The organism is Acidaminobacter sp. JC074 (assembly GCF_022496765.1).
GTDB lineage: Bacteria > Bacillota > Clostridia > Peptostreptococcales > Acidaminobacteraceae > JABXKX01.
Window position 1 is genome coordinate 57,672 of sequence record NZ_VANV01000003.1, and the last position, 57,671, is coordinate 115,342.

At 35.2% G+C, this 57,671-nt stretch carries 58 protein-coding genes and 1 pseudogene (1 of these 59 only partly in view); 53 read left to right on the plus strand and 6 right to left on the minus strand.

Annotated features, from left to right (window positions below; genetic code table 11):
- The 26 genes from EZV73_RS03730 to EZV73_RS03855 form a co-directional block, all read left to right on the plus strand.
- Positions 1-1,299, plus strand: partial view of a penicillin-binding transpeptidase domain-containing protein gene (locus EZV73_RS03730; RefSeq protein ID WP_240838407.1) — the 3' end only. It extends 1,611 nt beyond the left edge of the window; 1,299 of the gene's 2,910 nt are visible here — the last part of the coding sequence; its start codon lies off the left edge, out of view; the stop codon is at positions 1,297-1,299.
- A gap of 81 nt (positions 1,300-1,380) precedes the next feature.
- Complete coding sequence (gene minC, locus EZV73_RS03735) at positions 1,381-2,034, plus strand: septum site-determining protein MinC (RefSeq protein WP_240838408.1); 654 nt, start codon at positions 1,381-1,383, stop codon at positions 2,032-2,034.
- Positions 2,035-2,049: 15 nt separating this feature from the next.
- Positions 2,050-2,844, plus strand: a complete 795-nt coding sequence (gene minD / locus EZV73_RS03740) for a septum site-determining protein MinD (RefSeq protein WP_240838409.1) — start codon at positions 2,050-2,052, stop codon at positions 2,842-2,844.
- Positions 2,845-2,854: 10 nt separating this feature from the next.
- Entirely contained in the window at positions 2,855-3,133 is a 279-nt protein-coding gene (gene minE, locus EZV73_RS03745; RefSeq protein ID WP_240838410.1) for a cell division topological specificity factor MinE, read from the plus strand.
- 3 nt (positions 3,134-3,136) lie between these two features.
- Complete coding sequence (gene rodA, locus EZV73_RS03750) at positions 3,137-4,255, plus strand: rod shape-determining protein RodA (protein ID WP_240838411.1); 1,119 nt, start codon at positions 3,137-3,139, stop codon at positions 4,253-4,255.
- A 188-nt stretch (positions 4,256-4,443) separates the two neighbouring features.
- Positions 4,444-6,279, plus strand: coding sequence for a TIGR03960 family B12-binding radical SAM protein (locus EZV73_RS03755; protein ID WP_240838412.1), 1,836 nt, complete (start codon positions 4,444-4,446; stop codon positions 6,277-6,279).
- Positions 6,279-6,980: a TIGR03936 family radical SAM-associated protein gene (locus EZV73_RS03760; RefSeq protein WP_240838413.1), complete on the plus strand. Its 702-nt coding sequence runs from the start codon at positions 6,279-6,281 to the stop codon at positions 6,978-6,980. The genes EZV73_RS03755 and EZV73_RS03760 overlap by 1 nt, the downstream gene beginning before the upstream one ends.
- Before the next feature lies 1 nt (position 6,981).
- Positions 6,982-8,352 (plus strand): Rne/Rng family ribonuclease, encoded by a 1,371-nt coding sequence (locus tag EZV73_RS03765; RefSeq protein WP_240838416.1) that lies wholly within the window; start codon positions 6,982-6,984, stop codon positions 8,350-8,352.
- A gap of 221 nt (positions 8,353-8,573) precedes the next feature.
- Positions 8,574-8,885: a 50S ribosomal protein L21 gene (gene rplU, locus EZV73_RS03770; RefSeq protein ID WP_240838417.1), complete on the plus strand. Its 312-nt coding sequence runs from the start codon at positions 8,574-8,576 to the stop codon at positions 8,883-8,885.
- A 3-nt stretch (positions 8,886-8,888) separates the two neighbouring features.
- Positions 8,889-9,242 carry a ribosomal-processing cysteine protease Prp gene (locus EZV73_RS03775; RefSeq protein ID WP_240838419.1) on the plus strand — a complete coding sequence of 118 codons (354 nt, stop codon included), beginning with the start codon at positions 8,889-8,891 and terminating at the stop codon, positions 9,240-9,242.
- Positions 9,235-9,516, plus strand: coding sequence for a 50S ribosomal protein L27 (gene rpmA / locus EZV73_RS03780; RefSeq protein WP_240838420.1), 282 nt, complete (start codon positions 9,235-9,237; stop codon positions 9,514-9,516). Before EZV73_RS03775 ends, rpmA begins: the two co-directional genes overlap by 8 nt.
- Before the next feature lie 101 nt (positions 9,517-9,617).
- Positions 9,618-10,895: a GTPase ObgE gene (gene obgE / locus EZV73_RS03785; RefSeq protein WP_240838422.1), complete on the plus strand. Its 1,278-nt coding sequence runs from the start codon at positions 9,618-9,620 to the stop codon at positions 10,893-10,895.
- A gap of 8 nt (positions 10,896-10,903) precedes the next feature.
- Positions 10,904-11,197 carry a YhbY family RNA-binding protein gene (locus EZV73_RS03790; protein ID WP_240838424.1) on the plus strand — a complete coding sequence of 98 codons (294 nt, stop codon included), beginning with the start codon at positions 10,904-10,906 and terminating at the stop codon, positions 11,195-11,197.
- 91 nt (positions 11,198-11,288) lie between these two features.
- Positions 11,289-11,903 (plus strand): nicotinate-nucleotide adenylyltransferase, encoded by a 615-nt coding sequence (gene nadD / locus EZV73_RS03795; protein WP_240838425.1) that lies wholly within the window; start codon positions 11,289-11,291, stop codon positions 11,901-11,903.
- Positions 11,900-12,457, plus strand: coding sequence for a bis(5'-nucleosyl)-tetraphosphatase (symmetrical) YqeK (yqeK, locus tag EZV73_RS03800; RefSeq protein WP_240838427.1), 558 nt, complete (start codon positions 11,900-11,902; stop codon positions 12,455-12,457). Before nadD ends, yqeK begins: the two co-directional genes overlap by 4 nt.
- Positions 12,457-13,455, plus strand: coding sequence for a calcium/sodium antiporter (locus EZV73_RS03805; protein WP_240838430.1), 999 nt, complete (start codon positions 12,457-12,459; stop codon positions 13,453-13,455). The genes yqeK and EZV73_RS03805 overlap by 1 nt, the downstream gene beginning before the upstream one ends.
- Before the next feature lie 9 nt (positions 13,456-13,464).
- Positions 13,465-13,818: a ribosome silencing factor gene (gene rsfS, locus EZV73_RS03810; RefSeq protein WP_240838433.1), complete on the plus strand. Its 354-nt coding sequence runs from the start codon at positions 13,465-13,467 to the stop codon at positions 13,816-13,818.
- A gap of 242 nt (positions 13,819-14,060) precedes the next feature.
- The gene (gene leuS, locus EZV73_RS03815) at positions 14,061-16,469 is read left to right on the plus strand and encodes a leucine--tRNA ligase (RefSeq protein ID WP_240838436.1); all 2,409 of its coding nucleotides are present in this window, start codon (positions 14,061-14,063) and stop codon (positions 16,467-16,469) included.
- 10 nt (positions 16,470-16,479) lie between these two features.
- Positions 16,480-17,121, plus strand: coding sequence for a transcriptional regulator (locus EZV73_RS03820; RefSeq protein WP_240838438.1), 642 nt, complete (start codon positions 16,480-16,482; stop codon positions 17,119-17,121).
- A 6-nt stretch (positions 17,122-17,127) separates the two neighbouring features.
- Positions 17,128-17,514 carry a RidA family protein gene (locus tag EZV73_RS03825; protein WP_334303294.1) on the plus strand — a complete coding sequence of 129 codons (387 nt, stop codon included), beginning with the start codon at positions 17,128-17,130 and terminating at the stop codon, positions 17,512-17,514.
- A 173-nt stretch (positions 17,515-17,687) separates the two neighbouring features.
- Entirely contained in the window at positions 17,688-18,392 is a 705-nt protein-coding gene (locus EZV73_RS03830) for an ABC transporter ATP-binding protein (RefSeq protein ID WP_240838440.1), read from the plus strand.
- A 9-nt stretch (positions 18,393-18,401) separates the two neighbouring features.
- Positions 18,402-19,967 carry a hypothetical protein gene (locus EZV73_RS03835; RefSeq protein WP_240838441.1) on the plus strand — a complete coding sequence of 522 codons (1,566 nt, stop codon included), beginning with the start codon at positions 18,402-18,404 and terminating at the stop codon, positions 19,965-19,967.
- Between the two features lie 92 nt (positions 19,968-20,059).
- Positions 20,060-20,443 carry a GntR family transcriptional regulator gene (locus EZV73_RS03840; protein ID WP_240838442.1) on the plus strand — a complete coding sequence of 128 codons (384 nt, stop codon included), beginning with the start codon at positions 20,060-20,062 and terminating at the stop codon, positions 20,441-20,443.
- A gap of 1 nt (position 20,444) precedes the next feature.
- On the plus strand, positions 20,445-21,494 hold the full coding sequence (locus tag EZV73_RS03845) for a DUF1648 domain-containing protein (protein WP_240838444.1): 1,050 nt from the start codon (positions 20,445-20,447) through the stop codon (positions 21,492-21,494).
- 1 nt (position 21,495) lies between these two features.
- Positions 21,496-23,139 carry a DUF3887 domain-containing protein gene (locus EZV73_RS03850; RefSeq protein WP_240838446.1) on the plus strand — a complete coding sequence of 548 codons (1,644 nt, stop codon included), beginning with the start codon at positions 21,496-21,498 and terminating at the stop codon, positions 23,137-23,139.
- A 99-nt stretch (positions 23,140-23,238) separates the two neighbouring features.
- Positions 23,239-24,369: a GGDEF domain-containing protein gene (locus EZV73_RS03855; RefSeq protein ID WP_240838447.1), complete on the plus strand. Its 1,131-nt coding sequence runs from the start codon at positions 23,239-23,241 to the stop codon at positions 24,367-24,369.
- On the opposite strand, the gene EZV73_RS03860 is transcribed toward EZV73_RS03855, so the two are convergent.
- Both EZV73_RS03860 and EZV73_RS03865 read right to left on the minus strand, forming a co-directional pair.
- Complete coding sequence (locus EZV73_RS03860; RefSeq protein WP_240838449.1) at positions 24,360-25,667, minus strand: D-alanyl-D-alanine carboxypeptidase family protein; 1,308 nt, start codon at positions 25,665-25,667, stop codon at positions 24,360-24,362. The two genes, EZV73_RS03855 and EZV73_RS03860, sit on opposite strands and share 10 nt — an antisense overlap.
- A 56-nt stretch (positions 25,668-25,723) precedes the next feature.
- Positions 25,724-26,566 carry a YitT family protein gene (locus tag EZV73_RS03865; RefSeq protein WP_240838451.1) on the minus strand — a complete coding sequence of 281 codons (843 nt, stop codon included), beginning with the start codon at positions 26,564-26,566 and terminating at the stop codon, positions 25,724-25,726.
- A 141-nt stretch (positions 26,567-26,707) separates the two neighbouring features.
- Here EZV73_RS03865 and EZV73_RS03870 point away from each other — a divergent pair, with 141 nt between their 5' ends.
- The 7 genes from EZV73_RS03870 (at position 26,708) to EZV73_RS03900 (ending at position 35,769) form a co-directional block, all read left to right on the plus strand.
- Positions 26,708-27,235, plus strand: coding sequence for an SLBB domain-containing protein (locus EZV73_RS03870; RefSeq protein ID WP_240838453.1), 528 nt, complete (start codon positions 26,708-26,710; stop codon positions 27,233-27,235).
- A 66-nt stretch (positions 27,236-27,301) separates the two neighbouring features.
- Positions 27,302-28,339, plus strand: coding sequence for a selenide, water dikinase SelD (gene selD, locus EZV73_RS03875; protein ID WP_240838455.1), 1,038 nt, complete (start codon positions 27,302-27,304; stop codon positions 28,337-28,339).
- Positions 28,340-28,372: 33 nt separating this feature from the next.
- Complete coding sequence (locus tag EZV73_RS03880; RefSeq protein WP_240838456.1) at positions 28,373-31,252, plus strand: insulinase family protein; 2,880 nt, start codon at positions 28,373-28,375, stop codon at positions 31,250-31,252.
- Between the two features lie 600 nt (positions 31,253-31,852).
- Entirely contained in the window at positions 31,853-33,295 is a 1,443-nt protein-coding gene (locus EZV73_RS03885) for an FMN-binding protein (protein ID WP_240838458.1), read from the plus strand.
- Position 33,296: 1 nt separating this feature from the next.
- Positions 33,297-33,950: a response regulator transcription factor gene (locus EZV73_RS03890; RefSeq protein WP_255812798.1), complete on the plus strand. Its 654-nt coding sequence runs from the start codon at positions 33,297-33,299 to the stop codon at positions 33,948-33,950.
- Entirely contained in the window at positions 33,950-35,218 is a 1,269-nt protein-coding gene (locus tag EZV73_RS03895; protein WP_240838460.1) for a sensor histidine kinase KdpD, read from the plus strand. The genes EZV73_RS03890 and EZV73_RS03895 overlap by 1 nt, the downstream gene beginning before the upstream one ends.
- A gap of 191 nt (positions 35,219-35,409) precedes the next feature.
- Positions 35,410-35,769, plus strand: a complete 360-nt coding sequence (locus tag EZV73_RS03900; protein ID WP_240838463.1) for a hypothetical protein — start codon at positions 35,410-35,412, stop codon at positions 35,767-35,769.
- A gap of 37 nt (positions 35,770-35,806) precedes the next feature.
- Here the strand turns inward: EZV73_RS03900 and EZV73_RS03905 are convergent, their stop codons facing one another.
- A complete protein-coding gene (locus tag EZV73_RS03905) occupies positions 35,807-35,974 on the minus strand; it encodes a hypothetical protein (protein WP_240838465.1) in 168 nt (55 codons plus the stop codon).
- Positions 35,975-36,145: 171 nt separating this feature from the next.
- On the opposite strand from EZV73_RS03905, the gene EZV73_RS03910 reads away from it, so the two are divergent.
- From EZV73_RS03910 to EZV73_RS03970, 13 genes are all read left to right on the plus strand, one after another.
- On the plus strand, positions 36,146-36,403 hold the full coding sequence (locus EZV73_RS03910) for a hypothetical protein (RefSeq protein ID WP_240838468.1): 258 nt from the start codon (positions 36,146-36,148) through the stop codon (positions 36,401-36,403).
- Positions 36,404-36,554: 151 nt separating this feature from the next.
- Positions 36,555-36,809, plus strand: a complete 255-nt coding sequence (locus EZV73_RS03915; protein WP_240838470.1) for a type II toxin-antitoxin system Phd/YefM family antitoxin — start codon at positions 36,555-36,557, stop codon at positions 36,807-36,809.
- Positions 36,802-37,059: a Txe/YoeB family addiction module toxin gene (locus EZV73_RS03920; protein ID WP_240838472.1), complete on the plus strand. Its 258-nt coding sequence runs from the start codon at positions 36,802-36,804 to the stop codon at positions 37,057-37,059. The genes EZV73_RS03915 and EZV73_RS03920 overlap by 8 nt, the downstream gene beginning before the upstream one ends.
- 172 nt (positions 37,060-37,231) lie before the next feature.
- Positions 37,232-37,732 (plus strand): hypothetical protein, encoded by a 501-nt coding sequence (locus tag EZV73_RS03925; protein WP_240838473.1) that lies wholly within the window; start codon positions 37,232-37,234, stop codon positions 37,730-37,732.
- A 100-nt stretch (positions 37,733-37,832) separates the two neighbouring features.
- Positions 37,833-38,618 carry a hypothetical protein gene (locus EZV73_RS03930; protein ID WP_240838474.1) on the plus strand — a complete coding sequence of 262 codons (786 nt, stop codon included), beginning with the start codon at positions 37,833-37,835 and terminating at the stop codon, positions 38,616-38,618.
- A 359-nt stretch (positions 38,619-38,977) separates the two neighbouring features.
- Positions 38,978-39,115, plus strand: a complete 138-nt coding sequence (locus tag EZV73_RS03935; RefSeq protein WP_240838475.1) for a hypothetical protein — start codon at positions 38,978-38,980, stop codon at positions 39,113-39,115.
- Between the two features lie 46 nt (positions 39,116-39,161).
- Complete coding sequence (locus EZV73_RS03940; protein ID WP_240838477.1) at positions 39,162-40,718, plus strand: hypothetical protein; 1,557 nt, start codon at positions 39,162-39,164, stop codon at positions 40,716-40,718.
- Positions 40,719-41,012: 294 nt separating this feature from the next.
- The gene (locus tag EZV73_RS03945) at positions 41,013-41,240 is read left to right on the plus strand and encodes a hypothetical protein (RefSeq protein WP_240838479.1); all 228 of its coding nucleotides are present in this window, start codon (positions 41,013-41,015) and stop codon (positions 41,238-41,240) included.
- Between the two features lie 817 nt (positions 41,241-42,057).
- Positions 42,058-43,449: an L-seryl-tRNA(Sec) selenium transferase gene (selA, locus tag EZV73_RS03950; protein ID WP_240838480.1), complete on the plus strand. Its 1,392-nt coding sequence runs from the start codon at positions 42,058-42,060 to the stop codon at positions 43,447-43,449.
- Positions 43,450-43,457: 8 nt separating this feature from the next.
- A complete protein-coding gene (selB, locus tag EZV73_RS03955) occupies positions 43,458-45,344 on the plus strand; it encodes a selenocysteine-specific translation elongation factor (protein ID WP_240838482.1) in 1,887 nt (628 codons plus the stop codon).
- Positions 45,345-45,440: 96 nt separating this feature from the next.
- Positions 45,441-46,127 carry a response regulator transcription factor gene (locus EZV73_RS03960; RefSeq protein WP_240838484.1) on the plus strand — a complete coding sequence of 229 codons (687 nt, stop codon included), beginning with the start codon at positions 45,441-45,443 and terminating at the stop codon, positions 46,125-46,127.
- Between the two features lie 10 nt (positions 46,128-46,137).
- Positions 46,138-47,544, plus strand: coding sequence for a cell wall metabolism sensor histidine kinase WalK (locus EZV73_RS28845; protein ID WP_240838487.1), 1,407 nt, complete (start codon positions 46,138-46,140; stop codon positions 47,542-47,544).
- On the plus strand, positions 47,544-48,419 hold the full coding sequence (locus tag EZV73_RS03970) for a GerMN domain-containing protein (RefSeq protein ID WP_240838490.1): 876 nt from the start codon (positions 47,544-47,546) through the stop codon (positions 48,417-48,419). The genes EZV73_RS28845 and EZV73_RS03970 overlap by 1 nt, the downstream gene beginning before the upstream one ends.
- An 18-nt stretch (positions 48,420-48,437) precedes the next feature.
- On the opposite strand, the gene EZV73_RS03975 is transcribed toward EZV73_RS03970, so the two are convergent.
- The gene (locus EZV73_RS03975) at positions 48,438-49,232 is read right to left on the minus strand and encodes an alpha/beta hydrolase (protein ID WP_240838491.1); all 795 of its coding nucleotides are present in this window, start codon (positions 49,230-49,232) and stop codon (positions 48,438-48,440) included.
- A gap of 228 nt (positions 49,233-49,460) precedes the next feature.
- On the opposite strand from EZV73_RS03975, the pseudogene EZV73_RS28595 reads away from it, so the two are divergent.
- The 4 genes and pseudogenes from EZV73_RS28595 to EZV73_RS03990 form a co-directional block, all read left to right on the plus strand.
- Positions 49,461-49,643 (plus strand): annotated as a pseudogene (locus tag EZV73_RS28595) (glutaredoxin family protein); the annotation flags it as partial.
- 127 nt (positions 49,644-49,770) lie between these two features.
- A complete protein-coding gene (locus EZV73_RS03980) occupies positions 49,771-50,760 on the plus strand; it encodes an HD-GYP domain-containing protein (protein WP_240838493.1) in 990 nt (329 codons plus the stop codon).
- 97 nt (positions 50,761-50,857) lie between these two features.
- The gene (gene rarD, locus EZV73_RS03985) at positions 50,858-51,739 is read left to right on the plus strand and encodes an EamA family transporter RarD (protein WP_240838495.1); all 882 of its coding nucleotides are present in this window, start codon (positions 50,858-50,860) and stop codon (positions 51,737-51,739) included.
- Positions 51,740-51,937: 198 nt separating this feature from the next.
- Positions 51,938-52,075: a hypothetical protein gene (locus EZV73_RS03990; protein ID WP_240838497.1), complete on the plus strand. Its 138-nt coding sequence runs from the start codon at positions 51,938-51,940 to the stop codon at positions 52,073-52,075.
- A 13-nt stretch (positions 52,076-52,088) separates the two neighbouring features.
- Here the strand turns inward: EZV73_RS03990 and EZV73_RS03995 are convergent, their stop codons facing one another.
- The gene (locus tag EZV73_RS03995; RefSeq protein WP_240838498.1) at positions 52,089-54,059 is read right to left on the minus strand and encodes an RND family transporter; all 1,971 of its coding nucleotides are present in this window, start codon (positions 54,057-54,059) and stop codon (positions 52,089-52,091) included.
- Positions 54,060-54,154: 95 nt separating this feature from the next.
- On the opposite strand from EZV73_RS03995, the gene EZV73_RS28850 reads away from it, so the two are divergent.
- Together EZV73_RS28850 and EZV73_RS04005 are read left to right on the plus strand one after the other, a co-directional pair.
- Complete coding sequence (locus EZV73_RS28850; RefSeq protein WP_240838499.1) at positions 54,155-54,952, plus strand: GNAT family N-acetyltransferase; 798 nt, start codon at positions 54,155-54,157, stop codon at positions 54,950-54,952.
- Positions 54,953-54,998: 46 nt separating this feature from the next.
- Positions 54,999-55,379: a hypothetical protein gene (locus EZV73_RS04005; protein WP_240838500.1), complete on the plus strand. Its 381-nt coding sequence runs from the start codon at positions 54,999-55,001 to the stop codon at positions 55,377-55,379.
- A 20-nt stretch (positions 55,380-55,399) separates the two neighbouring features.
- Here the strand turns inward: EZV73_RS04005 and EZV73_RS04010 are convergent, their stop codons facing one another.
- Positions 55,400-55,570: a hypothetical protein gene (locus EZV73_RS04010; RefSeq protein WP_240838502.1), complete on the minus strand. Its 171-nt coding sequence runs from the start codon at positions 55,568-55,570 to the stop codon at positions 55,400-55,402.
- A gap of 230 nt (positions 55,571-55,800) precedes the next feature.
- Between EZV73_RS04010 and EZV73_RS04015 the strand changes: the two genes are divergently transcribed.
- On the plus strand, positions 55,801-57,198 hold the full coding sequence (locus tag EZV73_RS04015) for a M28 family metallopeptidase (protein ID WP_240838504.1): 1,398 nt from the start codon (positions 55,801-55,803) through the stop codon (positions 57,196-57,198).
- Positions 57,199-57,671: the final 473 nt, after the last annotated feature.

A 57,671-nucleotide genomic window follows, 5' to 3' on the forward strand; every position in this document is an offset into this window, starting at 1 on the left:
ATGCAAGCTTTAGAAGTATCGTGTAACTACTTTATGTTTGACATTGTTAGAGGTTATGACTATTACAGGTCGCGTGATCTATCCTTTGAAATGAATACTGAAATTCTTCTAGACTATGCTAGTAAGTTTGGACTTGGAGAAGGTTCGGGTTTAGAAATCTATGAAAATGTGGCTGGACTTCCAAGTCAGGATGTAAAAAAACGTACTCAGATGAATGCCCTAAGATGGTTTTTAAGTGGTGTATTAGACGATTACTTTGATCCAGCTAGAATAGCCAATGAAGACGAAAAAGCCCTTATCATTGATGAGATTACAAGATGGGTTGATGAGTATTTAGATGGGACACTTACAAGAAATGAAACCATTAGACGTTTGATGGCTTTAAATCCTGTAACGGATTATGATGAAACATCACTTTTGGCAGATTATATTTATTACTCGTATTTCAGACAAATTCCTTGGCGTGAGGGTGATGATTTAAACCTTTCTATTGGTCAGGGGGACCATAGATACACCGTGGCCCAAATGGTTAGATATGTAGCAGCTATTGCAAACGGTGGTTATCTACATGAGTTGACCCTTGTAAAAGAAGTAGACGGTGAATCAACCCTGTCACCAACTGATGAACAGATTGAGATGGTAGATGTCAACAATCTAGAATACATCAGAGAAGGTATGAGACTGGTTGCTCATGGTTCTAGTGGGTCTGCAAAGGTAGTCTTTAGAAACTTTGATCTAGAGGTAGGCGCTAAGACTGGTACCGCTCAAGCAGCTGGTAGAATACCACCTGCAGATGAACTTGGTTACATTCGTCAAGTGTTCCCTGATGTTCTAAAAGAGGCCAATGCTGGTATTAGGGAGTCAAGTGACAGATACTTAAATATAACGATTCAGGAATTAGAAGATGAAACGACTCGTATCTTAGAAGAAAGAAATACGGAGTTAGCAGACCTGATGAATGCCTTTTATGAACTAGAAGTGGGTGAGGAAAAAGAAGCCCTATCAGAAAAAATTAAAGACAAGGCACAAGGCACCTATTTAGACCAAGGTTTTATCATGAGAGAAGTGCTTCTTAATATGTCTGATGACCGCATCACCAATGAGATGATCGACTCATATAGACAAGAGTATGACCCCTTTACGTGGTTCATCTCATTTGCACCTTATGAAGACCCAGAAATTGCTGTTGTTGTACTGATTCCACAAGGTGGATCTGGTGGTTATGCAGCTCCAATTGTTCGTGATATCTATGGAACCTACTTTGATTTATTTGAACATGAAAAAATGTTGATGGAGTAACCACAAGATGTGCGATAACCATTTGAAAATATTGCTATATGTAGTATAGTAGTAAGTAGATAAGTATAAATGGGGGTTAGTTTGAATAAAATAGTAGAATTTAAGGGTACATCAGATGGTATTGTACTTCAGATAAGACCATTTCACTGTTTTGAAGAGGTTGCAGAGTGTATTCACAAGAAGTTTGAAAAATCTGCTCAGTTCTTTACAGGGGCTACAATTGTAGGCGTTGAAGGTGAGATTGGTGTAGAAAAAAATAGATTTGAACTTTATAAGCTTTTAACTGAAGACTATAAGTTAAATGTCATCAGTTTGGATAGAGTTGTTAAAATAGAAAAAGAACCAGAAGCGGTTAAAGAACCGGAGATTAAGAAGGAAGAAATTGCAATTGAGGCACTCAATTATAATGAGTATGACACAAAGATTGTAAGAAAGAACCTTCGATCAGGTATGGGTGTTTCCTATGATGGCAATATTGTTGTGATAGGTGATGTAAACCCAGGTGCTGAAATCCAAGCCGGTGGAAATGTCATCGTTATGGGTAAACTTAGAGGCATGGTACATGCCGGTAAGTTTGGTAATAAAGAGACTTATATCATTGCATCAAAATTGATTCCGACCCAAATCAGGATTGCAAACATCATTGCAAGAGCACCTGAGGACGATCATATAGATGAGTTAAAGCCAGAAATAGCACATATTAAGTCTGGTCATATGAGTATTGAGGAACTATAGAGAGGGGCTATAAAAATGGGTGAAGTTATTGTAGTAACATCTGGTAAAGGTGGCGTTGGTAAAACAACGACAACAGCAAATATTGGTGCTGGACTGGTTAATTTAGGCAAGAAAGTAGCAGTAATCGATGCAGATATCGGCCTTAGAAACCTAGATGTTGTACTAGGATTAGAAAATAGAATTGTATACGATATAGTAGACGTTGTAACAGAAAACTGTAAGTTAAAGCAAGCGCTTATTAGAGATAAGAGATTTGATGGTCTTTATCTACTACCAGCTGCTCAAACTAAAGACAAGGATGCTGTATCAACAGATCAAATGGTGAAGTTATGTAATGACTTAAAAGAAATTCATGATTATGTTTTAATTGACTGTCCTGCAGGTATTGAGCAAGGTTTTAAAAATGCCATTGCTGGTGCAGACAGAGCAGTAGTTGTTACAACTCCTGAAGTTTCAGCTGTAAGAGATGCTGATAGAATCATCGGTTTATTAGAAGCTGCTGAAATCGAAAGTCCAAAACTAATTGTTAATAGAATTCGTCCTGACATGGTAAAACGTGGTGAAATGATGGATTTAGACGATATGAGAGAAATTCTTGCTATTGATATTCTAGGTGTCGTGCCAGATGACGAAAATGTTGTTATTTCAACAAACAGAGGTATTCCTACTGTTTCGGATGATGCATCATTCTCAGGCCAAGCTTTTAGAAATATTTCAATGAGAATTACTGGAGAGGAAGTACCTCTTATGGAACTAGATATAGACAATTCATTGATGTCTAAGATCAAGAAATGGTTTGGAATAAAGTAAGGAGAGTTTGATGTTTGATTTAAAGAAGTTTTTTAGCAAGCAACCAAAGAGTAGCAATGTAGCCAAAGATCGTTTAAAGCTGGTACTTGTACATGATCGTGCAAATTGTTCACCTGAACTTTTAGAGATGATGAGAGGTGAAATTTTAGAAGTACTAGCCAAATACGTTAACATTGATGAGCAGAAGCTAGATATTAGAATTTCTAATCATGAAAAAGATTTTGAAGGAAAGCCTGCGTTAATTGCAAATATTCCAATTACAAGCATGAAACGTGGTCAAGAGAAATAGTAAATGGAAAACAGAAGTTTATTTAGAAATATAGATTTCGGATTAATTTTATTGATTCTTTTACTGGTAGGTGTCGGCATGTTAGCCATAGCCAGTGCAACAAGAGTCATGGAAGATGGTATTTCAAGAGAGGTAAAAGTTCAAGCTTTTGCCTTCTTTATTGGCGCTGTTATCGTTATAGTCTCTCTGATGTTGGATTATAATGCCGTGGGTAGCATCCACTGGGTGGTTTATGGCCTGTCCATAGTCATGCTCCTCTTGGTTTATGTGCCAGGACTTGGAGCCCCTAGAGGTGGTGCGCTATCATGGATTGATTTAGGTGTTATGGATCTACAGACCTCAGAGGTCGCCAAGATAGGATTCATCATATCCTTTGCCAAGTTTTTAGAGAATCATGAAGAAGATTTAAACCATCCTAAAACACTCTTAAAGATAGGTGCTTTTGTCGCACCGTTTTTATTCCTCATATACAAGCAACCAGATTTCGGTACCATGCTTGTGTTTGTATCCATCATAGGTGGAATGCTATTGGTGGCTAAATGGGACTGGCGTTATATCGGTACAGCTCTTGGTCTTGGTATCATTGGTGGTATGAATGCCGGACGGTTTTTAGATGAATACCAGATGAACAGATTGTTTGCATTTTTAGAGCCTGAGAATTTACTTTTACCAGGTAATTACCATGTAAATGCATCTAAGACGACCATTGGTGCTGGTATGATGACAGGCCGTGGCTTGTTTGAAGGTATCTACCATAAGGGTGACTGGTTACCGGTACAGGAAACAGACTTTATCTTTGCTGTATGGTGTGAGGAAACCGGCTTTGTCGGTGGTGCCATCATCATCGGTTTGTTACTGCTTTTATTGATGAATCTGATGAAGATTGCCTATCAGGCTAAAGATAAGTTTGGGACATATATTGTAACGGGGATTGTTTTTATGTTCTTGTTCCAGATATTCGAAAATATCGGCATGACCATGGGACTTATGCCAGTAACAGGTATCACTTTACCATTTATTTCATATGGTGGTTCTTCTATGATCACCAATACCATTATGATTGGTATTGCTCTTAATGTGCATATGAGAAGAAAGAAACAAGGGATGTTTTCAAATCGATAAAATTATTTGATTCTGAAGTCAAAATAAAGTATGATAGGGTATGGCGCATAGCCATACCTTTATTGGTATGAAAAGCTCGATACTTTGAGTACTTATTGGTTGTATAATATCAGACCTAGTGGTTTGTTTAAGTTAAAGAGTGAAGGCTTTAACTATAGAAAATACGTTTCTTATTAGAAGGAGAAAACATGTTAAAAAATAAAATTGACGATATTTTATATTTAGTCGAGAAACCAAGCCGTTATATTGGTGATGAAGTCAACAGTGTTAAAAAAGACATCACTGACGATATGATGAGATTTGGCTTTTGCTTTGCAGATGTTTATGAAGTAGGTATGTCACATTTAGGTTCACATATTTTATATGGTGTCCTTAATGAAATTGAAGATGTTTATTGTGAGAGAGTTTATTCACCGTGGACAGATATGGAAGAAAAAATGCGTGAACATGGTATACCAATGTTCACAACTGAAACACGTACAGATATCGCTGATATGGATATCTTAGGTTTCACATTACAGTATGAACTCATTTATACAAACATCTTAAATATGTTAGATTTATCTAACATTCCATTTAAGTCTAAGGATAGAACAGAAGACCATCCTATTATTATGGCTGGTGGTTCTTGTGCTTATAATCCTGAGCCGCTTGCTGATATTGTAGATTTCTTTTCGCTTGGAGAAGGTGAAGAAGTCCTTGTAGAAGTGATGGACCTTTACAGAGAAAAGAAGAAAAAAAATTGGACAAAAGATGAGTTCTTGAGTCGTCTAGCGCTTGTAGACGGTATTTATGTACCTAAGTATTATGATGTGACTTATAAAGAGGATGGCACAATCGCGACTTTTGGACCTGTAGATGAAAAGTATCCAAAGACCATTCAAAAGAGAATCATTGAGGATATGAATACTGCTTACTACCCATCTAAATTTATTGTACCTTATACAGATGTTGTCCATGACCGTGCCAGTGTGGAAATCTTTAGAGGCTGTACAAGAGGTTGTAGATTCTGTCAAGCGGGTATGATCTATAGACCGATCAGAGAGAAGTCTAAAGAAGTGATTGTTGAAACAGCTCAAAAGATCATTGCTGAAACAGGTTATGAAGAACTGTCATTAACATCATTATCTACGCTAGACCATACAGACATCAAGAAGACAATTTTTGAGTTAATAGATAAAAATAAAGAAGATTTTGTAGGTGTATCTCTACCATCTTTAAGAGTAGATGATTTAGCAATAGAAGTTATTCAGGAAATTCAAAAGATCAGAAAAACTGGTTTAACTTTTGCCCCAGAGGCTGGCTCGCAGCGTATGCGTGATGTGATCAACAAGGGGGTTACTGAAGAAGATTTAGAAAAGACATTAAGTCAAATCTTTAACTTGGGATGGAACCGTGTAAAATTATACTTTATGATCGGTTTGCCAACTGAAACAACTGAAGACTTAGATGGCATAGATGCTTTAGGAAATAAGTCAACGTGGTTGTTCAAGCAAGTACCAGCTGAAAATAGAAAAGGCAGCGTAAGTGTGACACTTTCTACGGCTGGTTTTGTACCAAAGCCTTTTACACCATTCCAGTGGTTTAAGCAGAATACTTTAGAAGAGTTTAGAGAAAAACAGTACTATTTAAAAGATAAAATTAAGAATAAAAAAGTTAAGTTCAATTACCATGATGCAGAGACGAGTGTTTTAGAAGGTGTCTTTGCAAGAGGTGACAGAAGACTGACAGATGTACTGATCAAGGCCTTTGAACTGGGTTGTAAGTTTGATGGCTGGCAAGAATTCTTTGATTATGAGAAGTGGATGAAGGCCTTTGAACTTTGTGGAGTAGACCCATGGTTCTATACAAGAGGTAGAGAGTTTGATGAAATTCTACCTTGGGATTTTATTGATGTTGGCGTTAGAAAAGATTTCTTAATCAGAGAATACAACAATGCCGTAAATGAAGTTGTAACAGGTGATTGTAGAGGCAATTGTCTAGGTTGTGGTGTAAACATAGATTTGATTGGACGTGACTGCTAATGATTATATTAAGAATTAAATACAAGAAAGAAAACAATATGAAGTTCTTATCACATCTAGAGTTGATTAAAACTATGGAAAGAGCTTTTAGAAGAATGAACTTTAAAATGGCATTTTCACAAGGTTTTAATCCTAAGCCTAAGATTTCATATGCAGCGCCACTACCAGTGGGTGTAGAATCTGAATGTGACTTTTTAGATGTGGAACTTTTAGAAAAAGTTGATTTGGATGAACTGATCAAGAACCAAAAGCAGTATTTGCCAAACGGACTTGAATTTGTTGAGGCTAAATACCGTGGCAAGTCTAAAAAGCTTATGAGCTTGGTAACGGATTCAGCTTATATCATTCAAGTATGCACAGAAGTTGAAATGACAAAAGAAGCCCTTCAAGACAAGCTTGACCATTTCTTAAGTCAAGACCAAATCACATATGAGAAATTAAACAAGAAAAAGAAGTTAAAGCTTATTGATATAAAGCCTTTAATAGGTAGTTTTGAAATTCTGTCGGTTTATAAGGACCAAGTTATTTTAAAGGCCATGGTAACAACAGGTTCTAACGGTAACTTAAAGCCAGAAAAATTAACTGAGTTGTTCTGTGAAAAAGAAGGTATTCCTAGCATTGTAGGTAAAGATCGTTACAGACGTGTAGAGCTATATGCAAGAAACGAACATGGTACGAAGGTAAACTTATTCGAGGTGTAATATGAAACAGTTGATTGTTGATTATGGTTTAATCTACAATAGAATCGCTCTTTTAGAAGATGGTCAACTCATGGAGGTTTTTGTTGAAAATCGTTTTGATAAAAGCCTTGTTGGCAATATCTATCTCGGCCGTGTCGTCAATGTCGTAAAGTCTATGTCGGCTGCTTTTATTGATATTGGCCAGAAAAAAAATGCCTACATGCCTTTAGAAGAGGGTATCAAAAATGGTCAAGAGATACTGGTTCAGGTGAGAAGAGATGCTGTTGGCGAAAAGGGTGCTACAGTGACAACCGACTTATCTATATCGGGTCATTATGTGGTTTTACTACCAATGAGTAAAAACCATATGGCTTCTAAAAAAATTAGGGATAAAGATAAAAAGAAGGCCCTTATCAATTTGACGAAAGACCATCTGTCTGAGTTTGGTACAGTTATTAGAACTGAAGCGGTTCATGCAAGTGACGATGAGCTTATCTCTGAAATGGACCGTCTAAAAGCCAAATGGGTTGAGCTTGAGAAGTATAGAAGACGTATTGTATCAGATAAGCTATTATATGAAGACTATACTTTTGAAACCCTATTAGAAAAGGAATATCTCTATCAAGCAGACCAAGTGATTTTAAATCATAAGCCAGCTGTTAAAAAGCTTTATCATGACAATGTTCTTTTTCATGATTCAGATCAACCCTTGTTTGAGGCCTATAAAATAGATTCTCAAATTAACTTATCTTTAAATAGAGAAATCAAGCTCAGTCAGGGTTCTATTATTACCATTGATGAAACAGAGGCTTTAACGGCCATAGATGTCAACTCTGCAAAGTTTACAGGCTCTAGTAATAAAGAAGAAACCTTTCTACAGGTTAACCTAGCTGCGGCCAAAGAAATCGCTAGGCAGTTAAGGCTTAGAAATATCTCAGGCATCATCATCATTGACTTCATCAACATGCAAGAAGATGCCTCTTATGAATTCTTACAAAATGCTTTAAACAAGTATTTTAAAAAGGATAAGTGTCATCCGATTATTCACGGTTTAACGACTCTGGGTTTGATGGAAGTTACTAGAAAGAAGAATCGGAAGTCTTTAAAGACCCAGCTCTTTAGCGAATGTCCGACTTGTTCAGGCTCAGGCTATGTTATGTCAGTGGATATGATTGTTAAGAAGCTTATGGACAAGTTAAGAGTATTAAAGGCTCATACTAAAAAGGATGAGTTCATCGTTAAAGTGTCCATGTCTTTTTATGATATGTTATTAACCTCTTTAGATGGCAACACTTATGCCGGTCATTTAGAGAACTTACTTGAAATTGATTTGGACATAGAAATCAATGACAAACTAGAAGGTTATGACTTTCAAACCAGTGTAAAAATGTAGAAATATCTATGTTTTAAGCCCATGATTTATGGCGAAAATGAGTAAAAACATGTTTTCTAAAAAGTATTTTAAAGAAAATAAAAATTATACTTGTTTTTAAAGTTAAATGGGTATATAATGATTTAGTGCGATATGTATCGTACTGTTAACTACCGCTCAGACCGGGTTTTAAAACTTAAAGTTACCCTTGAAGGCGAGTCTTATTACGAGGAGGTGTAAAGATGTACGCAATTATTGAAACAGGTGGAAAGCAATACAGAGTTCAAGAGGGAGACGTTTTATTCATTGAGAAGTTAAACGTTGAAGCTGGCGAAGCTGTAGCATTTGATAAAGTTTTAGCAGTATCTAACGGTGAAGAGTTAACTGTTGGTGCTCCAGTTGTTGAAGGTGCTAAGGTAGAAGCTACTGTAGAAAAGAACGGTAAAGGTAAGAAGGTTATCGTTTACAAGTACAAGGCTAAGAAAGACTACAGAAAGAAGCAAGGTCACCGTCAACCATACACTAAGGTTGTTATCAACAAGATCAACGCTTAGGTCATGACTGAAGTTACAGTACTTATTAAAGATAGTATTGTATCAATTGAAGCAGATGGACATGCAGGTTTTGCCGATCACGGTGAAGACATCGTATGTGCAGCAATTTCTGTATTGATGCAAACTGCTGTGAACAGTCTTGAAAAAGTAGCAGGCATTCCAGAAAACAGGATTATTCTTGAAATGGATGAAGATGGATACATGTATCTTGAAAAACCTGCAAAATTAGATGAAGCAATGGATGTTAAAGCTGAAATTGTTTTACAAACTGTGTTAACAGGACTAGAAGGGATCGCTGAGGCGTACCCACAATATATTAAACTCTATAAAAGGGAGGTGCAAACATACAATGATTAGATTTAATTTACAATTATTCGCTTCTAAGAAAGGGGTTGGTTCTTCTAAGAACGGTCGTGACTCTATTTCTAAGAGATTAGGCGTTAAGAGAGCTGATGGTCAATTCGTAACAGGTGGTAGTATTATCGTAAGACAAAGAGGTACTAAGATTCACCCAGGTACAAACGTTGGTATTGGTGGAGATGATACGTTGTTTGCTTTAGTTGATGGAGTTGTTAAATTCGAAAGAAAAGACAAGAAAAGAAAGCAAGTAAGTGTATACGCTGCTGAGTAATCTTACCATTTAAGAACGAGTTAGCTAAGCCCATCTTTTTGATGGGCTTTATTTTGTGATTTTGTACTTTTTATGGGTACAGAATAATTAGAGGTGGTTAAATGTTTGTTGATAAGGCCGAGATTTTTGTTAAATCTGGTAAAGGTGGAGACGGAAGAGTTTCCTTCAGAAGAGAAAAATATGTACCTGATGGTGGTCCAGACGGTGGTGATGGCGGTAAAGGTGGGTCTATTTATGCCTTAGTTGATTCTTCAATGAGAACACTAATGGATTTTAGATACAAGAGAAAGTATGCTGCTGAGCCAGGTGGTAATGGTGGTAAAAAGAATTGCTTTGGTAAAGATGCCGAAGATTTGATCATCAAAGTACCTCCAGGAACAATTATAAAAGAAAAAGAAACTGGTAGAATCATAGCAGACCTAACTGAAGCGGGTGATAAAAAGCTGATTGCTAAAGGTGGTAGAGGTGGAAAAGGTAATACCCACTTTAAAAATGCTACTAGACAAGCGCCTACTTTTGCACAACAAGGTCGTCATGGTCAAGAAATGACAATCATTCTTGAACTTAAAATGCTTGCAGATGTTGGTTTGGTTGGTTACCCTAATGTGGGTAAATCTACGCTTTTATCAGTTTTAACAAAGGCAAGTCCTAAAATCGCGAACTATCATTTTACAACTCTAAAGCCAAACCTAGGTGTGGTTGAAGTTGTAAAAGGTAAGTCTTTTGTATTGGCGGATATTCCTGGCCTTATTGAAGGTGCCAGTGAAGGTATCGGTCTTGGACATGATTTCTTACGACATGTAGAAAGAACAAAACTTCTTGTGCATGTTGTGGATGTATCTGGTTGCGAGGGCAGACATCCAATAGAGGACTTTGACCGTATTAATGAAGAGCTTTCTTCATATGATGAAAGACTGTCATCAAAGGTTCAAGTCATAGCAGCCAATAAAACGGACATCATTTATGATGAAGAAGTCTATGATGAGTTCATTAAAGAAATGGAATCAAGAGGATACAAGGTATTCCCGATTTCAGCTGCAACACAACAAGGGGTTGTAGAACTGATGCAGTATGTAACAACTGAACTTGAAAACATCGAAGATGTTGTGTTGGTTGAAGTAGACGAACATGCTGTATATGAAGTAGAAGTAGATAAGAATAATGAAGTCAACTATGAAGTTGAAGGTGATGTATATACTGTTAGCGGTGTTCCTATCGAGAGACTGGTATACTCTACGGACTTTAATGACGTTGAATCTCTTCGTCGTTTCCAAAATATACTTATGAAGATGGGTGTGTTTGAAGAACTAAGAGAGATGGGCATTGAAGATGGTGATACAGTTAAGATCTTCGATTTTGAGTTTGACTATTATGAGTAGGAGATAACATGTTATCAAATAAACAAAGAAAATATTTAAGAGGCTTAGCCAATAGCCTTAAGCCTATGATTCAAATGGGTAAAGACGGTAACAAGGATACCTTTGTTAGACAGCTGGATATGATGTTAGAGAATCATGAACTTGTAAAAGTGAATGTGCTAGAGACATCACCTATGTCAGCTAATGAAGCGGCAAACTACTTTGTTGACCGATTAAATGCAGAATATGTACAAGATATCGGTAGAAAATTTGTCCTATACAGACAAGCTCAAGAAGATCCAGAGATAGTCTTACCGAAATAAATAAAAAAATCTCATCACTTCGGTGATGAGATTAATATTTTTTGCTTATTGTGTGGTATAATAGATTCAATTAGAATTATAGGAGGCAAGCATGAAAATCGGTTTGATGGGTGGTTCTTTTGACCCAATTCATAATGGACATCTTGTATTAGCGGAACAAGTTAGAACGAGATTTCAAATGGATAAAATTATATTTATTCCATCTGGAAATCCACCACATAAAGAAACAATGGCCTCAAAAGAGGATCGTTACAATATGACAAAGTTAGCCATTGAAGACAATGAATACTTTGAAATATCAAGAATAGAGTTAGATCAAGATCACAAGACTTATACCATAGATACTGTAAAGAGACTACAAGCTATGTATGGAGATTCTGTTGAGGTATTCTTCATTACTGGTGCAGATATGATGATAGACTTACCATCATGGAAGAACTTTGATGAACTTGTAACCATTTGCAAGTTTATAGGTTCAACACGTCCGGGTGTGGATTATACAGAGTTATCTGACCAAATAGATGCACTTGTTAGAGATTATAAAGCGGATATTACCATTACACAGGTACCGGCCCTTGCCATCTCATCAACGGACATTAGAAGAAGAATCAAGTACAATTTAAGTATCAGATACTTGTTGCCGAGAACAACTGAAGATTATATTTACACGCATAATCTTTACTGTGATAGAAGAACAATATTATGATAGATAAAATAAGAGAAGATGTAAAAAATCATTTGAAACCATCAAGGTACAGACATACATTAGGTGTCTGTAAGTTGGCGGTTTCTTTAGCGAAATGGTATAAGATTGATTTGGTTCAAGCTGAAACAGCAGCCCTCTTACATGATTATGCCAAGTATGCAAGTGACTTAGATATACTTGACACTTATAAAAAACATGGCAGGCCCATCTCGAATGTGATCAGAAACCACCCTAATTTAGGTCATGGTTTTGTATCTGCTGTCATCTCAAAGGATAAGTATCAAGTCTCAGACCAGGTTTATGAAGCGATTTTAAACCATACCTTTGGAAGGCCTGGTATGTCCATGTTAGAAAAGATTATTTACTTAGCTGATTCTTTAGAAGAAGGACGTTCATATGAAGGGATTGATGAGGTCCGGTCACTTCTTTACAAAGATTTAAATAAAGCACTTCTTAAGACGTGTGAAAATACCTTGCTATATGAATTAAAAAGGGGTAATATGATACACGAACAAACAATATTAATGCGAAATGATTTATTGGAGGCGAAGTAATGGACATAGTAGTATATCTTTTATTTGCATTGGGTTTGGTGTTGATCATTAAAGGTGGAGATTGGTTTGTAGATTCTGCTGTTTGGATTGCAGAAGTAACGGGTATACCATCGATAATTATTGGTGCAACCATCGTAAGTATAGCAACAACGCTACCTGAATTAATTGTATCTGTAACAGCAAACTTACAAGGATCATCAGAAATGGCAATTGGTAATGCCATTGGATCGATCATCTGTAACATAGGTTTGATTTCATCACTGGGTTATATTTTATTAAAGAATAAGATTAAAAAGAGTCTTTTTTTAAGAAAAAGTTTGATTATGATAGGCGCATTAGTTGTCTTTACGCTCTTTTCTTTGGACCTGACTTTCTCTCATTTAGAAGCTGGGATTGTTTTACTCTTTATTGTGCTTTACCTTTACTACAACATTAAGGGCTCTAAGGAATCGGATGAAGAGTATACTTTTGATAAAAACACATTAACAGTAAAGATGATTTCAAAGAACATCATGATGTTTGTCGCTGGTGCGGGTGGTATTATTCTTGGTGCTTCACTACTTGTAGACAATGGTCAAATTATTGCCAAGCAGTTAGGGGTTCCAGAGGCGATTATCTCTCTGACACTGATTGCTTTAGGGACATCATTACCTGAGCTTACCACTATGATTTCTTCGATTAAAAAAGGCAATCAAGATATCGGTTTAGGTAACATCATTGGTGCAAATATTTTAAACGTTGCTTTGATCTTAACGTCATCTTCTTTAATTTCAAGTAATGGTTTGCCTATTATGAAATATGATTTTTCTTTATTTGGTAAGTCATTTGTAGGTTTTCCAAATACACTCTTTATAGATGTGCCTTTTGCACTTCTACTTATGGTATTATTTGCTGTACCGACATATTTCAAGGGTGAAACAAAAAAGTGGCAAGGGTTTGCAATGCTTACGACATACGTACTTTATCTAGTATTACGTGTAAGTACGGGTATTTCATAGGAGGAATAAATGGATAACAAATCACTTAGTTTAGAAGTTTTTAAAGCTTTAGACGACAAGAAAGCTCATGACATCAAGGTCTTAGATGTAAAGGGGATTACAAGCGTTGCTGACTACTTTGTAATTGCAACAGGTACATCTACAAAACATGCATCATCACTGGCAGAGTCTGTAGAAGAAGCTTTAGGTGAGATTGGTTTGAATGTCTCTCATAAAGAGGGCTATAGAACGGGTGAATGGATCCTTCTTGACTATCTAGATGTTGTTGTTCATGTCTTTACCAATGAAACAAGAGAGTTTTATAAATTAGAAAAAATGTGGAAAGATGCTGAAATTCTTGAAGTTTCTGTTGACACATACTAATTATCATAATAAAATAGGTTAATAATAAAGAATTTCCTTTAAGGAGTAGTAGAAGTCGCATTTCAGAGAACTGATGGATGGTGTGAATCAGTATAGATTTTGAACTTGCCTTAGTATGTATAGGAATAGGTTAGTTACCGTTAAAGAACTGAGAGAGGACATTTGTCAATTAGGGTGGTACCGCGGAAAGTTTCGTCCCTAGTCGTTAAGTGTCCGTTTTTGTTTTTTGTAAGGGAGGAAAAATGGAGTACAATCATTCAAAAGTAGAAAAGAAGTGGCAAGATATCTGGGATGAAAAAGGTAGCTTCTATGCCACAGAATCAACGGACAAAGAAAAGTTTTACGCATTAGTAGAGTTTCCTTATCCATCAGGACAAGGTCTTCACGTAGGTCATCCAAGACCCTATACAGCGCTAGACATCGTTGCTAGAAAAAGAAGATTAGAAGGTTACAATGTGCTTTATCCAATGGGATGGGATGCCTTTGGTTTACCAACTGAAAACTATGCTATCAAAAATAAGATTCATCCAGCTGTTGTAACAAAGAACAACATTGCTAGATTTAAGGCTCAGTTAAAGTCATTAGGTATGTCTTTTGACTGGTCAAGAGAAATAAACACAACAGATCCTGATTACTACAAGTGGACTCAATGGATCTTTATCCAGTTATTTAACAAGGGTCTTGCGTATAAAAAAGAGTTTCCAATCAACTGGTGTCCATCTTGTAAAGTTGGTTTAGCTAATGAAGAAGTTGTTGGCGGTGGTTGTGAGAGATGTGGTTCAGTGGTTGAGCAAAAGGTTAAGAACCAATGGATGCTTAAAATTACTGAGTACGCAGAAAGACTGATCAACGATTTAGATTTGGTTGATTACATTGAAAGAGTAAAGATTCAGCAGAAAAACTGGATTGGACGTTCTGAAGGTGCAGAAGTTGATTTCCATATCAAAGGGTCAGATGATATATTTAGAGTATTTACAACTAGACCTGACACGCTTTATGGTGCAACTTATATGGTTATGTCACCAGAACATCCATACATTGAAAAATATGCTGATCAAATAGAAAATATGGATGAGCTTTTACAGTACAGATCTGATGCTGCTAAAAAATCAGAGTTTGAAAGAACTGAGCTTGTAAAAGATAAAACAGGTGTTGAAGTTAAAGGTTTTGTTGCCATTAACCCTGTGACTAAAAAAGAGATTCCAGTATGGATTTCAGATTATGTTATGATGAGCTATGGTACAGGTGCTATTATGGCGGTACCAGGTCATGATACAAGAGACTGGGAATTTGCTAAGAAGTTTGACTTACCAATCGTAGAGGTTGTTTCAGGTGGTAATGTAGATGAAGCGGCTTATACAGACAATGCTGATGGTGTTTTAGTGAACTCTGAAATGATCAATGGTCTTAAGGTTCCTGAAGCCAAAGCAAAGATTACTGATTTCTTAGTTGAAAATGGTATGGGTGAGAAGAAGGTTAACTACAAGCTTCGTGACTGGGTTTTCTCAAGACAAAGATATTGGGGTGAGCCAATTCCACTAGTATACTGTGAAACTTGTGGTTGGGTACCTGTTAAGGAAGAGGACTTACCATTAACACTTCCTGAAGTAGACAACTATGAGCCAACAGATAATGGTGAATCACCACTGGCTCATATCCATGACTGGGTAAATACAACATGTCCTGCATGTGGTAAAGATGCAAAAAGAGAAACGGATACAATGCCTCAATGGGCTGGTTCGTCTTGGTACTTCTTAAGATACTGTGATCCACATAACAATGAAGCATTAGCTTCTCAAGAGATGTTAGACTACTGGGGTCCTGTAGATTGGTACAATGGTGGTATGGAGCATACAACGCTTCACTTACTTTACTCTAGATTCTGGCATAAGTTCTTATTTGATATTGGTGTGGTACCAACTGCAGAGCCTTATCAAAAGAGAACATCACATGGTATGATCTTAGGTGAAAACATGGAGAAGATGTCAAAGTCTCGTGGTAATGTTGTCAATCCAGATGAAATCATTACTGAGTTTGGTGCAGATACACTTCGTACTTACGAAATGTTTATCGGTGACTTTGAAAAATCAGTACCATGGTCAATGAACAGCTTAAAAGGTTGTAAGCGTTTCTTAGATAGAGTATGGAAGCTTCAAGATATTGTAGAAGATGGTGATGCTTATTCAGAAGCATTAATCAAGCCACTGCACAAAACAATCAAGAAGGTTTCTGATGACTTTGAGAACCTTAAGTTTAACACAGCTATCGCTGCTTTAATGTCATTACAAAATGATATTACTAAAGTAGGTAAGTTAAATAAGGCTGAACTGAAGACATTTATTACACTTCTTAACCCTGTAGCGCCTCACCAAACGGAAGAGATGTGGGAGCAATTAGGCTTTGAGGGATTATTAAATGAAACGACTTGGCCAACATATGAAGACAAGTACTTAGTAGACGATGAAATCGAAATTGTTCTTCAAATCAATGGTAAAGTAAGAGATAAATTAGTAATCAGCGCAACTAGTACGCGTGAAGAAATGGAAGCATTTGCAATGGCGAGTGAGAGAGTAAAAGCATTAACTGAAGGCAAGAACATTGTTAAAGTAATATGTGTGCCGAAGAAGCTTGTAAACATTGTAGTAAAATAAGGGGGCAATCATGAAAAGTTCAGTACATCCTATTATCAAACGTTATGTACCTTTTGTTAAAGGAATTGCAGGAACATTTGGTAGCAATTGTGAGGTTGTTTTACATGATTTTTCTGATTTGAACCATTCTATAGTTGCCATTGAAAACGGTCATGTTACAGGTAGAGATTCTAACTCGTCTATGACAGATCATTCGCTTCAACAAGTGAAGGCTGGCAACACACAGAAAGACACGATCAATTATTCTGGTAAGGGGGCTGATGGTAGAACCATCAAGTCCACTACCATGTTTATTCGTGACGATAATGATAAAGTTGTCGGTTGTTTATGTATAAACTTTGATGCAACAGAATTTGCTATAGCTAAAAAGGCTTTAGCTGAACTGCTTGATTTTGGTGAGGATGCTACACCGAAGGATGAATCATCTAAAAAAATAAATGATGTTTTAAAAGAAGTTGTTCAGACGAAGATTGACGAAATAGGTAAACCTGTTGCATACTTAAATAAAGATGAAAAAGTTAAAATCGTTAATCAGTTAGACGGACAAGGTGTGTTCCTGATTAAGGGGGCCATTGATTATGTGGCTGATATACTTTGTGTATCTCGTTATACGATTTATAACTATTTAGATGAAACTAGAGAAGATAAATAGGGGGAAATTATGTTAAAGAAAGTTCACACAGACCAAGCACCAGCTGCAGTAGGCCCATATTCACAAGCGATGATCGCTGGTGATTTCATGTATGTATCAGGTCAACTTCCAATGGATCCAGCTGTTGGCAAAATTGTTGAAGGTGGTATCGAAGAGCAAACTAGACAATGTTTAAAAAATGCTATGGCTATCTTAGAAGAAGCTGGTGTTGATTACAAGAACGTTGTTAAGACAACTGTATTCTTAAAAGACATGAACGAGTTCGCTGCTATGAACGGTGTTTATGCAGAGTTCTTTACTGATCACAAGCCTGCAAGAGCTGCAGTAGAAGTTGCTAGATTACCTTTAGATGTAAAGGTAGAAATCCAAATGTTTGTGTATGTAGGTAAGTAGTTTTACTGTTAATAACCTTATGATGACTCATAGGGTTATTTTTTTTATCCTTTTTTCTTGACATACTCGTTATATCTGTTATAGTTTAAGTATAACAGATATAACAAAACTGATTGGTCAAAGTATTCTGATTTAAGTATTATAATGAAATGTATTGTATAAGGAGGAAGATCATGATAAGGATTTCGAATTTTACAAAGAAGTATAAAGATAAAATAGCAGTGGATGGTTTAAATCTATCAGTTGAAGGAGGATCTATTTGTGGCTTCATAGGTCACAATGGAGCTGGAAAAACGACAACACTAAAAGCCTTGGTTGGTATCCATGACTTTGATGAAGGGGAGATATATGTGGGTGGACATTCTATTAAGACTCAGACCCTCCAAGCTAAGAGAATCATGGCTTATATACCAGATAATCCAGATATATATGACTTTATGACAGGTATTGATTACTTAAACTTTATCTCTGATGCTTACCAGGTAAAACAAAAGCTTAGAAAAAGCCTTATTGACAAGTATGCAGGTCTCTTTGAAATAAGTGGTGTACTAAATGATCCAATTTCTTCTTATTCTCATGGTATGAAACAAAAGCTTGTAATAATATCTGCTTTGGTTCATTCGCCACAAGTCTTGATACTAGACGAACCTTTTGTGGGACTTGACCCCAAAGCAAGCCACACCTTAAAGGAGTTGATGAAGGATATTTGTGATAAAGGCGGGGCGATTTTATTTTCAACACATGTATTAGAAGTTGCTCAAAACCTTTGTGATACCATTGCCATTATAAAAAATGGCTCATTATTAACCAGCGGCACTACTCATGAGGTATTACAGGATAAGTCTCTGGAATCCTTATTTTTAGAGCTAACCGATTAGGAGGACACCATGCTAAAAAGTTTAATTAAAAATGAGTTTTGGCATTTACTAAATAGCCTATCTATGAGAAAAAAATCTACGAAAAGACTGATGACTATTATTTTAGGGCTGATATTATCTTTGGCCGTCTACTTAAGTGTTACTTACAGCATGATGGTGTGTGAGAGCTTTCTTAAGATAAATGCTATATCAAGTGTGCCGTTAATGATTTACTTCTCAACGTCAGTCATCATCGTTATCTTTGGTGTTCTTTACTCTTCGGGTGTTCTATTTGACTTTAAAGATTATGATCTTCTAATGTCTTTGCCTATGAAGACTCAGACCATTGTTTGGGCCAAGTTGATCTTTATGTATCTTGCAAACTTGGTCATTACTATAGTTGTCATGGTACCTGCAGTTATTGTATGGATGTTTTATGCGAATGCAACCTTTACACAGGTTGTTCTACAACTTATGTCGCTACCACTTGTAGCTGTAATACCTATGAAAGTATCCAATCTAATCAGTTTGATGGTTTCTTATTTATCAAGGTATGTAAGACATAAGGGCGTCTTTATAACGTGTTTTACCATGGTCCTATTGGCAGCTTTTATGCTTGTATCTTCACTTTCAACACAGCTGTCTTTAGAAGGTCTTACAAATGTTTCTTTGGCGCTTGAAAGCAAGATTCATATGTATTATCCACCGAGTATTTTGTTTTCAGGTATCGTAAAAGGGCGCTTAATTGACTTGCTTTTATACTTTGCATCATCAGCTGTCCTAGCTTTTGTCTTTGTTTTATTGCTTACTAAAGTCTTTAAGTTGGTACACTCAGGACTGGAAAGCGTCAGATTAAGATCCAGTAATAAAGAGGTCCTAGTCAAACATCGTTCAAGTTTTACATCTCTATTAAGAAAAGAGTTTAATGTACTGACATCTGTGCCTATCTATGCCATCAATACCTCATTTGGTGTTTTATTAGGACTAGGCTTTAGTGTCTACATTTTATTCTTTGATGTACAGCTTAAGTTGATGCTCATAATGAATCCAACATTGATTATCTTTATACCAATCATTATTGCCAGTGTTTTTAACATGAGTCCGACAACGACTTCAAGTGTTTCGTTAGAAGGAAAGTACTTTTGGATCGCTAAGTCTTTACCGATAGATCCTAAAGAAGTTTATATGTCGAAAGTTGTTTTTAATATTATTTTAAATGGACCAGTAGCACTTTTGGTATCTATTTGTGTCAGCTGGGTATTTAAGTTTTCTTTAACTTGGTCGCTTCTTACCATTTTATTTACCGTCTTAACTTGTATCCTATTTAGCTTTCTTGGCCTTGTATTAAATCTTAAATTTCCAAACTATGACTGGCTAAGTCCTTCTGTACCAGTCAAGCAAGGCTTACCAGTTATCTTGTCCATTCTATTTTTAGGACTCTTATTGGGCGGTTTAGGCGTGGTTGTATTTATGATAGGCGATATAAGTCTAGCAGTTCTCGTTTATATGATTGCAATGGCCTTAATGGCAATCGTGATTTTCAGCTTGTACAGCCATCTTAATAGATATGCCCATGACTACATCATAGAAGGCTAGTTGATGATGTTTTAAGTAAGAGATGATTTTTCCTTGACATAGGATATGAGTCTGTTACAGTTAAAGTAGAACATGTATAACAAGGAGGGCTTATGTTATTAGCCATAGATATGAATTCTGAAACGCCTATTTACACTCAGTTGTGTAGGCAGATTATAAAGGCCATAGCAACTAAGGAGTTACAAGAAGGAGATGAGTTACCTTCAGTCAGGTCTTTAGCAGCAGATATCGGCGTCAATTTGCACACCGTTAACAAGGCCTACAATATTCTAAAGGCTGATGGTTTTTTAGTTGTCAATAGAAGAAAAGGGGTTGTAGTCAGTCCTTCAACGGGGTATACGTACAATGAAAATTACTTGCAGGCTTTAAAGAATGAACTAGAAAGTGTGGTCATTGAAGCTTTAGCGAGACATGTTTCAGATGATCAATTGACTCAGATGGTTCATGAAATTGTACAAGAAGTGAGAGGTGACTAATATGGCAGAAATAACATTTATTATTGTACAAGTGGTAATGCTTTTATCTTTTCTAATGTTACCTTATATCTCAAGGAAAGATGTTATGTTTGGTGTTACTATGCCAACGAGTGCCTTTAAGGATGAAGCGGTTGTAAGTATAAGAAAAAGATTTCTTATCTTGTCTTTTATATTTGGTCTTATCATGATTGTTTTGCAGTGGACCAACAACCATGAAAAGTTCCTTTTGATGATGCTTCCTGTTACCATTGTGGGTTACTCAGCAGTCTATGTGTATGCCTACAACTTAATGAAGCAGTTAAAAAAATCAAAAGATTATAAGGTGGTATCAACAAAAACAGTTATAGATACCAAGTTCAGATCAAGAGGCATAACAGTGCCAGGTAAATGGTATCTAGCTTATCTTGTGATTTTTATCATAAGCGCACTTGTGTCAGCCTTTAAATATGATTCACTACCTGACTTGCTTGTCATTCAAACCAATTCTTCTGGTCAGGATATGATGGCTAAAGGACCAGCAATACTCTATCTTTTAGGTATGCAAGTCTTTGTTTATCTTCTTATGATTGGCGTTCAATATGCTATTAAACATGCTAAGCAGGAGCTGTCCAATCAAGACACACAAGCTTCAATTAAAAGAAATGTAAACTTTAGATACAGATTTTCTGTTATTTTATACGTCATGGGCCTCTTGATGGGGATTACTTTTTTAATGACCCTATTCTTTACATTAGGGATTATTATAGATGCAAAACTTTTACTTGCGGCAACCTTAATCTTAACTTTCATACCAGTTGTCATAATACTTATATACTCTTTGAAGTACAGACAAGACGGGTCAAAAGATGCTGATGAATCAGACTTTATAGAAAAAGATGATGATCGGTTTTGGAAATTAGGTATGTTTTATTTCAACAAGAATGATCCTTCAATAATTGTTGCCAAAAGAGCAGGCATTGGTTGGACCATTAATCATAGTAGGTGGCAGGCATGGGCATTTTATGTGATTGTCATTGCCACCATCATCCTTGCCATCTATTTTGGAGGTTAAAATGAAAAAAATTATAGTATTCTTATGCGTGTTACTTCTTGTCTCTTGTGGACCGAAGACAGTAGATACAGACGCGCCCTTTGACGGGGTGGATATAGAAACTGTATCCAATGACTTTAATGAACTTTTAAAAATGGGAGACTTTGAAGGCATGAAGTCATTTGACTATACAGATGATTTACAAGCTTATTTAGACAAGAACTCAATGGAAGCTATTTTTGATCAGTTAGGTGTCGGACCTGTTATTAAACAGTATGAGACTGTAAAATCATTGACAGATGGCTATACGATTTTTACAACACCGACGGAATTTGAAAATGCCTCATACAATGTCAACTTGGTATTTGATGTTCAAGGTAAGATTGGTGGTATAAATGTTGCTGAATTTACTGGGACTAATCAAGCGGCAGATATTGATTTAGAAGGATTGGCCTTAAGTCATCATCAGGCTTTTGCAGATGGTGATGTAGAAAAACTTGAAAAAGAATTTTCATATACAGGTCAAATGAAAGAAGCCATTAAACAAGGTCTGTTTTCAAGTCAGGCGACTTCTGAAGCATATGGCCAACTTAAGGCCGTAAAAGAATCATTTTCTTTTACAACTTCTGGCTATACCATTGTAAGTACACCTGTGGTTTATGAAAAAAAGTCCTTTAATTATGATCTTGCCTTTGACGACAAAGGAAATATTGCCGGTTTAAGTTTTTCAGATTTTGCAGAAAAGACAGAAGAACTAGACGATACGCATGTTCAAGAAGTCCCATTAGATGCAGAGGTCAATGGCATGACACTGCCAGGCATTTTGACGCTTCCTACAAGCGGTGAGGATTTTCCAGTGGTTATCCTTGTACACGGCTCAGGCGCTTCTGATAAGGATGAAACCATTATGGGTAATAAACCCTTTAAGGACATAGCATGGGGCCTAGCTGAAAGAGGTATCGCCTCATACAGATATGATAAGTCAACTTATGCTGCACCAGAAAGATTTGCTTCAATGACGGAAATGACTTTGATGGATGAAACCGTCAACGACGCAGTTGAAATATTTGACGTAATTTCTAAAAGAGAAGAGATTAACTCTGACGCTATATTTGTTTTAGGTCATTCTCTTGGTGGACATGCCATCCCTTTGATTGCAGAAAAGACAAATGCCAAAGGCTATATTATCGCTGCGGGCAATGTAAGGGCCCTTCATGAGATGATGTTAGAACAAGTGACTTACATTTTAAACATAGATGATGTTATTACAGAGGATGAAAAGGCTTATATAGATACCTTTGAGACCGATGTAGAAAAGGTAAGAAATTTAGATGAAATGAAAGAGGATGAGGCTGTACTTGGCGCTTACAAAGCCTACTGGGCTTTCTTAGAAGCTTATAAGCCGCTTGAAGTGGCTATGGCTATAGACGCGCGAGTACTTGTCCTTCAAGGAGAAAGAGATTATCAGGTGACTATAGAAGATTATAAGCTATGGTTAAATCAGTTTTCATCTGATGACAAATGGACATTCAACTTGTATCCAACACTTAATCATCTCTTGATGCCAGGTGAGGGAAAAGCTACAAATGAGGAGTACAAGAAGCAGAACCATGTATCGGAAAATCTAATAGAGGACATTGCAAATTGGATTAAAGGTGGTTTATAATACCACCTTTTGTTATGTCTTTACATAAATACTGATTTGGTAGTCTTAGTGTTGTCTTTTTAATCGTGATTACGTATAATGACCTTATTGGAGGAAATTATGCATCCCTTTTTTAAGACATATATGCGAGCTTTATCACTATTAGGCCTAATGGTAATAGCTTATTTTATACTTATTTCTACTTATCCTTTACAATTGGATTTATTTCAGGTCGTTTTCTTTGCAATCATAACAGGCACATCAGCACTTGTTGTGATGAACTTTGCAGAAGATAAAACAGTAAGTTTGTATTCCACATTTATCATTGTGACTGCATTTTATATGCCAGCGCTTTATACAGTCTGTCTGATACTTATTTCAGATATTGTTTACAAGCTTAAGGTCATTTATATAGATAGAGAACACGATAAGCTTTTGGATTCAAAGTTGGCTTTTAATTTTTTTTCAAAGATTATCATAGTTTGGTTTCTCTATATGATTCAGTCTTTTATCCATCATGAATTGATTTACATAGTGAGTGCGACACTTATCTACCATGTCATAAACGTTTCAAGCATCACTTATGTCATAAGGCTCTATACAGGTGATTTTACAGTAAAAGTCTCTACACTGAGTATGTCTATTAGAGAACTCTTTTATATCGCTACAACCTCTGTGCTTTTGATTTACAGCTACAATGCTTATGGCTACATGGGTATGTTCTTTGTTTTTCTATTCTTGATGTCTTTTGCTGTTTACATCTTAAAGCCTGTGACCCATAAGGCTATGGTGGACCAAATAGAAAAAGATGCACTGACAGGTTTTAAATCTAGAGGCCTTTTAGACAAGGTGCTCTTTGATAAGGTAAATGAAAAGATTCCATTTACCCTTGTCTTTTTAGATTTTGATAAGTTTAAGCGTATCAATGATGATTACGGTCATGACTTAGGAGATAAGGTTTTAAAGGATTTTGCTCAAAAGGCCAGCGATAGCTTTTATCTATACGATAAGTTTTTCCGATTTGGAGGAGATGAGTTCTGCGTGATCGTTGATAGACAAGATGATTTAGACTTGGCAGTGGGATCTTTAGAAGATTTATTTTCGAGTAATGTCTATAAGGATGCGGAAGTGACGATTCCTTATAGCTTAACGCTAGGCACATTTTCTTACAATGGACAAGATATGAATGTTTCAGATATTATTTCAGAAGTGAGTAAAAATATGAAGATAAAGAAAGAGGCTTACAATTGAAGCCTCTTTTTACGTTTCCTTAAGTTGTATGTTGTGATGATGGCTCTGTAGATGATAAATGAGATTAAGAGCTTGAACAAGATGCCCATATAATAACCCATATCTACTGCATCGTTTTCATCTTTTTTTATAAGGCTGAATTCTGATTCCGCTAGTAAGCTGTCACCAGAAACGGCATATTCTGAGATAATAGGTGTGCTTGCAAGTTCAATGTTGTTGTAATTGTAAGTCACTTTTCCTAGAATTTGATTTTCTGCTATAGGTGCTTTGATATCGCTGTCGATATAAACCAGTCTTTCAATTTGACTTAAATCAATGGTCTTGTTTAACATCATGGTAAGATTGTCCTGGGCCACTAAGTTGACTGTTATGTTGCCTGCACCTTCGAGTTGAACGGTTTGAATAAAGGCGCCATCAGATACAAAGGTATGACGCACAAAATTTTCAAAGCCATAGTCTAGTAATGTTCTTGAATCCACATAGAGTGAATTGTCGCCATTGGATCTCAGTACAACAGATATAAACCTTTGGTTACCGATCTTTGCTGAAGATACCAGGCAATTACCAGCTTCTGGTGTATAGCCTGTTTTAATACCATCGACTATATCGTATTCTATTGAGATTCTCTCACCCTTATAATTCATTTTGTTGTTGCTCTTAGCACCTAAAAAGGCATTTGTATTTCTTAAGTAGTTTCTCTCATCCTGCTTTTCTGTCTCAGGAATGGTATAAGATTTGGTCTGTACCATTTGTCTTAAGGTTTCATTTTGCATGGCATTTTGAGCGATTAAGGCCAAGTCTCTTGCCGTAGAGTAGTGGTCATTATCATGTAGGCCATTAGGATTTGTAAAATTAGAATTTACAGCGCCCACTTGCTTGGCTCTTTGATTCATAACTTCACAAAAGGCTTCTACACTGCCTGAGTGATAAACAGCCAGGGCATAAGCAGCATCGTTTGCAGATTCAACAAGTGTTGCATAAAGCAGTTGTTCGACAGTCAGTTTCTCATCCTTTATAACATAGATTCTCTTACCGTCTATGAAAGGTGATTTGTCATCTATTGTCACCACTTCATCGAGTGCATGATTTTCTAGAATGATAAGAGCAGTGAGTATCTTTGTCGTTGAGGCGGGATACATTTTTTTATCTGGATCTTTTTCAAATAATACCTGGCCTGTTAGTTCATCTATAAGAATGGCTGATTCGCCAACAATTTGTCCTGAGTCTAGTGTTTCTGCTACTGCAAAGTTTTGTAGAACCAGTAGCATGATGCATAAAAATATGATTAGTTTTTTCATTAATTCCTCCAAAAAAGTATACAACCCATTATATCAAAAAATGGGTTGTTTGAACACTATTCAGATTTAAAACCTTCTCCAATAACTTCTTTTACATTGGCTACTGTTAAAAAGGCATTGTCGTCGATGGCTTTTACATAAGCCTTTATTTTTATGAACTGCCTTCTGTTGAGTACAGTTGAGATAATGGTTACTTCTTTTCCTGCATAAGCACCTTCAGCCTTAAAGATGGTAGCACCTCTGTCAAGTTCATTGATGATGTATTTACGGATATCTTCCGTCTTAGAACTGATGATTCTTACATTGATTTTATTGTTCATACCTTCTATGAGATTATCAATTAAAAAGGCATTCATAATAACACCGAACATGGCATAAAGGCCAGGTTGTAGACCGTATATCTTCATGGCAAATAATACGATTAAAAAATCTGCCATCAGAAGACTTTTACCAATGTCAAAGTTAAAAAACCTGTTGATGATCTTTGCAATAATGTCTGTCCCACCCGTAGATGCATTCTGGTTAAATACGATAGCCAAACCGATACCGCCGATAAATATACCGAAGAAGAGGTTTAGAAATGTGTCTTCAACAACAGGACCGTTTAGTGGTGCTAGTTTTTCAAATAGCCAGATCATACCAGATAATGAAAAAGAGGCATAAATGGTTTTAGCACCAAACTGTCTACCAATGAGTAAAAAACCCATGATAAATAAGACAACATTTGAAATCATCATGACCCCACCGATTGAAAGTCCAGGAAATACCCTGTTAATAATCATAGAAAAACCTGTGATGCCACCTACCGCTAAATCTGCTGGTATAAGAAAAACACATAAGCCAAATGTTAAAATAAGTGTTCCGAGTGTTACTATCAAATAATCTTTTATAATTTTCATGTTTCCTCCTTTAGCCCAATGACATCTATATTAATAATCTTTACCCAAGAAGTCAAGTATCTAAATTTTAAGTTTCTGAAATGAAAGCTTGTTTTCGTATTGAGGAGTTATATGGTATTATAAGGAAAAGGAGGCGTTATAATGAAAATGAAGAAAGAATTGATTGGATTCTGCTTGGTTCTGATCATATTTGTGGTATTGTTTGTCGTAAATAGAGAAGTTAAAGTCGATGTAAAGGGGACGCCCATTCAAGTATCAGGAGAAATCTCTGTAAAAACCTTAAAGGTTTATATTTCTGGTGAAGTCTTAAAGCCTGGCGTTTATGAACTCCAAAAGGATGACCGATTGGATAAGCTGGTTGAACTGGCGGGTGGCTTTACAGATAATGCAGATACGACAGGGGTCAACTTGGCTAAAATCCTAAAAGATGGAGAGATGGTGACCATCTATCCTTTAGGCGATCAGGTGACTTATGTGGGGATAGACATCTTTAATAAGGGAGACAAGGATCTACTGGAGTCAATTGATGGCATCGGTCAGGTGCTGGCAGAAAGGATCATTGATTATAGGGAAAAACATGGTTTTTTTTCAACCATGGAGGACCTTTTGAATGTGGATGGCATTGGTAATCAGAAGTTAAAGACCATTCAAGCTGGACTCATGGATTAAATCTTTCTAAAGAGGTTTAATATTTGTAGAAATGGTGGTAAACTCATACTAGAAAGTGAGGATGCTATGGAAAAAGAAATAAAATTGACCAACCTTGTAAAAGCTGCTGGTTGAGCGGCTAAGATTGGTCCTGAGACCTTAGCACAAGTTTTGTGTGAATTACCTAAATTTGAAAGCGATCGTTTGATAGTCGGTTTAGAGACGTCAGATGATGCTGCTGTATATAAAATGAATGATGAACAAGCTATCATCCAAACGCTTGATTTTTTTACACCGATTGTAGATGACCCATATATGTTTGGACAAATTGCAGCAGCAAACTCTTTGAGTGATGTTTATGCCATGGGTGGTACGCCAACCATTGCTTTAAACATTGTTACATTCCCTGATTGTTTAGATCCGTCTGTTTTAACAGAAATTCTTAAGGGCGGTGCAGATAAAGTTAAAGAAGCAGGAGCGATTTTAGTAGGTGGACATACAGTAAGTGATGATGAACCTAAATACGGTTTATCTGTCACTGGTATTGTACATCCTGATAAGGTACTTGCTAACTCAACTGCAAAGCCTGGTGATGTGCTGATACTGACCAAGCCTATAGGAACAGGTATTTTAAATACTGCTATCAAGGCTGAGATGTTATCTGATAGAATGATTCAAGAGGCTACTTTTGTTATGAAAACCCTTAACAAGGTTGCTGCAGAACCCTTTGACCAAGTGGAAGTACACTCATGTACAGACATCACTGGTTTTGGACTTGCAGGCCATGCTTATGAAATGGCCAAAGGTAGTGAGGTGACTATTAAACTTAAGTTTGATTCTGTACCAGTTTTAGATGAAGCAATAGACAATGCTAAGATGGGCTTGGTTCCAGCTGGTACTTACAACAATATCAAATATATGAAGGATTCTATTTTGATCAATCATGATGAAGATTATGTAACGGATTTGATGTTTGATCCACAAACATCAGGCGGCTTATTGATTTCTTTATCACCATCAGATGCAGAAATCTTAATGGCTTATTACAAGGAACATTTACAAACGCCATTTGCTATTGTCGGTGAAGTCGTAGAAAAAGAGGCGCATGCCATTATTGTAGACTAAATCCAACCCTGTTGGATTTTTTTAGGAGGTAATATGTACGGATTTAAATTATTAGATACGCATAAGGTAAACGAGATTAATTCAGATGCATTTGTTTATGAACATGAAAAAAGTGGTGCCAAACTTTTGCATCTTAAAAATACAGATGATAACAAAGTTTTTTCGATAGCTTTTAGAACACCACCAAGTGATTCAACGGGTGTGCCGCATATTATTGAGCACTGTGTTTTATCGGGTTCAAGAAAATATAAAACCAAAGAACCTTTTATGGACATGGTCAAAGGCTCTCTAAAGACTTTTATCAACGCCATGACTTTTTCAGATAAGACCATCTATCCAGTTGCGTCTAGAAACGAAAAGGACTTTATGAACTTAATGGATGTCTATTTAGATGCAGTCTTTTTCCCTATGATTCATGAAGATAAGACCATCTTTATGCAAGAAGGCTGGCACTACAACCTAGAAGAAAAAGATGGTCCACTTAAATATAATGGTGTTGTTTACAATGAGATGAGAGGTGCCTATTCACAACCAACAACTCTTTTAAGAGAGTATATTGGAAAGTCTTTGTATCCAGATACAACCTATCAATACTCATCAGGTGGTAATCCTGATAACATCACAGATTTGACATATGAAGACTTTAAGAAGTTTCATGAGGATTTCTATCATCCAAGTAATGCATATATTTACCTTTATGGTGATGGCAATATTGAAGATTATTTAAAGCACTTAGATGATTACTTAAATCATTTTGATAAAAAAGAAATTGAGTCACATATTCCACTTCAGAAGGGCTTTGATAAAATCAACCAGTATGATGGCAAGTATAGCATCGCTTCTGAAGAATCAGATGATAAAAAGACTTACTTAAGTTATAACTTTGTAGTGGGTCAAGGCACTGACGCTAGAGCTCATTTGATGGGTGAGGTGATGAAAGATGTCCTTGTAGGAGCAGCTGCTGGTCCTGTTAAAAAGGCACTTTTAGATGCTGGTATCGGTGAAGACATCATGGCTTCCTTTGATGGTGGTGTTCAGCTGAATCTTTCTATCATTGCAAAAAATGCTGAGCTTAGTCAAAAATCAGAGTTTGAGCGAATCATTCGTGAAACTTTAGAGAAGGCTGTTAAAGAGGGTCTTGATAAAAACCTAATTGAATCATCAATCAATGTATCTGAATATGATATGCGTGAAGCAACAGGTTTTGCGACAAAGGGTATCATCTATCATATCTACAGCATGAACTCATGGTTGTATGAAGGTCATCCAACTGAACTGATTGCTTATGATAAAGAAGTAAAGGCGATTAGAGACCTTATTGATACAGATTATTTTGAAAAGTATATTCAAGAGAAATTATTAGATAACACACATGCTTCAGTGGTATCTTTATCACCTGAAAAAGGTTTGAGTGAAAAGAAAGCTAAGGCAGATGAAGACAAGCTTGAAAAAGTAAAATCAGCTTTATCAGACCAGGCTTTAGATGACATATTAGAAGAAAACAAGGTATTGAAAAGTAAACAGCTGACACCAGACTCTAAAGAAGCATTAGATACCATTCCGAAGTTAAGTGTTTCAGATGTTACTATAGAAGCAGAACAAATACCAATTGAAGAAAATCAGGTAGACGATTATAAGATTGTAAAACACAATATCTTTTCTAATGATATTGCCTATGTAGAATTCTTATTTGATACGACTATGGTTTCGCAAGAAGATATTTCATATATACCTTTATTAGCAGATTTAATTGGTAAGATAGATACCAAGTCATATGGCTATGGTGATTTAAATAATGAGATTTACAAGTTAACAGGTGGCATCAACTTATCTTCAAGAACTTATACAGATACTAACTCCAAGGCTTTTTATCCTAAGATGGTTGTATCTGGCAAGGTTATTGTTGACAAGTTAGAAGACTTGATGAGACTGGTGAATGTCTTATTGACAGAGACTCTCTTTGAAGACAGTAAAAGAATCAAGGAACTGCTTCTACAGAGTAAATCTAGAATGGAAATGGCCATCAACCAAAGAGGTGATTCTTATGCATCTTCTAGACTGGCATCTTACTTCTTACCGTCATCACATTATGGTGAAAAGGTAAAAGGTTTTGATTACTACTGGTTCTTATCAGATTTGATTAAGAACTACGATGCACAAGTACTTGAAAAACTTCAGAATGTTTATGTAAAGCTCTTTAATACAAATGGCCTAATCATCTCAATTACTGGTGATGACAAGACTTATGATACATTTGAAAAGACATACAAGTCAGCTTTAGAAGGTTTAAATAAAGATGCTTTTGAAAGCCAATCATATAATTTTGATCTTAAAGTTAAAAATGAAGGAATTGCTTCTTCATCAAATGTTCAGTATTGTGCTCAGGGCTTTAACTTTAAGGCTTTAGACTACAAATACTCTGGTCATATGCAAGTCTTAAAATCTATTTTAAGTGCTGACTACCTACATGATAGAATTCGTGCTAAAGGTGGTGCATACGGCTGTGGTATCTCTTTTTCAGACAATGGTAATGTTATTGCCACTTCTTACAGAGATCCAAACTTAGAAAATACATTCAATGTATTTGATGAGATGGCGGATTACATTGATGAGTTGTCATTAGATCAAGAAACATTGACACGTTTTATCATCGGTGCTGTCTCTAGATTGGATTCTGCTATGACACCAAAGGGTAAGGGAACATATGGTACAGCCAATCATATCTCTGGTATCACTCAAGTTATGATTCAAGAAGAGAGAGAAGCTATCTTAAACATTAAACTTGAAGATATCAAATCACTTGCCAAACTGGTTAGAGAGGTTATGAGTAAAGGTTACAGAGTTGCTTATGGTAATGATGTAAAAATTAAAAACTCTGACGTGTTTGATAGCGTTAAAAACTTAAATGATTAATCTGAACAGCCGACAGGCTGTTCTTTATTTATCAAAAAAATAAAATAGGCCCAGCCTATGGCTTGCCTATCCGATGTTCATGTTTAGCTTATAAAGCTCGATTTGTACGTTTAATTTCTTTTGCTTTCTTTTAAATACTTTCATAAAAGTCTCCTTATAAAACACTTAAGTTAAATCTTACAAAATCTGTTTCACTTCTATTTGCTTTTTTATCTTTCTTCTTGTTGTTGAATAATCTTTTTAACATCATGTACTCCTTTCTTTAACTATCTACAGTATAGTATATGGTGTCAGACCAAGAGCAAGAGCTAATTTTAATTTTATTTGCATCTTTTTCATAAGAGTGTGGTCTCGGGCCTATTAGGAAAACCAGGAAAATATTTTCCTGGTTTTCCTGGAGTTTTCCTTGAAATGAGAAGTGAGTATTTCCAGTACTTTGACCTTGTGTTGGGTTGACCCAACACTTTACTCTCTAGTATTTAATCTGTAAAAGTGTTCTAGTGGTATACAAATCACACAAGTTTCACACAGTTTCCACACTGCTTTGATGTATATTGGATAACTGAATTTAACTATAATGTGGTTAAGAGGTGAATGAATATGAACAGACAACTAATAAGAACAGTGGTACAGGCTTTATGCTTGGTCTTAACACTTTTAGGATTTTTCGTGAATTTTGCATGGACAATGGGTATCATCATGCTTGCAATAATAATCGGTGGTACATTCTATTGTGGGTGGATATGTCCATTTGGTACTTTGCAAGAGTTTTCAAATAAATTGGCTAGGCTATTAAACATCAAACAGAAGAAAATGCCAAAGGCTTTCCACCGAATTTTTAAATACACAAGATATATTGTATTTGCAGTGGTAGGACTTTCAACATTACCAATTATTATGGACATCATGTCTTATGAACCTAGAACGGCCTTTTTATCGCTTTTAAGTGGTAATGTGCCAGCTGTCTTGGCCTTAGGTGTGATTGTCTTATTTACACTGCTTTCAATGGTATATGAACGTTTCTACTGTAATTATTTATGTTATGAAGGTGCCAAGTATGGTTTGATTGGTTTATTCAGACCAGTTACCATCCATAGAAATATAGAATCCTGTATTGATTGTGGTAAGTGTGATAAGTCATGTTCAATGAACATAGAGGTTTCTCAGTTTGAAGTATTGAGAAGTCCAAACTGCATCAACTGCTTCAAATGTTTAGATGCATGTCCCGTTGACAACACATTAGAGTATGGTTTCAAACCTAAAAAGTTGTTTACAAAATCATATAGATTACTACTAATCAGTTTGCTTATTGTGATACCTGCAGCAATTATGGTCTTAGCTGGTACCGATGATCATCACGAAGCTGAAGCGACTACCAGTAATAGTGATTATACGAATGTAGAGATTTCTGGCATGCCAAGTGAGCACTATGCAGATGGTACTTATGAAGGTGTAGGCGGGGGATTTAAGGGGAATATTTATGTGGAGGTAGTGGTCGAATCAGGATTGATTAAGAATGTGACCGTGACTGACCATAATGATGATAGAAAGTGGTACAATATGGCTGAAAGTATCATTGGTGATATCATAGGTACACAATCAACAAATGTAGACTTAGTCAGTGGTGCGACTTATTCATCGTCTGGTATCAGAGATGCCGTTATCAATGCCTTAGAAAATGCAGTAACAGAAGAAACCAATACTAACTCAAGCAATCATCTTGAGACAGCACCAGCAGGTGAGACAACAGTTGATGTGATTTCAGATATTCCAAGTGGGACTTATACAGATGGTACCTATGAGGGTGTAGGTCGAGGATTTAAAGGTAATATCTATGTAGAGGTAGTGGTTGAATCTGGTCTTATTAAGAATGTGACTGTTACAGACCATAATGACGATAGAAAATGGTATAATAGGGCTGAAGGTATCATTGATGATATTCTACATGCACAATCGACAGATGTTGATTTAGTGAGCGGTGCAACTTATTCATCGTCTGGTATCAGAGATGCTGTTATTAATGCTCTAGAGAAAGCGAATTAGGATGAGAATATATATTGTTGAAGATGAAAAACAATTACAACAACTTTTAGTGTCCTATTTAGTCGAAGCCGGTTACCAAGTAACTGCCTTCGACAATGGTCGTTTAGCCAAAAATAGAATTGATGATGAACCGGATTTATGGATTCTTGATATTATGTTGCCTGAAGTAGATGGTTTTACGCTGATTAAGGCAATTAAAGAAAAGAATCCTCAAATGCCGGTGATTTTCATGTCTGCTAGGTCAGCGGAATTAGATCGTGTCATAGGACTTGAAATGGGGTGTGATGATTATTTACCGAAACCATTTTTACCAAGGGAACTTGTCCTTAGAGTCAAAAGGCTCATGTCTTATGTAAGACCTGTAGAATCTAATGAGAAGATAGGGCCTTATACATTTGACACCAACAAGCGCATGTTGATTCTTAATCAAGATCAAATAGAGTTGACTGTTAAGGAGTATGATATACTACAGCTTTTTTCTAAGAACTTGGATAAGGCTATTTCCAGAACTGAAATCTTAGACAGTGTTTGGGGCATGGATTACTTTGGTTCTGAACGTGTAGTGGATGATACTCTAAGAAGACTGAGAAAGAAAGCACCTGACCTGCCTTTTGAAGCTGTTTATGGTTATGGTTATATGTTGAAGGAGTTTTGATGAAAAAACAATCTATTAGATCCTATCTCTTTAGGACTGTACTTATAACCTTAGCCTTTATCTCACTACTTATTGGAATTATTAATATGCTTGTAACTGTTGGTGTTCAAAATGAGTTTATTTATCATGAATTAGAAGAAGCTATGAATGGTTTTGATCCTATTGTAAAATTTGAGGATCAACTTCGTCATGTCGTATCTTTTGAATGGAACGAAAAATCAGGTCAAATTAAAGTTAGATCGCTTAAAAATGAGTATAATTTTGTAACTGAGGATTTTCAACTAATTGTAGATGATTTTATACAACATGGAGAAGACGAAGGTCAATTCAGGTTCAGAAGTTCAATGATTTATTATGTAGTCGAAGAAAACAAGACGGGTTATACTTTTTATTTTGTTGATATACATGGTAGGACCATTGGCAAAGAGTTTATTGTTCTTATCATTATAGTTTTGATTACTGTATTCATAGCCAGTAAGAGAATCTCCAATTATATATCTAAGCCATTAGATTCGCTTAGTAGTTTTAGTGAAGAGGTTGCAAAAAAGAACTGGCAAGCAGAGCTAGAACCTATACCAAATTTAGAGCTATCTAGGCTTGGAGAGTCACTTATAGAGATGAAGTCTCAATTAGAGATTGCTGATATGGAGGAAAGGCAGTTCCTACAAGCAACGTCACATGACTTAAAAACACCTATTATGGTTATTAAAGGTTATAGCCAGGCTATGATTGATCATATGCCTATAGAAGGTGACTTATCACCTGAACAAGTTATCTTAAAGGAAGCAGAAAGATTAGAAAGAAAGGTTCATCAACTGGTAAGATTAAATACGGTTGGTTACTCACTAGAACATGCCAGTCATGAAATTGTAAGAGTAGATAGGATACTAAGAGCCTTAATAGAGAAATTTAAAGTGGTTACTGACTTAGATATAATCAGTCAACTAGAACCACTCGAATGTTATGGTGATGGTGATTCTCTGTTAATTGCATTTGAAAATATTGTTGAAAACCAATTAAGGTATGCAGAAACCACAATTTTTATATCTATAGTTGGTTCAGTGGTTACCATTGAAAATGATGGTCCACACTTTACAGAAGATCCTGAATCTTTGTTTGAGATCTACAAGAAGGGAAAGAGCGGACAATATGGTCTAGGCTTAGCCATTACCAAGAAAGTTATACAAGGACATAAGGGTTCTATAAGAGCCTATAACAAAGATCAAGGTGTTTGTTTTGAAATAGAAATAACTAAAGCAGAAAATTAAGCATCAAGTAGGGCATATTATAGTGTTATTTTGAAGGCAACGAGGAATCGTTGTCTTTCTACTTGTATAGGTTATCTGAAGTATCGAAGTATGTTGCTGAAATTATTTAAACATAAATAATAATATTTATTTAAGTAAATCATTATGTTTGCATAAGTTTTCTTTGGTACAATTATTAAAAGGAGATTATTATGGCAAAAGAATCTTATGAAATCAAATTTGAGAAAGATAAGAAAAGTAAAAGGATCTATGCCATCGCAATAGATGCCATTGGCTATCTTTCTTATGTAATACCGGGGGTTGCAGAAGTATCTGATATAATATGGGCACCAGTTGCAGCGGGATTGGTATTTATCTTGTATAAGTTTAGACCCAAATTAGCTTTATTGGGTGCTTTAGGTATCTTAGTTGAAGAGTTTGTACCTTTTATTGATTTTATACCTACAACCTTGTTATTATGGTTACTTATCTATGTAATCGATAAAGAGGATACAATAGAAATATATAGACAACTAGAAGAAAACGATTTGGAAATCGTTGATGATGAGTAATTATGGATTCTAAAAAAATCAGGTTTCTTAACCTGATTTACACTTTTATATCTAAATTTTGTCCTTTGCCAGTTGTCTGTGAGACGCTTTTCATTAAGCTTTCAACACTTTGAGCATCTTGATGTGTTGCCTTACTCAATAAGGACATCTGTATAGCAGACCGTATACTTGTGGTATAATTTGCAATGCCAGCGGATATTCTCATAAGCACCTCCTGTGTTAATATATTATACACTCTTTTGAAAAAAATAAAAGAGTTTTCATTAGTAAAGTATACATAAATAGTGAAAATAACTTATAGTCAAATACATAGAAGTCTCTTTTGCTGGTGTTTGGAGTGAAACAGGCAATATAAGACTGGTGAGGAGAGAAAGTTATGAAAAAGTACACAATAAAAGAATATATAGTAGATCTATTTATTGGATTTGGCTTTATCCTTTTAATAAGTCCAGCATTCTTATATTGGTTCATTCACGGAAGTTATGATCGATATGTATGGTTATTAAGTGGACCTGATCCATTCAATAAACTTGGAGGTGGTCCTTATCAACTATTTCTGTTTATGGGACTATTTAGCAGTGGTGTAATTATTAGCATTCTTGCTATATGGTCTAAATTGAAGTCAAAAAAATAACTCTAGGAATACATTCTGCCAAAAAAATATAAATGAGAAGCAGTTATATAACGGTCCTTTTCTGATTTTTCAGTTAGTATCCGTGATACTTTTATTCCAGTTGAATTGAACATTTTACAATATATGGTGCGATGAATTAGGAGGGGATTGTATGATTGCAATTTCAAGTTCGAAAGTAAGAAGTCATTTTAAGGAAGTCTGTGATAAAGTGGTAGAAGATGTTGAATCTGTTATAGTCACTAGAACTAGAGGTGAGAACGTAGTTATTATGTCTGAATCTGAGTACAATAATATGATGGAAAACTTCAGAATTTTTAGTAATCCTGAAAGATATAATAAGATCACAAACGGTATAAACCAATTGGAAAAGGGCAAATCAAAGATAAAGGAGCTTATGGATGAATAAGCATTTTTCTGATGATGCATTGGAAGATTATTTGTATTGGCAACCAAATGATAAGGCAATACTTAAAAGGATTAACAAGCTAATAAGAAACGTAGAGAGAGAAGGTTATTTTAAAGGAATAGGCAAACCTGAACCTCTAAAACATAACTTAAGTGGATGTTGGAGTAGAAGAATTAATGATGAACATCGTTTGATTTATCGGATTAATGAAAATTATATACTGATAGCTTCTTGTAAGGACCATTATTAGTGGTTCTTTTTTACATACATTTGATAATTAATCAAGAAGAAACATCTGATTTGTAGGTATAATTTAATTTTATATTAATGTATTTGTATGGATTATAGTGTAAAATTAGTATGGTAATGGTTGAGTAATTTATACTGTTAGTAAACAGTTAATTAGAGTTGGTGAGGTATAAATGGAGATAGTACATCAGAAAAGAATAAAGAAACCATTGATTATTTGTGTAGTTATTGCTGCATTTGTACTTATCATAAATTATGCTTCACATTTCTATAATGTAAATAGTATGGTAGATCAAATAAATGAGGGTGATTATTCACTAATGAAAGTAGATGTAATGGTTAATAACTCAAATGTGAACAGCCACCGTATTAAAGAGCAAAAAACAATCGATTCTATAAGGAAACGATTGAATTTTAATTGGAATATTGTAAAAAAAGAAGGAACGCATACTACTGGTTACAGAGGTGATGCAACGGGTGTGGTTTACCACTTTATCTTTGACAAAGAAATCATTAAGTTAGAGTTATATATAGATAATTATCTTAGAATATCCAAGTCAAGTGATCACCATTATGAATGTTACCTGTTAAAAACAAGTTGGAAGAACAAGAATGACTTCATTTATCTTCTTAATCTTCAAAATCTAATTAAACAAAGTGTTAGAGTTGAATAAACTAATCATGAGATTTTTAGTTGAAGGTAAATAGTGGATGCAATCATATGACAATGTACTGTCTAGTTTATTGACAACAACATAATGACGAGGAGGGAAAATGAAGAAGATAAGTATGTGTATTTTAACTTTGCTGTGTAGTCTACTGATAGGTTGTAACAATTCAATTTCCGCTGATGAGATTACCACTTTTGAAGAGGAAGTGAATGGAAATATAATTATAATCGATGGTACAGAATATGATATCATTTCATCTTATATTATAAGTAACAAGTACGAGAATCAGAATCTAGTTGAAGAGTTTATTGATTTTCAAGATAATAGTAATAGTAAGTTTGTATACATTTATGAGGGAAAGTTACTAGTTCAGGAAACAAATTATCAAAATGACGAGTTGATATATAACAAGTTTTATTCATATGAAAATGGAAAAGAAGTGAGTACAAAGCAAGTAGCAGTAAGTGGTGAGACTGCTCAATATTCTAAAACCGCATATGAAGGAAATCATGTAGAAACTGGATTTTATGAGTCAGATGATAATCTGTCTTCAATTGAAAGTGTCGAACTTAGTGATGATGGGAAGATAATAGAAAAGAAAACTATTATACCTGATACTGACATTATGATTGAATACAAATATCAATATATAAACAATAACGTGGTATGTGTAAATGTATACATGGGCGAAGAAACCTTTGGAAGAATATACTATACGTACAACAATTTGAATCACCTCATCTCTGAATATGAAATCGTCTATGGAAAAAATAATTCGAGATTAATTGCTAAGTATTATGAAAATGAATACAATGAGGATCTGGAGTTGGTTCAACAAGTAGTTTACAATGTTAACTCAGAAATAAAAGAGGAAAATATTCGGGAGTAGTTATTTACATTAAATAGTTCAGAATAAAAAGTTCAGTTAATCATTATGCGTCGTCTTTTGGAAAATGTTCCTATCAATTTTCAGACTAGTTGCACTATTTATTACTGGAGAAACTGGTGACTTAGAAGAAAACATTATAGTTATTTTTCTTATACCTTCTAGCATCTATCCTATTGCTTTATACTGCAGAACTTTCGTCCCAAAAGGTAATTCGAAAGGTAATAGATTGATTGTTAGAGTGTGCCCATTTTTCAAATTCTATATAGACGATAAAACTTCCAGATAGGTAAAGATGCTTTTATTTTCTATTCTAGAAATATTACGGAGTTAATGTAACAAAAAATATGGGGAAACATGTTTTGGATTTGAGAAAGCATTTGATTTTAGCTAACGTTATTACTGTATTTATGATTGCAGATGTGTTTGGTTTTCAATTCTTTACTTGTAAAGCTGTTAAATCTGTTTTAAATGAGATAAGTATTGAGAAGAAAGAATAAATGTTTGCAATGAGACTTTAGGTGTGTCGGATTATAGGAGACTTAGATGAAAAAAATTTTATTGACTATTTACATTTTAATGGTTACGTTAACGGTTCATGCTGAAATGTATGAAATTGGTGACGTAATTAATCATGTACTACACACTGATATAAAAACTTTCATTAATGGTCAAGAGATTCCTTCCATGAACATTAATGGTCTTACAGCAGTTGTAGTTGAAGATTTGAGAAACTATGGTTTCGAAGTAAAATGGAATCCAGCAAATAGAACATTAACATTATCAGATAGAATTACGAATGAAGTTAATCCTATTATTATGGATGCAGATGAGGAATTAGAAGTCGGTACGGTAATAAAGGATGTTTTATTTACTGAAATTAAAACAATTATTAATGACAAAGAGATAAGTTCCTTTAATATAGATGGCTATACTGCTATTTATGTTGATGAACTCAAAAATTTTGGTGAGGTTATATGGAGTGAAGAAACTAGAACTATAAACTTTCATTCAAAAAAAACTGTTACCTCTACCCGTAGACCTTCCTTTGAGATTAATTATTCAGATTCTACTTTCATAGAGACTCAATTCAAAGACGAAAAAATATTTTATGAAGGGGAGTTAATTGGTTTTATCAAAACATTGGATAAAAGGGGCCGCTTACATGTATCTGTAACCACCTTGATGAAAGAGTTTGGATTTGAAGTTAATAAGATAGATGAATATAATTATCGATTTACAAAGGGGGATTATACTTGCCAAGTAGATGCTGCTAACCAAAAAGCTGTTGAGTATTATAACGGTATTAAATCTAAGGAGTTCGAAACACCTCTGTTGGTCCAGAATGATGATATCTACATGCCTGATACTAATCTTCTTATTGGTATTAGAGTTCATAACGACTACAAAAATAATAGAGTTTCATTTTCATATCAGGAGTATGAAGTAATCGATTATCATTATATTGAAGTTCAAGGAGAACTTATAATGTTGAATATTGATAATCTTCAAAGTGAGATTGTAAGGGATGATAATTATCAAGTAGAATTCTATAATCATAGAAATTATGACTATATTCATTCAATGGGATTAAGAGATGAACACACTTATTTACTACCAATCAAAGAGAATGATTCCTTTAATTTGATTATTCATTCGAATAGATTTCCAGAAGGGTATGATAGAACTATTTATGCTACTGCTTTAAAAAATATCAAACCTGATTATTCTGCACATACTCTTGCTTCTGAATGGCAAATAGGTCACTTTACAAAGTTTAGTTTGAACTTACCAGCGAATGGATATACAGAAACAAAGTCCAACGAAGTTTTAATAGAAGGTAATGTAGAAATGATTTATGAAGATTACTTTGCAATCCATGGAAATAAATTTACTGTTCATGTTAAAAAATTAGATGAAGGTTCATTTAAAGAAGTTGAAAAGCAGTTCGTAGACTTCAATAAGGAACGTTATTATGGCAAAATAACATTAAATAATGGTTATGGTCTTTACAGGCTTGTTATGACAGTAGATGTAGATGATGATGGAATAAATGGATTAGATAAAGAAGCCTTAAGAATTTTTGTGAACTATGTTAAGTAGATGATATGAGTCTCCAATCTATTATTATTTCTGAGAAAAGTATAATGATTCATCTAATGTTGACTTATGAGATGTATGAGAGTCTTAATTACAAACAGATGGTTTCATAAATTCATTGTTGACGATTGAGTTAATAATTAGAGAGCTAAACAAGTGTTTGTGCTAGATAATATATTATTTGAAGGGCAAATAATTGAATAATATTATTCTGAGAAAAACTAAAGCTAAGTTTCTTTGGCTGCTGATAGTTTTATACTTATTATGCAGTTGTAGTGGAATCAGTGAAAAACTGATGTGTTTGAGTGGCCAGTTAAGGGCGCAACTTCAGAAGTTAAATATGAAGAGGAAACCGTCAGTTTAAAAGATTATGAACGCAGTTTCTATGTGAAATTGATTCATCAGGAAAACCATATGGTTAGACAAGAAATTGTTGAGGAATATACTTTTAGTGCAAATATGGAATATGAGCTTAAGACAACTATGAACAGTTTTAAGCTACTAGAGAATAGTGACTTTTTTTAATAAAGATTTTGTAAGTTTCGAGTATGTAGTAGAGGATTATTTTCTTAGTGTATCAATCGTAATTGATTTTGATGGTGTTGATTTAAACACAATTGATGAAAATATGCTTAGTTACATTGGTAAGGAATCGTTTGATGAAAAATGAGTGGCAACAATTGATTTACTGAAGAATAGGTTGATTGAAATGGGATTTGTGCTTATGGAATAAGTTGGTTTTGCTGTTACATTAGTTTTCTATTGTTAAGTTTAAGTAGATATTTAGTAATTTCATTCATTGCTTATTGTAAGGGGGTGGAGGTTGAATGAGGGTTCGAGTTATAAAATCAATAATAATTATCTTATATAATTACCATTTTCATTGTTTCTTATCCAATCATAATACTTGCTCTTGGTCAGGAGAGTGTCGCGAAATCATTAATCTCTGATACTTATTATGTAAAGGTTGATTCTAATGTAGGAGAATATGCCACATTTACAACTTACATGGAGAGTAAAGGTTGGTTTGAAAATTTCGATTTACAGATGGGAGCCGGTCATGTGTTTGAAAAAGAAGGTCAATCCATGACTATCTCGAACAGAGATATACTTACTGTTTTTATTGATGGAAAAACCAAACTTTTATTTTATTGAAAGATAAAGAAACTGAGAAACTTTATTCACAAATCTAGCTTGCCTTGCAAGTTGGATTTTTTTCTTACTTTTTTTTCAGCCTGAGGACTGCTAGAATCCTCTAAATTACTAAAGAAAGTTGTCTTGACTGTTTCTTGTGTGTTGTGAAATGTGATATAATAACTTGATACTAAATGATGGAGGAAACATGAAAAAAGAACTTTATAGAAATATACCGAAGATAGATGATTTATTGTTACAAGATCATGTTGTAACATTGATTGAAAATAACTCTAGAAACATGGTTTTAAATGTATGTAGAGAAGTGCTAGATACCATAAGAAAAGAGATATCTGCTTTGGAAGGAAGTGACTATGACCTTTCTATGGCTACTATAGTGTCGCGTATAGAAAGAGGCGTTCAAAAGAAAAATGATTTTCATTTGAAAAGAGTAATCAATGGTACCGGTGTTGTTGTCCATACCAACTTAGGTAGATCATCACTTGCTGAATCTATTAGAGAACAACTCATTGATGTCAGCATGCATTACTCAACTTTAGAGTTTGATACTGACAATGGTAAACGTGGTTCTAGATACAGTCATGTCGAGGACTTATTGTGTGAACTAACAGGTGCAGAGGCTGCTATGGTTGTCAACAACAATGCAGCAGCAGTTATGCTTGTACTATCTACATTAGCTGGAGGTAAGGAAGTTGTGGTTTCAAGAGGGCAACTGGTTGAAATCGGTGGTTCTTTTAGAATTCCAGAAGTTATGAAATTGTCAGGTGCCAAGCTGGTAGAGGTTGGTGCAACCAATAAAACGCATTTAAGAGATTATTCAGCTGCTATAACTGAAGAAACAGCTTTACTTTTAAAAGTACATACAAGTAACTTTAAGGTCTTAGGTTTTACTCAAGAAGTTTCATCTAAGGATTTATGTGCATTGGCTCATGGCATAGATTTACCTGTATACGATGATTTAGGATCGGGTATGTTAATTGACTTATCCAAGTTTGGTTTAATGAAGGAACCGACAGTTCAAGAGTGCATAGCTGATGGCATTGATGTTGTATCTTTTTCAGGTGATAAGATGTTGGGTGGTCCTCAAGCGGGTATCATCGTTGGTAAGAAAAAATACATTGAGGCAATGAAGAAAAATCAATTAACACGTGCCCTAAGGGTAGACAAGATGACTTTAGCTGCATTAGAAGGCACACTTAAGTTTTACAGAGACGAGTTGACAGCACTTGATAATGTTCCAACTCTAAAGATGCTTACTAAAAAGTACCAAGAGATATCTGAAGAAGCTTGTTTATTTGCCTCTACACTAGGTATTCTAGACAATATCTCGTATCGTCTAGAAGATGATTATTCAGAAGTAGGCGGTGGATCTATGCCGCTTGAAAAGTTACTTTCTAAGGTTTTGGTCTTTACACATAACAAGATTAAAGCTCAAGATATCATTAAGTATTTAAGAGATTATAAGACATCAATTATTGGTAGAATAAAAGAAGAAGAAGTCATTATTGATTTTAGAACAGTATCTGTTGAAGAACAAGCTGTTGTTATGGAAGCAATTAGAGCATTAGATAAAATATAGGAGCACACATGAAGAACATAATAATTGGTACTGCCGGTCACATCGATCATGGTAAAACGACTTTAATCAAAGCTTTGACAAACATTGAGACTGACAGACTAGAAGAAGAGAAGAAACGTGGTATTACCATTGATTTGGGATTTGCTTTCTTTAATCTGCCTAGTGGTAAAAGAGCCGGTATAGTAGATGTACCTGGTCATGAGAAGTTTATCAAGAACATGCTTGCCGGTGTGTCTGGTATAGACTTGGTGCTCTTTGTTGTCTCAGCAGAAGAAGGTGTTATGCCTCAGACACAAGAACATTTAGACATCTTATCTATTTTAGACGTACAAAAAGGGATTGTTGTTTTAACCAAAAAAGACTTGGTAGATGACGAATGGCTCTATATGATCAAAGAAGACTTGAAAGAGACTTTCAAAGGAACTTTCTTGGAAAATGCACCTATGATAGGGGTTTCTTCTATTACTCGTGATGGTATGGATGAGCTGACAAGTGAAATTGATAAGCTTTCAGATCAAGTAGAAGCGAAGTCCGCATCATCAGCAGTAAGATTACCGATAGATAGAGTCTTTACCTTAACGGGTCATGGTACCATTGTAACGGGTACTTTAGTTGAAGGTCATGTGAGTGAAGGTGAAGTGCTGACGGTTTATCCTTCTATGAAGGAAGCCAAAGTAAGATCTATCCAAGTTCATTCAGAAGGTGTAAAAACTGCCTATGCAGGTCAGCGTGTAGCTATAAATGTCACAGGTATAAAGAAATCAGAAATTAATAGGGGGGAGATACTTGCTCATCCTGAATCAATGCAGGTAACATCTATGCTAGATGTTAAGTTGAAGCTTTTAACAAATTCAGGTAGAGAGTTAAAGAACTGGACAAGACTTCGTCTCTATCATGGTACCAAAGAAATACTTTGTAGACTGGTACTTTTAGATAAGGAAACCATCAAGCCTGGTGAGGAATGTTTTGCACAGTTAAGACTAGAAGAGCCAACGGCTTGTAAATATGGTGATCACTTTGTCGTAAGATTCTATTCACCGCTTGAAACCATTGGTGGTGGTACCATCTTAGATCCAAACGCTTTAAAGCATAAACGTTTCAAGGAAGACATCATTGAAGAGTTGATGTTTAAAGAAGCTGGTAACCAGGATGAGATCATCGACAGTCTAGTAAAGAAAAACTCAGTAGACTTCTGGAACATAGATGAGTATGTAAAGCAGTCAGGTCTACCTAAAGAAGAAGTAACAGAGCAAGTTGAGAGATTAAAAGAAGATGGTGTCATAGTAGAACTATCTAAGCAAGTGCTTCTTCATAAGGAGTTTATCTTAACGAAAGAACAAGAGATGTTGACCATCTTAAATAAATATCATGAGGAGTATCCGATTCGTTTAGGTATTCCTAAAGAAGAATTGAGAAACAAGTTGTTTGCGAACATTAAAAACAAGGTATTTGATGAAGTACTCGCTCTTTATGATGTTATAAGAGTTCAGGGCAAATACATTTCTTATGCTGAGTTTGAAATAGTTTATACCAAGTCTCAAGCCTATATGATTAGATCTATCAAAGAGCGGTTAGATAATGAGGGCTTCAAGCCAACTTTGATGAATGATTTGATGAAAGACTTCCCTAAGGAAAAGCATGCCAAGGATATACTGGCTAACCTTGTTGAGTTAGGCGAGTTGATTAGAATCAATGATGGTATATATTTTACAAGTGAGACTTATGAAAAAGCATTAAAGATTCTAAAAGATGCATTTAATGAAAAAGGGAAAATGCAGCTTGCAGAATGTAGAGATTTACTTGACACATCAAGAAAGTATATCGTTCCAGTGATGGAATACCTTGATGCTAAAGGCATTACAAAACGTGTTGGTGATGAGCGAATGTTAAGATAGTGTAATACCTAGATACTTGAAAAAAGCGAATTAATTCATTATGATGTAATTAAGGTAGAATTAAATTATTTTAACATATAGATGATTGGAGAAATTATGTCAAAAAAATTGTTGGTAGTTGATGATGAACCAGTATTACTAAAAGGTCTAAAGTACAGTCTCGAACAAGAAAACTATGAAATTGATACAGCTGTTGATGGTGAAGAAGCCTACGACAAAGCAATCAATGAAACATATGACTTAATCATACTGGATTTAATGTTACCAAAAATGAACGGTTTGGAAGTCTGTAAAAAAATCAGAGAAAAGTCAATGGTACCAATCATCATCTTAACAGCAAAAGGTGAAGATTCTTCAAAGGTATTGGGTCTTGAGTATGGTGCAGATGATTACTTAACTAAGCCATTTAATGTTTTAGAGTTAAAGGCAAGAATTAAGGCCATCTTGAGAAGAGTGAATGTAGAAGCACCTAAACAGCATTCTAATATCATTGAAATGAGTGGGTTTAAGATCAATACATTAGGTAGAAAGATTGATATAGCAGGAGAGTCTATTGCACTGACTGCTAAAGAATTTGATTTACTTTTATTATTGGTTACAAATAAAGAAAAAATTTACTCTAGAGAAGAGTTGTTAGAGATTATCTGGGGTTACGAGTATTTCGGTGACGTAAGAACAGTGGATGTTCACATCAGACGTCTAAGAGAAAAAATTGAAGAGAACTCGAGTCAACCACGATACATTTTAACAAAATGGGGAGTTGGATATTATTTTAAAGATTAGTAGAAGATTCGTGAGTATAAGGTGGAAACTTGTTTTCACCTATTTACTTTTAATCATTTTAACATTGGGTTTGATGTTAAGTTTTGTTATGACCTCAATAGAGGAAAGAAACATACATGATCATAGAGATTATCTCTTTACTCAGGCCAACATCTTATCCAACCAATTAATTGCAGAATTTAAGAATCTTTCTCAACCACACACCAATGATTATTATGCTGATGTTGTGGTTAATTTTTCGAAAGAAATTGGTTCAAGAATTCTTATAGTTGATGTGGAAGGACATACTTTAATAGACTCTTACAGTGAGTTTACATCAGATGCAACCATCATAAACGCAGAGTTAGACAAGGCCATTGAAGGCACTCAGTCATCAGGTGTTTACAGGTTTGACGAAATAGGCCGTGTAATTTATGTAGCTGTGCCTGTACAAACCAATACTGAAACCATGGGTGCTATACTGATTACGTCAACACTAGAGCCTATTTATGAAAGCTTGTCAGAACTTTTAAGTTCCATGTTCTTGCTGGCTGCTGTTTGTATTGGTTTTACTGTTGCAATATCTTTTATTTTTGTTGAGATTATTTCATCACCAGTTGAAAAGTTGACTGAAATTGTGAATCGTGTTACTTACGGTAAGTATGATGAAAAAATAAATGTAGAAGGTAATGATGAAATTAAGGTGCTCAGTAATTCATTTAATACCATGATGACCAAATTGGATCAGGTAGATACACAAAGAAAGCAGTTTGTTGCCAATGTATCACATGAACTTAGAACTCCTTTGACTTCCATTAAACTCTTGTCGTCTTCATTATTAAGTGACGAAACGACTAAGCCGGAAATCTACAAGGAATTTTTAACGGACATCGATTCAGAGGTTGACCGTTTAAATGAGATCATCGATGGCCTTTTATACTTAGTGGACTTAGAAAAGAAGGAGTTAGAGCTTCATTATACCAACTCTCATGTCAACTATTTAGTTGCCAAGGTTGTTCATCAGATGAGACCTTTAGCCAAGCAGAAAAACATTCAGATTGATTTACAAGAGGATGAAAAGGTTTGGGCATCCTTTGACAAAACAAAGTTTCATCAGTGTTTGTCTAATCTGATTGCCAATGCCATAAAGTACAATCATGAAGGTGGCCATGTTTTGGTAAGGCTAATTAACAAGAGATCATCTTTTACTGTACAGATTATTGATGATGGTTTTGGTATTGCAGAAGAATCTTTACCATTTGTTTTTGATAGATTCTACAGAACTGATAAGGCAAGAAATAGAAAAAGTGGTGGTGCAGGACTTGGTTTATCCATTGTTCAGCAAATTGTACACTTGCACCAAGGTGAAATATACATTGATTCAATTTTGAATGAGGGTACAACAGTGACAATAGACTTACCGAAAGGAATAATATGATGAAAAGATTATTTAGTGTAATTGTCCTGATGTTATTGTTTTCAATTGTATTCTTATTTATATCAGGCAATGGTATTACTTATAAGTCAAGTGATGATATGACTGTTATATCGCCATATTCACAAGGTTTGTCTCAATTATCTCGCTTGTACTTTATTTATGAAGGTCAATTAATCAGTGAAACAAGGACCATAATTATAGAAAAGCTTGAAACGGAATTATCAATCGTTCAAGAGTTAAAAAAAGGTTCTAAGATAAAAACATATGGGTCTCCTATAGGATTAGATACTGATATCTTATCTGTCAACACGACAGACCGTATCTGCTATGTCAGTTTTTCAAGAGAGTTTATTGTAGATGATCCACAGATCATGTACTTAAATGCCATGAGTATCGTCAACACCTTAACAGAATTAGAAGCTGTTGATTATGTTCAGATACTTGTTGATGGTAAGAGACTAGATGTAACAAACCTAGTAGACCTTTCAGAACCAATTGGTAGAAATACAACCATGGTTCAAACCAAGGAATTGACACCTAAGGACATTGTTAAGAAGTTCTTAGAACATATCTCTTTAGGTCGTTATGATTTGGCTTATGACTTAATAGACAGCAGGTCCAAGCAATATGTCAACTTTGATGACTTTAGAGAAGCCATGATCTTACTTCGTAATGATATTAAGGGTTATGCTCAGAGATATATATTTGCAAGAAGAGAAAAGGGTGAATACATCATCCAGGTCAAGTATATCTTAAGAGGTTTTGAAGGAACTGAGGATATTATCCTAGATTCGGAAAGTCCATTAGAGTTAACCTTCTCATGGCCAGTTGTTGAAGAAAAAGGTATATGGAAAATCTTATATTATGATTTTTAACATAGTAAAGAGGATGCTTTAGGCATCCTCTTTTAGTTGATCTATAAAAAAGAATATTGCATTCCAGAAATCGATGTTTTCCTTAGAAGATTTCCAAAGTGACTGTGAACCATGACTACCAAAGTTTTCAGGGTAAAATGCAAATTTATTCTCTGCTGCTACATGTTCAAAAATGTTCTTCCATTCATCGACTTCATAAGAAGCTGATGTTATAAATGTAGGAACCGTTAGAGATTCTACATTTCCAGCAATGCTTTTACCATCGTATATAAAGTACTCTCCGGGTGAAAAGGCAAAGACGGCATCTATATGGTCTTTGTAGTCTTCAGCCGTTACAAGGGCTAGTGAAGCTGAATAAGAGCTACCCAGTAGATAGATATCTGTATTGTACTTATCGATGATGTATTCTATAGAGGCTTTCACATCTAATGCAGCATCTGCATGATTGTTAGGATAGTCAGATTCTTTAGCAAGCCTAGCCGTTTCATTTATGATATCATTGACACCAATGCCTGATCTAAGGTCAACTGCCATAGCATTATAACCTAATTTATTAAACTTGACGGCTGTCTCCATATATTCACCTCTACTCCAACCTGCCTGATGGAAGAGAATAAAGATGGGTGAAGTGTCATCGATCATGTACATATCAGCTGTTATTGTCAAACCATCTGATGCTTCAAAGGTCACAGTATTTAGATTTTCTATTTCTACATCTCTTTCAGAAACGGGTGCTTCAATCAGTTCCTGACTGGTGTTGTTGCTACAACCAATCAGAATGAAACAGAAGAGTATGAGTATCCACTTTTTCATTTCAAGGCCTCCTAAGCCTATGATACCACCTTAAAGAGCAAAAAAATCATTTGTTGCAAAAAGTTAGAAAAGATAAAATTTATGTAAGATATTGATTTTGTGGATGTAACATAATAATTCGTAATACAAAATAATTCTGATACATGTTATAATAAGTTAAAGAATAGGAGGCAATAGAAAATGAAAGAAATTATTATGTTTACAACATCAACGTGACCTCATTGTGTTCCAGCTAAGGAGTTCCTTAAGCAAAATGAAATTGAATACACGGAATACAATGTATCTGAAGATATGGAAGCCAGAAAGTTAATGATGAAAAATAAACTTATGGGTGTTCCGTCATTCTTAATTGATGGAGAAGCTGTAGTTGGTTTAAATAAAGAAAAATTATTAGCAGCAAAAGAAGGATAATATAATAATCCTGTATCGTCGTATACAATGATAAAAGGAGCGTCTGACGCTCTTTTTAAGTTTTTTGAAGACGACATCTGTTACTTTAAGTCTCAGATGGGTAAAATCTAAATGAAGGGAGGCATGTATGGTTAATTGGAAAATTGCAGTAATAGAAGACAATCAAAGAGATTATGAAGTGTTAGAAGAAATGCTGTCACATGACTTTGAAGTGATTCAAATATCAGATGAAATTATTAACAAGTTGCTTGACGAGCATCCTGATTTGATTGTTATAAAGGCTGATATGAAAGATGCCTTTGACTTGTATAATGACATTCGAAAACAGATCTTATTAAAGACCATCCCAATTATCATGACCTCTAGAAGGCGTATGGATTATCAAAAGGCTGTTGATCTTGGTGTTCTTGATGTCATATCCCTTTACGACCCAAAAGACTTCATTTATTCAAGAGTAAAATCTCATATGATTGCATCCAATCAAGTAAGGTCCTGTAAACAATATTTGAAAGACCTAAATCAGGATCATCAAAACACGACTGCTGCACTACTAAAATTAGTTGCTAAACTGATAGAGTACAAGGACTATCCTAATGACGACCACGTTTTTAGGGTGGGTAAGTATGTTTATATGATGGCTATAGAAATGAACTATTCTGAAGAAGAGGCTGTTAAGCTTATGAAGGCATCCTATCTTCATGATATCGGTAAGCTTGTACTAAAAGATGATTTGCTCCTGAAAGAGGGGACTTACGCTTATAATGAATGGCAGGAGATGACAGAACATACTGCTGCTTTAGAAAACATGATAGCTGGAAATATTGACTTTATGAAAATGGTTAAAAATATTGCCACCCAACATCATGAAAAATACAATGGTCAAGGTTATCCTAAACAGTTAGTTGGAGAGGCTATCAGTATTGAAGCTAGAATTGTCAGCTTATGTGAAGTTTTTGATGCCCTTACTCATAACAGGCATCAAAGAGAGGCCTGGCCTTATAACAAGGTTATAGATTATATCAGAAGTGAAAGTGGTGAAAGTTTTGATCCAAAGCTGGTAGAAATCTTTATGAACAATCTTGATAAGTTTATTAACATCAAACATAATACATGGTAGGAGATATTGTTAATCAGTATCTTCTTTTCTTGTTTTGAGTCATGAATAGAGGCTATCAATGTTATTATGGATGTGATATTATAATGCCGGAGGTATTATGAATAAAAAAGAATACATAAAGGGCCTGATTTATGGTGGCCTAGCATTTATTATTTGGGGACTCTTACCACTATATTGGAAGTTGGTAAAAGCCCTTAATCCCTATCAAGTATTTACACACAGGGTCTTTTGGTCGGTTTTGTTTGTATCTGTGGTAATGATATATAAGAAGCAGTTTAAAGATTTTCTTGTTTTACTAAAAGATAAAAATAATTGGCTTATGACGCTTGGACCAGCATTTTTTATATCTATCAACTGGTTGACCTATATATGGGGTGTTAACAATGGCTTTGTCATTGAAACCAGTTTAGGTTACTATATGAACCCCTTGGTGCTGACTTTATTGGGAGCTATTTTTTACAGAGAAAGACTGGATCGATTACAAGCGGTAGGCATAGGGCTTGCAGGTATCGGTGTTTTGATTAAGGTATTTGCCTATGGTGACGTACCAGTACTGGCTCTTGTTCTGGCAATTTCTTTTGCTGTTTATGGTCTTCTAAAGAAGAAATCTAAATTTACTTCTTTAACCGGACTTGGTTTTGAAACTGTTATTGTTGGTATACCAGCAACGCTAATAATCGTATTTACTGAAGTTACAGGCCAAGGGATTCAGGGCAACTTGCATCCGTCGTTTTGGCTGCTTATTGCCTTAAGTGGTGCCTTAACGGCCATTCCGCTTCTTCTGTATGGAGAAGGGACCAAAAGGTTACCATTAAAAGTAGTTGGTTTCTTGCAATATATAGCACCAACCATCGGTTTGTTTTTAGGTATTTTTGTCTTTAATGAACCCTTTTCAATGGATGAGTTGGTACCATTTTTAATCATCTGGGCAGGCTTAATATGTTTTGTTGTTTCTCAGGTTAGAATGCTAAAAAATTAAATAAATTTTAGAGCTCTTACATGGTTTGTTGAATGAAAACGATTTCCTAGAATTGTTGCAAATACTGGTGCAGAGCTCTATTTTTTGTTGAAGAACTAAAATTAATTGCCTATTTAGAATTTTCTGAAAATTACTGTTGACTTTGGCCTCATACCTCTCTATAATTCAGTGTAAATACAAATTAGAGAGGTGACTATTATGAAAATGGAAAACAAAAAAAATAAGGAAAGAAAATTAACTGCAAAGGATTATAGCATGAAAAGTGGTAAGTTTTTAGATCAAGAAACAATCCATGGTAACGGTATGAATTTTCTAGGTAATATTTTCAAAGCATAGAGAAACAGAATGTTTACTCTATGCTTTTTTCTTTTAGAAGAGTTGGTATAAGCGAAAGACTTAAAAAGACAGATGTCATCATGGCTACCCACATCAACAAGGACACATAGACATGAATTTTAAGTGGTGATAACATAAGCGCTGTCATACCAAGTGATAAACCAAAGGCGTTGGCGAGAATTGGCTTAGACGTATATTTAAAGGCTGTTTCTCTTGCATGAGGGTCTTTATTTTTTTTGTAGTATTTGTAGATGCTGACATAGTGAATGGCATAATCAATACCTATACCAAGTGATATAGAAAAAATAGTAGCTGTCATAACATTTAGAGGTATTTGGGTTATACCTAAAAAGCCATATAATACAACACTGGTAATGATAATTGGCAGGGATGCTATAAATGTCAGTTTTATAGATCTTAATGAGATTATCAGCATAATGAGTATCAAGATAAATGTGAAAACAAGGCTTCTCACTTGATTAGAGATGAGTGATGCATTCATTTCTTTCATCAAAAGTTGATTGCCTATTAGTTTTGAATCAAGAGGCCCTTCTAAGGCTTCTAGTTGATCCAGTGTCTCGTTTTCTAAATCAAGAGGGAAGAACATAAGTCTAAAATAGATCTTATTATCGACTATACGGATAAACTGTCTTGAAACAGAAGGTGGTGGCTGATTATTATCTTTTAAGATTTTAAAGGGATTCATCACTTTTGAGACCAGGTCGTTTTCTTCTAGGTCATTTAAAAAGGCCGATATTTCACCAAGAGCAACTTGACTTGAATCCATAGAGGTTTGACCGAAGAAATACATAGGCATAGCCCCGTCGTTGACTGCTATGATTTTCTCAAAATTCTTTTGCACATCAGTGGAAGATTTAAAGAACATGAGTTGATTGAATTCTGAATTGATGCTTGGAATAAAGAAACTTGAGACTACCAGTAGAACAAGAATGATGGCAATAGCAGGTTTGCCCCAGATCTTTTTGATGGATTGATCAAACTTGCGACTTTTCTTTTCTTTAAGAGATATGTTAAAGGTTAAGAGTAAAGGCAGCACATACCATGTTACAAGACCGGCCAGTGTGATACCTAAGGATGCAAATATAGCCAGCTGCTGAATGGCTTTAGTTGGAATCAATGTTAAGCCAATAAAACCTGCTACTGAGGTTGTGGTTGTAATGATCATTGGTACGCCTATCATGGAAAGGGTTTGAGTGATTGCTTCTTTCCTGGTGGCTTTTGAGTCTTCCATATGACTGACAAAGTGTAGACCGTCTGCTGAACCGATAACGATGGTAAAGATAGGTGCTAGGACTGTTATAATGGATAACTCACCGCCAAACCAACCTGCTAGTCCCATGGTCCAGAAGGCGCCAATAGCTGCTGGTAATACAGATAATAAGGCAGCTTTAAAAGAGCCAAGCTGGGATCTAAAGGTTAGTAGAATTAAAATCAGAGCCAAAGGTGGTAAGAACATGAAGATGCTTAGAATCAAGGAAATGATTTCATCTTGCATATACCTGTTACCTGATAGATAAAACGTGTAACCATCTAAAGCTTGGTAAAGATCTGATAAATCATATGCTTCATCCAAGTAGAGTGTGTAAATGATGTAGGTTTGTCCATCTTTTTTTACAACAGGCGATAGGTTGCCTAGAAGTTTATAATCGTCCAGATTAAGGGCTTTTAGCATATCTGAGGGCGAAACATATCTGATGGACTCATTGTCTAGTACTTGTGAGATCGTTTCGATTTCGTCTAAATTCTCGATTTCCATCATAAGGATGGTTTGTTCTGATTCTCCGAATACCTCATTCATTTCATTGAGTGCAAGTGATGCTTCAGATTGATTGAGTTTGAAGATATCAAAATCTGCATTAATATCAAGTTGATGAATGCCTCTTGCAGATAAGCCCATCAGAATGAAGAATAGAATAATCAACAAGGTTTTGTATTTATATATAAAATCAATGTATCTTTTCATTTTTGCCTCCTTTTTTTATATATACCCATTAATTTTAATTATATTGAGCATACATATTTGAGGAATATAGAGTATTATATAATTAGGAGGTGGCCGTGAAATTTAAGATTTTTAATCCCAAAGAGGATATGCAAGGCAATAGAAAAGAAAACATTTTTATAGTAATGGATGAAAACGGTTATATTGGCAATGGTTACGTTTATCCTAAATTGACAACTATCACACCTGACCATCCAATCAATATTTTTATGGATTTAAGTTTAAGTGATGAACATCTGTATCATGAGATCGGCTTTGAGTTATTTCATCTTTTAAGAAAGAGGGCTTTAGATTTATTTAAAGGATCTGGTTTAAATAAAGGACTGATCTATTATGGTACTGAAAAAGTAGATGAGAAATACCATTTTTTTCGAGATCAGGGTTTTAAAGAAGAATTGCCAACCTATTTGATGAGTGGGCCTACAAATATAGGAGCTAGTCCAATAGACTATGCAGTGACAACAGATGAAGTATACAATGACCAGATGGTTGAACTTCATAATAAATACCTTTTAAAACCCATTGATCATGAAGTGATTCATGCCCTTAGTCATAAAGATGATTATTGTTGTTTTCAAGTATACGATGACAAGCTGATAGCTTCTATGATTGTATATAAAGACCACAATGTAGGATGGATAGACCATATAGTGGTTGATAAGGCTTATAAGCATAAGGGGATTGGCAGGTATTTGATGCACCAGGCTTCAGAGTATTTTAAAAAGCGTTTGATTACTCAAATGTCACTGGAAGTGTGGTCAGAAAACACTTATGCAGTTGACTTTTATCAAAGACTTGGCTTTGAAAATAAATCTGTCACAGAACATTATATTGGTATCTTGTTAGACAAATGATTGAAAGAGGCTCCGATTGGTAATATATATACCAAAAGGAGCCTTTATGTTTGATATTTTAATCATTTATAGCAGCTTAGTTGGAGTGATTGTTATATTTCAACTCTTTGTCTTATTTGGTGCACAAGTAGGACACTTCGATTATGGTGGTTTTTGTGAGGGAAAATTGCCAACAGGTACAAGGGTGTTTGCAGGTTTTTACGTGCTATTTTTGATATTGTCAGAACTGGTCATGATGATAAAACTTAATCTTTTAGACTTATACATCTACTTTGACTTACAGGTTTTGATTGCAAGTTTTATTTGCATGTATGCTCTTGTTATGATCCTTCATATGATTGTTAAGAACTCATGGAACCGTCATATATGGGCACCAGTGAACATGATTTTGATGACTGCCAGTATTATGATTTATTTTACAAAATAAAAAGCGCAGATATGACTACGCTACTCAGGAATTGGTCTGATAAGAATTTGACTTTCAAATTCGTCGTTCAATGTTCTCTGTAATTGTTTTGCCAAACCTTCTGACTTGGTTTGAGCAAGTATCGACTCGTTGACACCAGAGGTGAGAACAAGTTCATAAGCCATCATATTTCTTTTTACTTTTCTTCTCATAACAACCTCCACCTATATTGTAACACAATATTATGGAAAATAAAGCAATTTATTTGTAAAAATTTGAAACATAACCATAATTGTTCACTATCGTTTCACATTGTATTATATGACCATACTGGGTAATTTAAAGAACTTCACAGGCTTATATGTGAAGTTTATTTAATATCTATTCTTTGTCCTTTTAATTATCAGAATTATTAGATATTCTGAAAGAGGGGGAATAATTTATGAAAAGAGTATTATTGATTATGATGTCTTTTTTATTGATATCATGTACACAAACTGCTGAAGTGGCTGTTACAGAAAATGAACCACTTGAGGAGAGTGTTGTAGAGGAAGAAGTAGTTGAGCCTCTTGAAGAAGTCTTTGACTACAAAGTTGATATTGATAGAGCCATAGAGACAATCGATTGGATGGCACAAATTGAGTATGGTGGCAGACAAGCTGGTTCTAAAGGGAATATGCTTGCCGAAGACAAACTGGTTGAGGCATTTCAAGATGCAGGCCTTAAGCAAGTCGGCGATTCCTATAAGCAGACTTATGAGCAGGTTGTTCTTTTACCTGAAGCTTCAACGCTTATGAAATTAGAAGGCCAAGAACCTTTTGTTTATCAAGAAGATTTTACTGAGCGATTTGTTAGAGGTAGAACTGACTTCGAGGAAAATGTAGAAGCTGAAATGGTTTTTATTAAAAACGTCAATGACTTAAAAGATGACATTGAGAGTTTTGATGACAAGATTCTTTTGTTAACCAGTGAACTTTACTATGACGATCTACTTTGGGTGGAACTTAAAAGACTTGAAAGAAACGATGTGACAATTAAAGCATTGGTTGTTAATAATGGATCTGATATCCGAGTAACCCGTGCTATAAGAGGCAGTCATTTAATGGCCTTTGATGCTGAGGATCCTATTTTAATATTTTGCCGTACAGATGTATTCAGCCAGCTGATGACCAGTGATAAGAAACTTATTATAGAAATGGACTTTGAAGAAAAAACAGCGAATCCATCTAATGTAGTGGGTATGATTGAAGGACAGGACTCAGATGGTGATAATGAAGTTGTTATAGTTGGTGCACATTTTGATCATGTCGGTAATAACCTTGACGGGACCTTTAATCCTGGAGCGCTTGACAATGCTTCTGGTGTCAGTGTGATACTTGAACTGGCTCATGCTTTTAGGGAGTCAAAGCCTGACAATACAATCTATTTTGTTGCTTTCAATGGTGAAGAAGATGGCTTATTGGGGTCTGAATATTTTGTAGACAATTCAAAAGACTTGTTTAACAGTCAGAATGCTGTCATGTTAAATTTCGATATGGTGGGTTCTTCGGCAGAAATACCTTTGATGCTTGGCTATGTGTATGACAGAGATAAGGCTCTATGTGAATCTATAGCAGCAATTGCAGATGAAAATATGATGACAACTGATCTGGGTGTGATATATGGCAGTGACCATGCTAATTTCTCTGCTAAAGGTATACCATCTGTATGCTTCATTCACTTTGATGATGCTTATTACCATACGTCAGGTGATACACTAGAAAATGCAGTGGATAAGGACCGCCTTGAGGACGTTATTGATTTAGCTGTTGAGGTATTAAAAATTGAAGCCAATAAATAAAGGATGCGATGCATCCTTTTTCAGTGAAATAGATGTTAATGATATCTAAAAGGGGTCTGTATTTAAGTGTTTCTTAAACTCCAAAGCAACTTCAGGCCAGTCTCTTTTATGAGTCCCTGGTAGTGGTAGGCCGTTAGGCATCATATTGTTTGGCACATGGTCATGCCCAAACTTATTTTGAACCTCTCACGACTAAAGTCATGAGATTCTTAGGTAGAAAAGCCTAACGGCTTTTAGTTTACTAAGCTAACCCGCCAGTTCCTGACGTTCTTATATTTTATGCTGTTGATTAACATCTGTCTTCTTGTGCCTTTGCAAGCCTTCAAACTCACTGTCATACTCGAATTGTCATCACTTTAGTGAATAGTTCCATAAGTCTTACACTTCATTTACCCATAGAAAATCCTTCCATCTCTCTTTTGTTGATTTTACTCATCGACATCTTTACTTAATTATAACATGAAAGAAATAGA

Bases quoted from the DNA above. Each gene is read 5' to 3' on its own strand.
- EZV73_RS03930 (WP_240838474.1), top strand. From the start codon at position 37,833: ATGAAGAAGATAAGTATGTGTATTTTAACTTTGCTGTGTAGTCTACTG.
- EZV73_RS03885 (WP_240838458.1), top strand. From the start codon at position 31,853: ATGAACAGACAACTAATAAGAACAGTGGTACAGGCTTTATGCTTGGTC.
- rpmA (WP_240838420.1), top strand. From the start codon at position 9,235: ATGATTAGATTTAATTTACAATTATTCGCTTCTAAGAAAGGGGTTGGT.
- EZV73_RS03820 (WP_240838438.1), top strand. From the start codon at position 16,480: ATGAAAAGTTCAGTACATCCTATTATCAAACGTTATGTACCTTTTGTT.
- selB (WP_240838482.1), top strand. From the start codon at position 43,458: ATGAAGAACATAATAATTGGTACTGCCGGTCACATCGATCATGGTAAA.
- EZV73_RS03995 (WP_240838498.1), bottom strand. From the start codon at position 54,059: ATGAAAAGATACATTGATTTTATATATAAATACAAAACCTTGTTGATT.
- EZV73_RS04015 (WP_240838504.1), top strand. From the start codon at position 55,801: ATGAAAAGAGTATTATTGATTATGATGTCTTTTTTATTGATATCATGT.
- rplU (WP_240838417.1), top strand. From the start codon at position 8,574: ATGTACGCAATTATTGAAACAGGTGGAAAGCAATACAGAGTTCAAGAG.
- EZV73_RS03865 (WP_240838451.1), bottom strand. From the start codon at position 26,566: ATGAAAATTATAAAAGATTATTTGATAGTAACACTCGGAACACTTATT.
- EZV73_RS03805 (WP_240838430.1), top strand. From the start codon at position 12,457: ATGGACATAGTAGTATATCTTTTATTTGCATTGGGTTTGGTGTTGATC.
- minD (WP_240838409.1), top strand. From the start codon at position 2,050: ATGGGTGAAGTTATTGTAGTAACATCTGGTAAAGGTGGCGTTGGTAAA.
- EZV73_RS03895 (WP_240838460.1), top strand. From the start codon at position 33,950: ATGAAAAAACAATCTATTAGATCCTATCTCTTTAGGACTGTACTTATA.
- EZV73_RS03975 (WP_240838491.1), bottom strand. From the start codon at position 49,232: ATGAAAAAGTGGATACTCATACTCTTCTGTTTCATTCTGATTGGTTGT.
- EZV73_RS03960 (WP_240838484.1), top strand. From the start codon at position 45,441: ATGTCAAAAAAATTGTTGGTAGTTGATGATGAACCAGTATTACTAAAA.
- obgE (WP_240838422.1), top strand. From the start codon at position 9,618: ATGTTTGTTGATAAGGCCGAGATTTTTGTTAAATCTGGTAAAGGTGGA.
- rarD (WP_240838495.1), top strand. From the start codon at position 50,858: ATGAATAAAAAAGAATACATAAAGGGCCTGATTTATGGTGGCCTAGCA.
- EZV73_RS03905 (WP_240838465.1), bottom strand. From the start codon at position 35,974: ATGAGAATATCCGCTGGCATTGCAAATTATACCACAAGTATACGGTCT.
- EZV73_RS03915 (WP_240838470.1), top strand. From the start codon at position 36,555: ATGATTGCAATTTCAAGTTCGAAAGTAAGAAGTCATTTTAAGGAAGTC.
- EZV73_RS03970 (WP_240838490.1), top strand. From the start codon at position 47,544: ATGAAAAGATTATTTAGTGTAATTGTCCTGATGTTATTGTTTTCAATT.
- EZV73_RS03775 (WP_240838419.1), top strand. From the start codon at position 8,889: ATGACTGAAGTTACAGTACTTATTAAAGATAGTATTGTATCAATTGAA.
- rodA (WP_240838411.1), top strand. From the start codon at position 3,137: ATGGAAAACAGAAGTTTATTTAGAAATATAGATTTCGGATTAATTTTA.
- rsfS (WP_240838433.1), top strand. From the start codon at position 13,465: ATGGATAACAAATCACTTAGTTTAGAAGTTTTTAAAGCTTTAGACGAC.
- yqeK (WP_240838427.1), top strand. From the start codon at position 11,900: ATGATAGATAAAATAAGAGAAGATGTAAAAAATCATTTGAAACCATCA.
- EZV73_RS03760 (WP_240838413.1), top strand. From the start codon at position 6,279: ATGATTATATTAAGAATTAAATACAAGAAAGAAAACAATATGAAGTTC.
- EZV73_RS03850 (WP_240838446.1), top strand. From the start codon at position 21,496: ATGAAAAAAATTATAGTATTCTTATGCGTGTTACTTCTTGTCTCTTGT.
- nadD (WP_240838425.1), top strand. From the start codon at position 11,289: ATGAAAATCGGTTTGATGGGTGGTTCTTTTGACCCAATTCATAATGGA.
- EZV73_RS03855 (WP_240838447.1), top strand. From the start codon at position 23,239: ATGCATCCCTTTTTTAAGACATATATGCGAGCTTTATCACTATTAGGC.
- EZV73_RS03890 (WP_255812798.1), top strand. From the start codon at position 33,297: ATGAGAATATATATTGTTGAAGATGAAAAACAATTACAACAACTTTTA.
- EZV73_RS03920 (WP_240838472.1), top strand. From the start codon at position 36,802: ATGAATAAGCATTTTTCTGATGATGCATTGGAAGATTATTTGTATTGG.
- EZV73_RS03845 (WP_240838444.1), top strand. From the start codon at position 20,445: ATGGCAGAAATAACATTTATTATTGTACAAGTGGTAATGCTTTTATCT.
- minE (WP_240838410.1), top strand. From the start codon at position 2,855: ATGTTTGATTTAAAGAAGTTTTTTAGCAAGCAACCAAAGAGTAGCAAT.
- EZV73_RS03990 (WP_240838497.1), top strand. From the start codon at position 51,938: ATGAAAATGGAAAACAAAAAAAATAAGGAAAGAAAATTAACTGCAAAG.
- EZV73_RS03765 (WP_240838416.1), top strand. From the start codon at position 6,982: ATGAAACAGTTGATTGTTGATTATGGTTTAATCTACAATAGAATCGCT.
- EZV73_RS03790 (WP_240838424.1), top strand. From the start codon at position 10,904: ATGTTATCAAATAAACAAAGAAAATATTTAAGAGGCTTAGCCAATAGC.
- EZV73_RS03755 (WP_240838412.1), top strand. From the start codon at position 4,444: ATGTTAAAAAATAAAATTGACGATATTTTATATTTAGTCGAGAAACCA.
- leuS (WP_240838436.1), top strand. From the start codon at position 14,061: ATGGAGTACAATCATTCAAAAGTAGAAAAGAAGTGGCAAGATATCTGG.
- EZV73_RS03940 (WP_240838477.1), top strand. From the start codon at position 39,162: ATGAAAAAAATTTTATTGACTATTTACATTTTAATGGTTACGTTAACG.
- EZV73_RS03835 (WP_240838441.1), top strand. From the start codon at position 18,402: ATGCTAAAAAGTTTAATTAAAAATGAGTTTTGGCATTTACTAAATAGC.
- EZV73_RS03840 (WP_240838442.1), top strand. From the start codon at position 20,060: ATGTTATTAGCCATAGATATGAATTCTGAAACGCCTATTTACACTCAG.
- EZV73_RS03925 (WP_240838473.1), top strand. From the start codon at position 37,232: ATGGAGATAGTACATCAGAAAAGAATAAAGAAACCATTGATTATTTGT.
- selA (WP_240838480.1), top strand. From the start codon at position 42,058: ATGAAAAAAGAACTTTATAGAAATATACCGAAGATAGATGATTTATTG.
- EZV73_RS03980 (WP_240838493.1), top strand. From the start codon at position 49,771: ATGGTTAATTGGAAAATTGCAGTAATAGAAGACAATCAAAGAGATTAT.
- EZV73_RS03900 (WP_240838463.1), top strand. From the start codon at position 35,410: ATGGCAAAAGAATCTTATGAAATCAAATTTGAGAAAGATAAGAAAAGT.
- EZV73_RS03870 (WP_240838453.1), top strand. From the start codon at position 26,708: ATGAAAATGAAGAAAGAATTGATTGGATTCTGCTTGGTTCTGATCATA.
- EZV73_RS03910 (WP_240838468.1), top strand. From the start codon at position 36,146: ATGAAAAAGTACACAATAAAAGAATATATAGTAGATCTATTTATTGGA.
- EZV73_RS04010 (WP_240838502.1), bottom strand. From the start codon at position 55,570: ATGAGAAGAAAAGTAAAAAGAAATATGATGGCTTATGAACTTGTTCTC.
- EZV73_RS03830 (WP_240838440.1), top strand. From the start codon at position 17,688: ATGATAAGGATTTCGAATTTTACAAAGAAGTATAAAGATAAAATAGCA.
- EZV73_RS04005 (WP_240838500.1), top strand. From the start codon at position 54,999: ATGTTTGATATTTTAATCATTTATAGCAGCTTAGTTGGAGTGATTGTT.
- EZV73_RS03880 (WP_240838456.1), top strand. From the start codon at position 28,373: ATGTACGGATTTAAATTATTAGATACGCATAAGGTAAACGAGATTAAT.
- EZV73_RS03860 (WP_240838449.1), bottom strand. From the start codon at position 25,667: ATGAAAAAACTAATCATATTTTTATGCATCATGCTACTGGTTCTACAA.